We start from the raw sequence: 57,671 nt of genomic DNA, 5'->3' as shown, positions 1-57,671 counted from the left end.
TGGCCCCATCCAATCCGGATGCCTGCAGGCCGTAGAACGGCCGCCCCTGGGCTTTCAGGCTCTCTGCCAGTGCCCGCAGGTAAAGAACGCTGCCCCCCGTTCCCGGCATGCAGAAGAAGGGCAGGCCGGTCCCCTGCGGCTGTATCGCGATCAGGGGAGAGAAGGCGTCGGGGGCCGGTTGTTCCAGCCATTGCGCCAGCGCATGGATGGTCGGTCTGGCCATCAGTTCCGCCAGGGGAAGCCGGCGGCCGAAGCTTTCCTTGACCATGGTCATATGGCGGATCGCCAAAAGCGAATCCCCCCCCAGATCAAAGAAATTGTCGTGAATGCCGATAAGGGTGAAGCCGAACAGCGTTTCCCACAATGCCGCCAGCTTCGTCTCGCGCATGGTGCCCGGCGCGGTATAGTCCGTCGCCAGGGCCGGCCGTGCGTGCAGGGGCGGTGGTAGCGGTGCGGCGGTCGGGGCAGGCGGCTTGCGCTCTCCGGCCTGCCGGACCCACCGGTCGAACCGTTCCCCGATATTGCCGGGACACAGGATGACGCGGCCGCTATCGACACAGGTGACGATACGCATCAGCGCTTCTGCCGCCTCCCGCCGCGTCATGCGGATGGCGGAGGCGGCCGGGTCTTGTTCGTCGTCCCCCTGGTCCTCGAACACGCCGATGTCGCAATTGACGCCCAGCCAGCGCATGCCCGGCACGCGCGATTGCGCGGTGACGAAGGCATCGACGAAGGCGTGCGCGCCGGCATAGGCGGAAAACCCAAATCCGCCCAGCACGGACGATGCCGAGGAGATGACGAGGCAGAATTCCACCGCCGTTCCGGCCAGCACCCTTTCCAGAACCCGCAGACCCTGGACCTTGGGTCGGAACTGCGTGCGTGTCTCCGCCTCACCCACCTCCGTGACGGGGCACAGATAGGAGGTGTCGCCCAGCCGGCCTGCGGCATGGATCACGCCCTGCACCGGGCCGAACCGTGACTGCCCCCGTGCGAATGCGGCCCGCACCTGATGTTCATCGGTCACATCGGCCCGGATGGTCAGCAGTTCGGCGCCCAGCGCCTCAATCTGCCGCAATTGGCGGATGCGCTGGCTGTTCTTGTCCTCCGGCCCATGGCTGTCCAGCCATTCATCCCAGCTTTCACGCTCGGGGAACGGCGATGGGCCGACCAGGATCAGGCGTGCCTTCAAGGTTTCCGCCAGATGGCGGGCGAGCATCAACCCCACCCGGCCCAGGCCCCCGGTGATCAGATAGACGCCGCCAGGATGCCAGTCCCCCGCCGCCTGCCGGGCCGGGTCCAGGGTGACAGGCACAAAATCCGGCAGGAACCGCCGGCTCCCCCGATAGGAGACCATCGGTTCCGCGATATCGTCCAGAAGATCGGCCAGCAGCATATCGACGGGTGGCGCCACCTCTCCGATATCCAGGCAGCGGCAGGTGATGTCGGGCATCTCCTGCGGCATTACCAGACAGGGGCCGATCAGGGTCGCCTGGTCCGGGTCGACAGGGTCGTTGCCCCCGACATCGTGCAGATGCCGGGTGATCACGGCCATCCGGACGGCGACACCAGGATACTGGGTGGCAAGGCTACGGCCCAGCAGCAGCAGGCTGTAATAACCGGCGGCTTGCTTCTGGTCGAAGGGCGCATCCTTTGGCACGGACAACGACCAGAAATGCAGCACCATGCAGGGCGGGCGCGCCTGGAGCGCCGCCGCCAGGGCCTGGTAATCCCCCGGTTCGGAGGGGCGGATGGTGAAGGCGTCGGTTTCCTGCCGGTAAACGGTTCCGCTGGTCACACGCACGACGGCGCAGCCGGCATCGCGCAGGCGGGAGAGGATGTGCCCTGCCAGTTCCGAACCGTCGCTGAACACCAGCCACGTCCCGTCCTGCGCCGCAAAACCATCCATGCCCCGCAGCCGCATCGGCAGGGCGGGTTTCCAGGCGGGCAGGGTGAACAGGCTGCCGGGCGCCGGTTTCGATTTCGACACCTGTCGGACGATGACGGCGCTGGGGTCCGGTTCCTCGATGAAGTAGCGCTGCCGCTGGAACGGGTAGCCGGGCAGGGGGATGCGCGTGGCGATATCGGCGGCGTGGTAGGCCGCCCAGTCGATATTGACGCCTTCCATCCACACCCGGCCCAGACTGTCCTGCATCCCCGCCATCTCGCCCCCCTCCTCCACTGCCGCCGCACGGGGCAGGGAAGAGAGGATGATGCGGTCCCGGGCGGCGGCCGGATGGCGGCGGGCCAGGTTGCCCAGGACGGTGCCCGGCCCGACTTCCAGGGCTATCGCGCCCGGATCCGCCAGGATCGTGGCGATGCCCTCGGCGAAGCGGACCGGCTGAAGCAGGTGGCGGACCCAGTATTCGGGATCGGTGGCCTGTTCCGGCGTGATCCAGGTTCCGGTCAGGTTGGAGATGAAGGGGAGGCGCGGGGGCCTGAGCCGGGTGGACCGCAACAGGGTACCGAACGACCGGGCGGCGGGTTCCAGCATCGCCGAATGGAAGGCGTGGGAGGTACGCAGCCGCCGGCCCGGTATCTCCTCCGCCGACAGTCGCGCGGCCAGCGCCTCTACGGCGGGCACCGGGCCGGAGATCACGCATTCCTGTGTCCCGTTGATGGCCGCGATGCCCAGCCCGTCGGTCAGGAATGGGCCAATCTCGCCTGCGGGGCGGCCGACGGCCAGCATGGCCCCTTCCGGCTGTTCCCAGATCAACCGCCCCCGCTCGGCCACGATGTCGAGCGCGGTATCAAGGTCGAAAACGCCGGACAGACAGGCGGCGACATATTCGCCCAGGCTGTGCCCGATCATGGAACGTGGCGTCAGCCCCCACGACATCCACAAGCGGGCCAGCGCATATTCAGTCAGGAACAGGGCCGGCTGGGTCAGGCAGGTCCGGGATAGTTGTTCATCCGCCGCATCCCGGTCGGCCGGAGCCGGGTAAAGCAGGTTGCGCAGGTCAAGGCCGAGCCGTTGTCGCAGCCTTTCGGCCCCGTGGTCGATGGTGGCGCGGAACAATGGCTCCGTCCGGTAGAGTTCCGCCCCCATGCCGGCATATTGGCTGCCTTGGCCTGGAAACAGGAAGACGATGCCGGGCGGGGTGGCCGGCGGCGGTGGCGCCTGCCGGGCGGGATCGGTCAGCGCGCGGATGGCGTCCACCCCGTCGCGGCAGGCAACGGCAAACCGGCAGGCAAAGGCCCTGCGACCGACGGCCAGCGTATAGGAAGCATCGACCAGCGCCGTCTCAGGCCTTGCCGCCAAATGGGCGGCCAGGGCGGCGCGCTGTTGTTCCACGGCGGCCGGGCTGCGGGCAGACAGGACCAGCAACTGATGCGAGCGCGAGGAGGCGGAGGGGGTGCGCGGCGGCGCCTCCTCCACGATCAGGTGGGCATTGGTGCCGCCGATGCCGAACGAACTGACCCCCGCCCGGCGGGGCCGGCCATTATCCACCCAGTCCCGCAGCCGGTCATTAACGAAGAAGGGGCTGCCGGCAAAGTCGATCTGGGGATTGGGGCGACGGAAATTGATGGTGGGCGGGATCTGCCGGTGCTGCAAGGCCAGCACGGTCTTGACCAGCCCCGCCATGCCGGCGGCTGTATCCAGATGGCCGATATTGGGTTTGACCGCGCCCAGGGCACAGGTCTGCACCGCGTCGGTGCCCGCGCGGAAGGCCTGCGTCAGCGCCGCCACCTCGATCGGGTCACCCAGGCGCGTGCCCGTGCCGTGTGCCTCGATATAGGAGATGTCGGAGGGGGAGAGGCCGGCATTCGCCTGCGCCGCCGTGATCACCTGGGCTTGTGCATCGATGCCGGGGGCCGTGAAGGAAACCTTCTGCGCGCCGTCATTATTGACGGCCGATCCCTTGATGACGGCGTGGATCGTGTCGCGGTCGGCCAGCGCCCTGTCCAGGGGTTTCAGCAGGACCACGGCCACGCCGCTGCCCCAGGTGGTGCCGTTGGCATCGGCGTCGAAGGCGCGGCAATGGCCGTCCGGCGACGGGAAGGCATCTTCACGATAGGTATAGCCGGCAATATGCGGCAGCTTGACCGCCACGGCACCGGCCAGCGCCATGTCACAATCGCCCGCCAGCAGGCTGAGACAGGCCTGATGCAGGACCACCAGCGACGTGGAACAGGCGGTCTGTACACTGACGCTCGGTCCCCGCAGGTCCAGCGTGTAGGAGGTGCGGGTGGGCAGGAAATCCTTGTCGTTGGTGAAAATCATCCGCTGCACATCGATCGGGATGCCGGCGAACAGGCTGGGCAGCAGGTTACGGGCCAGGTATCCCGCATGGCTGGACCCGGCGAAAACGCCGATCCGGCTGCCGCGCCGGCCGGCATGGCCCGCATTCTCCAGCGCATGCCAGGCCGTTTCCAGGAACAGCCGGTGCTGCGGGTCCATCACCTCTGCATCCAGGGGCGTGATGCCGAAGAAACCGGCATCGAAGCCGGCAATGTCGGACAGGCAGCCATTGGCCGGCACATAGGCGGGGTTGCTGATCACCGGCTCTGGCACGCCGGCGTCCAGCAGTTCCTGCCGTGTGAAAAAACGGATGCTCTCCCGCCCTTCCCGCAGATTTTCCCAGAAGGTGTCCAGATCATCGGCCCCCGGAAAGCGGCCGGCCATGCCGATGATGGCGATGTCCCGCGACGGGCGCATGGTCGCCGGTGGTGCCACGGGCGCGGCGGCCGGCCTTTCCTCCCCGGCCAGCCAGGCGGCCAGCGTCCGGACCGTGGGATACTGGAACAGGGTGATCAGCGGAAAAGGTTGGGCGGCGTCGGCCTGTAAAGCCTCATGTACACGGGGCAGCAGCAGGGAATGGCCCCCGAGATCGAAGAAGTTATCGTCGGCCCCGATATGCTCCACCCGCAGAACCTCTCGCCACACCGCCGCCACCCGTGCCTCCATGGCCGTGGTGGTGGCGGTGGTGGGCGCGGTAGTGCTGGACGGGGCCTGTTCGGGTGCCGGCAGTGCCTTGCGGTCGGCCTTGCCGTTCGGGGTCAGGGGGAAGGTTTCCAGCAGCATGATCGCACCGGGAACCATATAGGCTGGCAGCCTTTCCCGCAGGAAACCGCGCAGGTCGGCCGCTGCCGGTGCCAGAGCGCCGGCGGCCACGACATAGGCCACAAGCCGCCTGTCGCCGGGCACGTCCTCCCGCGCTAGCACGATGGCGTCGCGCACGCCCTCATGGTGGCGCAGCGCCGCCTCGATCTCCCCCAGCTCAATACGGAAGCCACGGATCTTCACCTGATGATCGATGCGTCCCAGGAATTCCAGGCGTCCGCCGGCCAGCCGCCGCACCTGATCGCCGGTCCGGTAAAGCCGCGCCCCGTTTGAAAACGGATCGGGAATATAACGGTCGGCCGTCAGGCCCGGTTGGTACAGATAGCCACGGGCCAGCCCGTCCCCGCCAATATGCAACTCCCCCGCGATGCCCAGGGGCAGGGGGTGGGCCTGCGGTCCCAGGACATGGAGGCAGGTATTGGCGATCGGACCGCCAACAGGTTCCACCCCCTCTCCCCCGTCGGGGTCGGGCAACACCGGGGCGGCGGCCGACCAGACCGTGGTTTCGGTCGGGCCGTAGAGGTTCCAAAGGCTGGCTCCCCGGTCCAGCAGGGCGCGGCCCAGGGCGCGGGGCAATGCCTCGCCACCGCACAGGGCCTTGAAATTCCGTGCAGGTTGCCAGCCGGTCTCCACCAGGATACGCCAGGTGGCGGGGGTGGCCTGCATGCAGGTGATGGCGTGGGCCGACAAGGCGGCCTGCAGCGCCCGTCCGTCCAGCGCCGTCTCCCGGTCGGCCAGAACAAGCCGGCCGCCGCTGATCAGGGGCAGGTAAAGCTCCAGGCCCGCGATGTCGAAGGATATGGTGGTGACGGCCAGCAGAGCGTCGGCTTCGTTGAAGCCCGGTTCCCGCTGCATGGAGAGCAGGAAGTTCACCAGCGCCCGTTGGTCGACAGCCACGCCCTTGGGCCGGCCGGTCGAACCGGAGGTGTAGATCACATAGGCGATGTTGCCCGCTTCGGCACCGCCGACGGGCCTGCGGTTGCCGGGGTGCCAGTCGGCATCCAGGCATGAAACCGGGCAGCAGGCCTCATCGAACAGGTCGCGCAGGTGGCGCTGGGTCAGCACCAGGGCCGGTCGTGCATCCCCCACCACCTGGACCAGCCGTTCGCGCGGATAGGCCGGGTCCAGCGGGATATAGGCCCCGCCCGCCTTGAGGATGGCAAGGAGCGCCACCACCATGTCGGGCGACCGTTCCACGCACAGGGCCACCAATATTTCCGGCCCCACGCCCAGGGATTGCAGATGGGTCGCCAGATCATCAATGCGCCGCCGCAGGGCGGCATAGGTCAGGTCACTACCCGCGAAGCTCAGCGCCACACGGTCGGGACAGCGGGTCGCCATCCTGTCGAACAGGTCGGGCAGGGTGTGTGCGCCGGTCCCTGCCGTCTGCGGTCCTCGCGCGGCCTGCTGGATGGCGCACAGTTCCGCCGGCCCCATCATGGATATCTGCGACAAGGGCCTGTCCGGTGCCGAAACCATGCCTTCCAGCACTGTCCGGTAATGGCCCTGCAGGCGCCGGACGGTATCTTCGTCGAACAGGTCCGGGTTGTAGTTCCAGCACAGGATCAGATCCGCCGCCTGTTCCTCCACCGTCAGGCTGAGGTCGAACTTGGCGGTGGTTTCCTGCTGCGGTACCGGGATCAGGGTCAGTCCCGCCACCTCCGTCCGCATGGAGGGGGCGCGCAACTGGAACGACACCTGCACCAGGGGCGCGTGGCTGAGCGTGCGCGTGGGGCGCAGTTCCTCCACCAATTGTTCGAAGGGCAGTTCCTGATGGTCCAGCGCCTCCAGCGCCGTTCGCCGCACCCGGTCCAGCAGGACATGGGTCGACGGGTTGCCGGACAGGTCCAGGCGCAGGACCAGGGTATTGATGAACAGGCCGACCAGACCTTCCAGCTCCGCCCTTGTGCGGCCGGCCACGGGGCTGCCGACCAGGACATCCTGCTGCCCCGCATACCGGCTGAGCAGCAGGGCGAAGCCGGCCAGCAGGGTCATGTACAAGGTCGTGCCGGCCGACTGTCCCAGGTCGCGCAGATGCCGCGTCAGGTCGGCATCCAGCACCCCGTCAAGGCTGGCCCCGCGATAGGTCTGGATAGGCGGGCGGGGCCGGTCGGTGGGCAGGGCCAGCATGTCCGGCGCCCCCGCCAGCCGGCCACGCCAATGCGCCAGTTCCCCCGCCAGGAACGCACCTTGCAGGCGCTGGCGCTGCCAATGGGCGAAATCGACATAGTGCAGGGGCAGCGGCGGCAGGGGGGACGGCAGTCCCTGGCGGAAGGCGCCATAGAGTGCGGCCAGTTCCCGCATGATCAGGTCCAGCGACCAACCGTCAGAGACGATATGATGCATGGTCAGCAAGAACAGATGGCCGCCATCGGGCAACGGCACCAGTGTCGCCTGCAACAGCCTGTCACCGGCCAGATCGAAATGGCGCGCGGCTTCGGCCGCCACCAGCATTTCCTGTGCGGCCGCAGGGGCCATGCCGTCGGGCAGCGTGCGGATGGAAAGCGGGCATTCCGCCGTTTCATGGATCAGCAGGGCCGGTTGCCCGTCCCGCAGCACAAAATTGGTCCGCAGCACGGCGTGCCGCTGGACAAGGGCGTTCAGCGCCTGTTGCAGCGACGGCGTGTCCAGTGCCCCGTCCAGCCGCACGGCCATGGGCATGGTGTAGGTGGCGGCACCGGGTTCCAGACGGTCCAGGAACCAGAGCCGTTGCTGCCCGAAGGACAGGGGCGGCGGCTGGTCGGCCGGTACCGGTCCGATGATATCGTCACGTGGGGTGGCCAATGCCTGTGCCCGGCGCAGAAAATCCAGGATCTCTGGTTTGCGGGCCGAGATTTCACCCGCCAGCGTGGGCGTCAGGGTGCCTTTCGGCGCCCGGCAGCGCAATTCCTCCCCCTGGACCGACAGGGCGACGCCAAGGTCGCGCAGCCGCGCGATGAACGTCTCGATCGTGGTCACGGGGGGCGTCACAGGCTGATCTCCTCTTCATCGTCCAGCAGGTCGCCGGCCGGTGCCGCCTGCTGTCGGGCGGCCCACAGGATGGTGTCCAGATGCGCGGCCACTTGCCGGACAGTCGGGCCTTCGAACAGGACGGGCAGGGGCAATGCCACATCCAGCATCTGGCGGACATGGGCGGTGAAACGGGTGGCCAGCAGGGAATGGCCGCCCAGCGCGAAGAAATCGTCGTCGATGCCGACCTGCTCCAGCGACAGGATCTCCGCCATGATCCCCACCAGCGTCGTTTCCAACGGGGTGCGGGGCGGGGACAGGGTCTTCGTTACGGGCCGGTCCGGGGGCGGCAGGGCACGCCGGTCCAGCTTGCCGTTCGGGGTCAGCGGAAACTGGTCCAGCACCACCAGATCCGACGGGATCATATAGGCCGGCAGCCGGTCTTTCAGCCAGCCGCGCATCCTCTCCCGGTCGGGCGGGACGCCCTGTCGCGGCAGCAGGTACGCCACCAGCCGCTGATCGTCCGGGGTTGTGCCCCAGAGGGTGACCGCCGCCTGCGCCACCTCCTCCAGCTCGGCCAGGGCGGTTTCGATCTCGCCCAGTTCGATGCGGAAACCGCGCAGCTTTATCTGTTGATCCATGCGGCCCAGGAAAAGCAGGGTGCCGTCCGCCGTCCATCGCACCAGATCGCCGGTACGATAGAGGCGACGGCCTTGTTCCGCGCTGAACGGATCGGGGATAAAACGCTCCGCCGTCATGCCGGGACGGCCCAGATAGCCCTGGGCAACCCCGGTGCCGCCGATCAGCAACTCCCCCGGTACGCCCAGCGGCATCAGGTGATGCCCGGTGTCCGCGACATACAGGCCGGTATTGGCGATTGCGCGGCCGATCGGTTCCGACGGTTCGGCATGGGTATGCGGGGCGGCCGGATGCCGGGCGGACCAGATGGTGGTTTCCGTGGGGCCGTACAGGTTCCACAGTTCCACGCCGGTTGCGGCCATGCGGGTGGCAAGGTCGCGGGGCAGCGCCTCGCCCCCGCACAGGGCCCGCCGGATCGGTGCGCCCCGCCAGCCGGCATCCAGAAGCATCCGCCAGCTTGCCGGCGTGGCCTGCATTACGGAGGCGCCGCACCGCACGATCTCCTCGTGCAGCAGGAAACCGTCGGCGGCGACGTCCCTGCCGGCCAGAACCAGCCGCGCCCCTGTCAGAAGCGGCAGGTACAGTTCCAGGCCGGCAATGTCGAAGCTGATGGTGGTGACCGCCAGCAGCACATCCGCCGCGTCCAGTCCCGGCGCCTCTGCCATGGTGGTCAGGAAATTCACCAAGCCCGCCTGCGTGACCTGCACCCCCTTGGGCCGGCCGGTCGAGCCGGAGGTGTAGAGCACATAGGCCAGTTGCCCCGGCACACTGGGGCGGTGCGGATCGGTTGACGGGCAGTCCGCCAGCGCCGGATCGGCGTCCAGGCACAGCACCGGCGACCGTACATCGGTCAGGGACGGGCGCAGGTGCGACTGGGTCAGCAGGATTGCGGCCCCTGCATCGGACAGCATGAACCGGATGCGGTCGGCCGGAAAGCCGGGGTCCAGGGGAACCGGCACGGCGCCGGCCTTCTGAATGCCCAGCAGGCCGACCAGCATGTCCGGCGACCGTTCCACCAGCAGCCCGGCCAGGTCACCCGGCCCGATGCCCAGTGCGCGGAGCCGGTGCGCCAAGCGGTTGGCGCGGCGGTTCAGGGCGCGATAGCTGATCTCCTGGTCACCGGTGACCAGCGCGATCCGGTCGGGGGTGCGCCGCACCTGTTCCTCAAAAAGGTCGGGCAGGGTGCGGGCGGGCGACGGCATGTCGCGCGCCGTGTCGTTCCAGTCATGGACCAGAAGCCGGCGCTCGCCTTCTGGCATCAGGCATTCCGACACCCAGGCCGCCACCGTGCGTTCCGCCCCGGCGCCCAGGCCGGACAACAGGCCCAGCAGATGATCCAGCATCCGTTCCGCCGCCCCATCATCGATACGGTTGCGGTCATAGGTAAGCTTCAGCGGCATTTCCCGCCCGCCTGCCGCGGTCAGGGTCAGCGGGAAATTGTTCTGTTCCAGCAGCCTTACATCGGTCACGGTCAATGCGCCCGCTTCCTCCAGCGTGGCGTCCATCGGATAGTTTTCGAATACCACCACGCTTTCGAACAAGGGATCGCGCGATGCAACCCCGCTCCAGCCATGGATTGCGGTCAGCGGGGCGTACATGTGCTGGTCGCGGGCGATCTGTGCATCCTGCAACGCCGACAGGAACGGGCCTACGGCCTGTTCAGGCGCGATGCGTACCCGCACCGGCAGTGTGTTGATGAACAGGCCGACCATCTTGTCGACCTCCGCAATCTCCGGCGGCCGGCCAGAGACGGTGGTGCCGAACAGCACATCGTCGGTCCGGCCGTACCGGCCCAGCAGAACGGCCCAGGCCCCCTGCACCAGCACGCCCAGCGTCAGCCGGTTCGTCTGCGCGAAGCGGGTCAGCGACTGGCTCTGTCCGGTCGTGAGGTGGCGTTCCACCTCCGCGAAGTCCGGTTCCATGGCGCGGGCCGGGCGATCGACGCCCAGGGCCGTCGGCGTGTCGAAATCCGCCAGCGCCCCGCGCCAGAACGCCTCCGCCCGCCCCATATCCTGCCGGCCCAGCCAGTCGATATAGGTGCGGTAGGGCGGCGGACTGGCAAGGTCGGCATCGCGGCCGGCGGCAAAGGCCGCGTACCAGTACAGCACCTCTCGCATCAGGATGGGCAGGCACCAGCCGTCCGTCAGCAGGTGATGGTGGCTCCAGACGAACCGCCAGGCCTGGTCGTCCACCCGGATCAGGGTGCAGCGCATCAGGGGGGCTTCATCCAGGGTGAAGCCGCGCAGCCGGTCGGCACGCAGATGGTCCTCCAGCCGGGTTTGCGCGGTGACAGTGTCCGTACCGTGCCAGTCCAGTTCCTGCCAGGGCAGGTCGGCATGGTGCAGTACCACCTGCACCGGATCGGTCCCGGCATCGGGCAGGAACAGGGTACGCAGGCTGGGATGGCGTTCCAGCACGCGCTGCCACGCGCGGCGGAAGGCATCCACACGCAGCGCCCCTTCCAGCCGGGCGGCCAGTTGAATGACATAGGCGCCGGACCGGGGCTGATACAGGGCGTGGAACATCATGCCCTGCTGCAGGGGGGACAGCGGATAGGCATCCTCCACCGCCCGGCCCCAGCGATCGAACAGGGTCGCCAGACCCCGGTCGCCCAGGGTGGCCAGCGGAAAGTCGGACGGGGTGTAGCCACCGGCGCCCGGCCGGGCGCATTCACCGACAATCGTTTCCAGTTCGCGGACGAACCGTTGCGCCAGCCCCTCCACCGTTCGCCGTTCATGCAGATTGTGGCTGTAGGTCCAGATGAATTCCAGCCGGTCGGCGCGCAGCAGGCCGTTGATCTCAATTACAAAGCGGCGCTGTCCGGCGCGGCTCTGGTCGCTGCCGATATCCTCTCCCGCTTCACCCAGGATGATCGGGTCGGGCCGTGCCTGTTCGAACCGGCCCAGATAGTTGAAGCTGATCTCCGGATCGCCGGCCAGGGCGGCGCGCACCGCCGGATCAGGGCTGAGATGGCGCAGCACGCCATGCCCGATTCCCTGGCCCGGCACGGCCCGCAGCGCTTCCTTCACCTGTTTCAGCGTCGCGACCGCTTCCTCCGTCCCGCCACCGGGCAGGGCGATGGGATAGGCCGCCGTGAACCAGCCTACGGTGCGTGACAGGTCGATCTCCGGGAACAAGGCCTCGCGGCCATGGCCTTCCAGCATCAGCAGCAGGCCGGGCCGGCCGGTCCATCCGGCAAAGGCGCGGACCAGGGCCGTCAGCAGCACGTCATTGATCTGCGCGCGGTAGACGGGCAGGGATTGATGCAGCAAGGCCTGTGTCGGTGCCGCCTCCAGCCGGACGATGACATTTTCCGCCGATGCGGCCGTGTTGGGAAGGGCGGCGATGTCGCGCGGCAGCGGCGGCGCCTGAACCGCCATCTGGTCGCGCCAGAAGTCCAGTTCGGCGCGGGCCAGGGCGGTACCCGCATGCTGGGCCAGCCGGCGCGACCAATAGGGGAAAGACGTCGTCTTGGCGGGCAGGGTAATCGGCTGTCCCCGGCGCAGATCCGCCAAGGCGGCGGCAAGGTCACCGATGAGGATACGCAGCGACACCCCATCCACGACAAAGTGATGGATGACCAGCAGCAGCCGGTCCGCCCCGTCATTGCCCATCCGGAACAAGGCGGTTCGCAGCAGGGGCGGACGGGTCAGGTCCAGGTCGCGTTGCAGCCCTTCGGCCACCGCCGTCAGGGCTGCCACCCGGTCGGGCCGGTCGCTGAAATCATGGAACTGGAAGGGGATGGTATCGATGCTGTCGGCGATGTCGATGCGCGGCATCTCCCCCCTGCCGCCCAGGAAACGGGCGCGCAGCATGTCATGGTGGCCGATCAGCCGGTGTATAGCGGCCTGCACCAGATCGGGTTCCAGGCCCGCTGTCACCTCCAGCAGGACCGACTGGTTGAAATGCCATGGTTCCGGCGGCAACGCGTCATAGAACCAGCCCAGGACCGGTGTCGGCGTGACGGGGCCGTGAATCATCCCCTGGTCGGCCTGGATGGCGGCCTGTTCCGGCACGGCGCGCGCCAGTTCGGCGATGGTCTGATGCTGGAACAATTGCCGGACGCTGATGGCGAAGCCCGCCCGGCCGGCGCGGTTGGCGATCTGGATGGACAGGATGGAATCGCCGCCCAGGCTGAAGAAATTATCGTGGATGCCCACCTGCTCCACGCCCAGCACCTCCCGCCAGATGCCGGCCAGCAGCATTTCTGTCGGGGTGCGCGGCGGGGCGTGGACAGCATCGCCCGCCGCCTGGTCCGGCGCCGGCAAGGCACGACGGTCAAGCTTCCCGTTGGCGGTAAGGGGCAGGGCTTCCAGCGTCACGAAGGCGCCGGGGATCATGTAATCGGGCAGACGTTCGCCCAGATAGGCGCGCAGTGCCGCCGGCTCCGGTACGTTCCCCACAAGATAGGCCACCAGCCGCCGGACCCGCCCGCCGCTTTCCTCGGGCAGCACCACGGCGTCCCGGATCGCGGGATGGGCGGATAACAGCGCCGCAACCTCTCCCGGTTCGATACGGAAGCCGCGTATCTTCACCTGGCTATCGTCGCGGCCGATAAAGTCCAGGTTGCCGTCGCGGCGTCGGCGGACGCGGTCACCGGTATGGTACAGCCGCGCGCCCGGCGTGAACGGGTCGGGGATGAATTTTTCCGCCGTCAGGGCGGGGTGGGACAGGTAGCCGCGCGCCACCTGTGGCCCACCGATCAACAGCGCGCCGGGCACACCGGCCGGTTGCGGGTTGAGGCAGGTGTCCAGGCAATAGAGCCGGCTGTGCGGGGCAGGGCGGCCGATGGGGACGGGCCCCGTCCGATCCGCCGGCACCACCCGATGCACGCTGGCCCAGACCGTGGCCTCCGTCGGTCCATATTCATTATGAAGCGCCGTGCCCGGCAGCCGTTCCGTATGGCGGGCGGCCAGTTCCGGCGGCATCGCCTCCCCACCCAGGATGACGGTGCGAAGCGGCCAGGTCTGCCCCGGCGTCAACAGGTCCAGCAGCGGCTGATAGGACAGCGGGACCAGCATCATGTGGGAGGCCTGCGCCTGCCTGACGCGGTCCAGCAGGCGTTGCGGGTCCTGCGCCAGATCCGTCGGTTCCAGATGCAGGACACCCCCCTGGCACAGGGTCCAGAAGATGCAGCCGCCCGCCACGTCGAAGCCCAGGGGCTGGAGCAGCAGCATCGCGGAAACCGTGTCCGCATAGTGGGAAAGGCGCGCCAGGGTCGAGTGAACCAGATTGGCGTGCGACACCTGCACGCCCTTTGGCCGCCCCGTCGAGCCTGACGTGTGGATGACATAGGCAACGGCGTCGGGCGGCACCATCCGGTCCGGATTGCCGTCGCCAACGCCTGGTGCCCGCAGGTCCGCCACCAGATGCGGGATGATGGTGCCGGGCAGCCCCGCCGCAAGGGACGGCTGGGTCAGCACCAGAGCGACCCCGGCCTCCTGAAGGATGAAGGCCATGCGGTCGGCTGGCGTTTTCGGTGTCAGCGGCACATAGGCGCCGCCGGCCTTCAGGATGCCCAGCAGCCCCACAAGCATGTCTATGCATGGTTCCAGATGCAGGCCGACCGTCACCTCCGGCCCGACACCCAGGGCGATCAGCCGGCGGGCGACACGGTTGGCCATGCGGTTCAGCATGCCATAGGTCAGCATATCCTGGCCGTGGGCCAGCGCGGGCCGGTCAGGGGTCAGCGCCGCCTGACGTTCGAACAGCGCGTGGATGGTCGGGGCCGGCGCCACGGCAGCCGGTCCCCGGTTCCAATCGACCAGGATCGATTGACGCTGTGCCGCGTCCAGCAGCGGCAGCATGTCGATATCGGCGTCTGGTGCGGCGGCCATGGCATCAAGGATGCGGCCATACTGGTCGACCATGCCGGTTATGGTGTCGGCATCGAACAGGTCGGTGTCATATTCCACCGCGCCATGCAAGGCGCCGGCCCGTTCCTCCAGCGACAGGACAAGGTCGAACTTCGCCGATACCGACACAGGCTCGACCATTGTCAGCGACAGGTCCCCCATCTCCATATCCGGCATCGGGGCGTTCTGCAGGACAAACATCACCTGGAACAGCGGCGTGTGGCTGAGGCTGCGTTCGGGCTGCAGCGCGTCCACGACCTGTTCGAACGGCACGTCCTGATGGTCATAGGCTTCCAGCGCCGTTTGCCGGACCCGTTCCAGAAGCCGGCGCACCGACGGATGGCCCGACAGGTCCAGGCGCAAGGGCATGGTATTGACGAAAAAGCCGACCAGCGCCTCCAGCGCCGCCTGGTTGCGGTTCGCGATGGGCGATCCGATCACCAGATCAGTTGTGTCACCCAACCGGCCCAGCAGGACGGCGAAGCCGGCCAGCAGGGTCATGAAGGGTGTTGCCCCCGTGAGGGTGCCCAGATGCCGGACCCGGGCCGTCCGCGTGGCATCCAGCGTGAAAGCCTGGATGCGGCCGCGATGGCGGCGCATGGGCGGACGGGGCCGGTCGAACGGAAGGTCCAGCACGGCGGGCGCACCGGCCAGCCGGCCGGTCCAATAGCGTAGCTGGGTTTCCAGCATCGGCCCATCCAGCCATTTCCGCTGCCAGACGGCGTAATCGGCATATTGGACCGGCAGGTCGGGCAGGGGGCTGGGCCGTCCGGCGCAAAACGCCCGGTACAGCGCCGCCATTTCCTGAAAGATCACCCCGATCGACCATTGGTCGGCGATGATATGGTGCAGTGTCACGGCCAGAACATGATCCGTTGCCGTCAACCGCAACAGGGTGACGCGGAAAAGCGGGTCATGGGCCAGGTCGAACGGATGGTCGCTTTCCGCCGCCAGATGGCGGTTCAATTCCGCCTCGCGCGCGGCGTCGGGCAGCCCGTCCAGCGTGACCACCCGCATCAGGCTGCTGCCCGCCGGCAGCACCGATTGCACGGGCTCGCCGTTCCGCTCACCAAAGCGGGTGCGCAGGGCGTCGTGCCGTCGCGCGATTTCCGCCACCACGCCGTCCAGGGCCGCCACGTCCAGCGGCCCGCCGATGCGGATGGCGCCGGCGATGTGATAGGCGAGGCTGCGCCCTTCCAGCCGGTCCAGGAACCAGAGGCGCTGCTGCGCGAAGGACAGGGGGGCTGCCTCGCGTTCGGCAGCGGTCAGGGCCGCGACGGGTGGCAGCAGGGTCCCCGCCCGTGTGTCGCGGGCGCTCAACCGTTCCGCAAGGCCGCGCACCGTGGGCATGTCGAACAGCGCCTTGATCGGCAATTCCACCGACCAGGCGTCACGGATGCGGGAGATGACCTGGATGGCCAGCAGGGAATGGCCGCCCAACTGGAAGAAATTATCATCGATCCCCACCCGCGCGATGCCCAGCACCGTAGCCCAGATTTCCGCCAGCCCCGTTTCTTCCGGGGTGCGCGGGGCCTGGAAGGTGTTTTCCCGCATCGTGTCGGTGGGTGCCGGCAGGGCACGGCGGTCGATCTTGCCATTCGGGGTCAATGGCAACCGGTCCAGGCACAGAATGGCGGATGGCACCATGTAATCCGGCAGCCGTTCGGCCATGCGCCGGCGCAGATCCCCGACCAGCGCCCGGGCCCGCCCGCTTCGCCCCGGATCATTGGCCACGGGGGCCGCCGCCATGTCCGCAGGAATGGGCAGGCCGGCCGGATCATCGGCCCCGCCCAGGATCGCATCAAAATGTCCCGGCAGCGCCGACCAGCCGCATGTCACGGACAGGCCCAACTCCCGGCCCAGTTCCCACAGCCATTCCGGATCGATGCCGCCTGCCAGCGTCTGTCGCAGGTGGCTGCGCATCGTGCCGACGGTGTCCGGTGCCGACCCACCCCGCAGCCAGGCCAGGACCTGCATATCCTGTGCAAGCCGGCGGTTGCGCAGGTTCCGGATGATGAACGCCTGTCCCGCGACGGTCCGCTGCGTCACCATCATGCGCAGTCGTTCCGGCGTCGGGTCGTCCCCGGCGTCGATGATTTCGGCGATGGGCGGGCTGGTCGCACCCGCACCGATGCGCAAAACGACATCGTAGCGGAAGCGGTTCATCTCATTATCGGCATTGCCGCGCCGGATCTGTTGGCGGACCTGGCCGATCCGGGGGAACCGGGCCGGCAGGGTGGCGAACAGGGCGGGGTTCAGCAGCAATTCCTCTTCCTGTTCCACCTTGCCGGCCACCCGGCGGTGCAATGTCGCCCCGTCGCAAGCATCCTCGGCCTGATGGAACTGCACCGAGGCATGCTGGAGTTCCAGCAGCGGCAGCGACCGCAGGTCGCCCAGGAAGATGGAACCGCCATCGTCCACGCAGGCGATGGCCGCCTCCAGCACCGACAGGAAATACTCCAGGCCGGGGAAATATTGGGATACGGAGTTGATGATGACCAGATCGAACCCGCCCTCGTGCCCGGCCCGGACATCATGCGCATGCCGGTTCAGCAGCCGGACATTGTCCAGCCCTAGCGCGCGCACCCGCGCCTCCAGCGCCGTAAGCACGGTGGCGGAGAAATCCACCCCCACATAGGCGCCCACCTGCGGGGCGATGCGTGTCAGCAGCAGGCCGGTGCCGCAGCCGATCTCCAGCACGCGGGACGGCCGCAATGCCAGGATCCGGGCCACCGTGTGGTCCACCCATTCCCGCATCTCCGCCGGTGGGATCGGCGCGCCGGTATAGCTGCTGTGCCAGCCGCTGAGGTCCGGTGCCTCCACGGCGTCGATATCGGGGGTCCGGTAATTCCCGTCCCAGACCGTCCGCCATTTTTCCACCTGCGCCGTCTCCGGCGCCGGCCCGTCGGGTTCCCAGCCGGCCTCCGGCTCGACATAGGCGACCAGTTGCTGGTGGCCCGGCTGATCCTCCCGGCAGAGCACGACGCCGGCATGGACGCCGGGATGCCGTTGCAGAACCGCTTCGATTTCCCCCAGCTCGATCCGGAAACCCCGGATCTTCACCTGATGGTCCATCCGCCCCAGGAAGGCGATCCGGCCGTCGGGCAGGGCCCGCGTCAGGTCGCCCGTGCGGTAAAGCCTAGCCCCCGGCTGCTGGCTGAAAGGATCGGGGATAAAACGTTCCGCCGTCATCGCCGGCTGGCGGCGATAACCACGGGCCAGACCGGTGCCGCCGATCAGCAACTCCCCCGGAAAGCCGGGAGGAAGCGGGTCTATGCCGCCATCGGCGATATGGATGCTGGTATTGGCGATGGGCTGGCCGATGGGCTGGCGATCCTCCGCCCCACCGCCATCAACCTGGGCGACCCGCGTGATCGTCGACCAGATCGTGGTCTCCGTCGGGCCGTACAGGTTCCAGAGGTCGGCCCCGGTTGCCAGCAACCGTTCCGCCAGATCACCCGGCAGAGCCTCGCCACCGCAGAACAGCCGGCCCGGACACGGTCCCTGCCAACCCGCCGCCAGCAGCAGCCGCCAGCTTGCCGGTGTGGCCTGCATGATGGTCGGGACCACCTGTTCCAGCATCCGACGCAGGGCGAAGCCGTCGGCCGCCACCTCCCGCGATGCCAGTTCAACCCGCGCCCCGGCGATCAGCGGCAGATAGAGTTCCAGGCCGGCAATGTCGAAGGAGATGGTGGTCACCGCCAGCAGACGGTCATCCGCCCCGATCCCCGGCTTTTCCGCCATGGAGAGCAGGAAATTGGCCAGCGCCGCGTGCCCGACCTGAACACCCTTGGGAGTGCCGGTGGAACCGGATGTATAGATCACATAGGCCAGACTGTCGGGGTCGATGGGCCGCACCGGCCGGGGAGGGGCCGCTTCGATGACGTCCCACTGCGTGTCCAGGCACAGGACCGGCAGTTCCGGGTCTGCCAGCAGTCCCGCCGTGCCGTGCCCGGCCAACAGCATCCGCAGCCCGGCATGCGCCGCCATGTAGGAAAGCCGTTCGGGCGGGAAGGCGGGGTCCAGCGGCACATAGGCGGCCCCGGCCTTCAGGATGCCCAGCAGGCCGACCAGCATCTCCACCGACCGGTCCATGCAGATCCCGACCAGCGTTTCCGGACCCACCCCGTTCCGGTGCAGATGATTGGCCAGTTGTTCTGCCCGCCGGTTCAGGGCGGCATAACTCGCCATCCGTCCATCATGGCAAATGGCGATACGGTCCGGGTTTCGTTTCGTAGACAGAACAAAAAGATCGGGCAATGTGGGCGCCCCTGGCCAATGCCGCGCCGTATCATTCCGGTCTCGTAATGTATTCTGCCGTTCCGCCTTCTCCATCAGCGGCAGGCGGGCCACGGGCATGTCCGGTGTGGCGGCAAGGCCCGACAGCAAAGCCGCATAGCACCGCACGAGATGTGCGATGCTGCCCTCGTCGAACAGGTCGGTATTATATTCCAGTTCACCGGCAAGCCCGTGCCGGCTTTCCTCCAGCTTCAGGGTCAGGTCGAACATGGCGGCGCCCGCGTCCTGCGGCACCATCGTCATATGCAGATCGCCCAGCCGCGCGCCCTCGGCGTCGGTATTCTGGTTCTGCAAGATGAACATGCATTGGAACAGCGGCGAGAAGCCCAGGTTCCGTTCGGGCCGCAAAGCCTCCACCAGCCGTTCGAACGGCACATCCTGATGGCGGAAGGCTTCCAGACAGGTCTGCCGGACCTGCGCCAGCAGGTCCCGCCCGCCAGGATTGCCGGCAAGATCGACCCGCAAGGCCAATGTGTTGACGAAGAAGCCGATCAGCCCCTCGACCTCTTCCCGGCGCCGATTGGCGATGGGGGAGCCGATGACGACGGTTTCCTGACCGGCGTAACGCCCCAGCAGGGCGCCGAAACCGGCCAGCAGTGTCATGAACAGCGTGGTGCCGGTGGATTTGCCCAGCGCCTTCACCCCCTCCACCAGGGTCGGGGGCAGGGTGAAGTAATGGACCCGTCCCGTGAAGGTCTGTACCGGGGGGCGCGGCCGGTCGGTGGGCAGCGTCAGCAGGGCCGGTATGCCGTCCAGCTTCTCCCGCCAATAGGCGACCTGGCCGTCCAGCCGGTCACCGCCCAGCATGGCCCGCTGCCAGCAGGCGTAATCGGCATATTGGATGGGTAGCGGCGGCAGCGGTGACGGCGCCTTGCGCGCGAAGGCGGGATAGAGGCTGGTCACCTCCTGCAGCAGCACCTTGCCGATGGACCAGCCGTCCGACACGATATGGTGGATATTGATCAGAAGCGTATGGCATTCGGCCGCCGAACGCACCAGAACCAGCCGCAACAGCCTGTCGCGCGCCAGATCGAAGGGCCGGCGGGCCTCACGCGTGGCAAGTTGCCGCAAGGCGGCGTCCCGCTCCGCATCCGGCAGGTGGCTCAGATCGACCAGGGGCAGGGTGCAGGCCGCCGCTTCATGGATGACCTGCACGGGCTGGCCATCCCGCAGGATAAAATTGGTCCGCAATGCTTCGTGACGGCGCACGATCTCCGTGAAGACCGCTTCCAGCGCCGTCACATCCAGTAGCCCTTCCAGCCGGACGGCGTTGGGCATGTTGTAGACGGGGCTGGGCCCTTCCATCTGGTCCAGGAACCACAGCCTTTGCTGGGCATAGGAAAGGGGTGGCGCGTCACCCGCCGGACGCGATGGGATACGGTCGGCGTCCCGCTTGGGTGCAGCCGGGGCCTGGGGCGCCACGGCCGTCAAACGCTCCAGCAAGGCACGTTTGCCGGGCGAAAGGGCGGCCAGGCGTTCGGCCAGTTCCTGCGACGGGGGGCGGTTCATGGATTGCTGGTCCCCGTCAGCAGGTCGATGGGCAATTCACCGCTGGCCAGCAATGCCTCCACCTCCGCTTCGGACAGGGTGTCCAACCGGTCCAGGAGATCGGCCAGATCCGGCCCCGCGGCGGGTGCCGGCGCTGTCGTGCCCAAACTCTCCGACAGGCGGGCGATGGTGGGGGCGGCGAACAGCGTGTCCACCTCCACCTCCGCCTGGAAGATGCGCCGCAGCCGGGATACCAACTGCGCGGCGATCAGGGAATGGCCGCCCAGATCGAAGAAATTATCGTGGATGCCGATCCGGTCGATGCCCAGGATTTCCTGCCACAAGGCGGCGACCGCCGTTTCCTGTTCATTCCGGGGGGCGACATAGGGGACAAGGTCTGGGCGTTGATGGCCGCCACCGGCGGGCGCGGCCGTGGTCTCCGTCCGCCCTTCATCCTGTGCCGTGCGCTGGGCAAGGATCGTCTTCATCCGGGTGGCCGGGTCACTTGTGGCCACCAGAATCCGCCCGCCGGGTGCCAGCCGGGCCACACGCTCGAAAGCATCGGCCCCTTCCGCCGCAGTCAGGGCCGCGCCGGCATCGGCTGCTTCACCGTCGGTCCACCGGTCCCAGTCCACCACCGTCCAGCCGCGCCGTTCGGCGAAGGCATCGGCAAAGGCAGCCGCAATGGCATGCAAGGCCTGACCCGGCCCGCCGATTTCCGCCCCCAGCGATGACATCAGCATGCAGGTGGCGGTGGGGCGCAGCCGCAGAACATCGTCCAAGGCCGCCAAGACCTGCTGTTGCGTTTGCCAGTACCGGTCCCGCGTGGCGGCATCCAGATCGGTGATCAGGCGCAGGGGCCGCGCCTCATCCATCCCGGCGGCGTGGATGATCCCATCAATGGGACCCAGCCGGGCCTCGATCCGGGCCAGCGCGGCGGTGAGAGAGGCGGTGTCGTAGGATGCGACCCGCGCGACCACGGCATCGTCCCCGGGTTCGGCGTCATCGTCCGTGCCGATCAGGGCCAGCCGCACAGGCCCCATGGCCGCGATCCGGCGTGCCAGGCACAGGCCGATCCCGCCCAATCCGCCGGTAACGGCATAGACACCGCCCGCCCGGAACGGCGATGGCCGGTCTTCGGCCGGTGCGGACCGCACGGGCGACAGGCTGTGGACCCAGCGCCGGCCGCCGCGCAGGGCGATGATCCTTTCATCGGCCGGGGCATCCAGTTCGGCGACAAGCCGCGGGGCAAGGGTGTGCGCTACCGCATCGGCGGGAATATCCACGACCCGGCAATGGGTTCCCGGATGTTCCCAGGGGATGGTGGCCGCCAGTCCGGTCAGCGCGGCCTTGGCCGGATCAATGGTGGTTTCGCCGGCGACATCGCGGGCACGGTCGGTGATGATGGTCAATTCAACCGGTTCGTCCAGCGCCAGCCAGGCCAGGGCCTGGATCAGGAACAGGATGGAGTCTGCGTGGCGGCCGATCTCCGGCCCGCCATCCGGCATCCCGCCGGTCCGGCCCCAGAGATGGATGAGGCGGCGCGGCAGCAGGCCTTGCGCCATCAAACTGTCGCACAGCGCACTGAAATCATCCGCCTGCGCCGGGTTCAGCCGATAGGAGCCGGGCCCTTCCTCGGCAAACGTTGCCCCCGGCCGGACGATCACGACCGGTCGGCCCAGCCGGCCCAGTTCTCCCGCCAGCGCATCGCCAAGCCCCGTATCATCGGCGAACAACAGGCAGGCGTCGCGCCGCGCGACATCGACAGGCGGGGCCACGGCGGGGCGCCATCCGGGCAGGTACAGCCAGTCGGCCGGTGCCGTACGCTGGCCTTCCGCGCGCGGGGCCGCCGCCGCGCCTGAAACCGGGGCGATCCAATAGCTCTGCCGCTGGAACGGATAGGTGGGCAGCGGGACCCGGCGGCGTTTTTCGTCGCGGTAGAAACAATGCCAATCCAGTGCGACACCGCGCGTCCAAAGCGCTGCCACGCCCTGGAACAAGGTTTCCTGCGCCCCCCGTTCCTCACGCGCCTGCGGCAGGGTCTGCAGGCAGGCCGTGGCGCCGCAGCGGGTGGCGAGTGTGCCCAGCGCCCGGCCGGGGCCGACTTCCAGCAGGGGCAGGGGCTCCGCTTCCAGCAGCCGGGTGAGGCCGTCGGCGAAACGCACCGGCTGGCGCAAATGATCGACCCAGTAATCGGGGCTGGTCGCCTGCTCCGGCGTGATCCAGGTGCCGGTCAGGTTGGAAAGGTAGGGGATTTGCGGCACCGTCAGGCGGATGTCCCGCAACAGCGCCCTGTAGGGCTCCAGCACCGGGTCCATCAGATGGGAATGGAAGGCCTGCACCGTGCGGACGCGCGTGCAGACCACGCCTTCGACCTCCAGCCGGGATTGCAAGGCGGCGATAGCCGCCTCCGGCCCGGCCACGGTGCACATGTCGGGCGCGTTCACGGCCGCAAGGTCCAATCCCGGACCCAGCCGCGAACGCACGGTCTGTTCCGACAGGGGCACGGCCAGCATGGCGCCCGGCGCCGTCGCCTGCATCAGGCGTGCCCGTGCGGTGACCAGTGACAAGGCATCGGACAGGGACATGACCCCGGCCAGGCAGGCGGCTACATATTCGCCCAGACTGTGACCGATCATGGCGCGGGGTGCCAGGCCCCAGGCCATCAGCAGCCGCGCCAGCGCATATTCCACGCAGAACAGCGCCGGCGCACCATAGAGCGTCTGCGCCAGTTGCCGCGCCGCTTCCGGCTTCTGCCCCTCATCGGGAAACATCAGGACGCGGATATCCAGGCCCAGTGCCGGCCGCAGATGCGCGGCGCAGGCGTCGATCTCGTCGCGGAACAATGGCTCATGGCGATAGAGGTCGCGCGCCATGTCCGGATACTGGCTGCCCTGTCCGGGAAACAGGAAATACGCCCCCTGCTGGTCGCCGCGTTCACACTGATGGGCGGGCGAGCCGGCGCGCAGCCGGCGCACAGCATCGGCAACCGACGTACAGGCAAAGGCGCGGCGATGGGCGAAGGGCCGGCGGCCGCGTTGCAACGTGTGGCAGACATCCGCCAGATCGATATCGGGGTTGGTCTCCAGATAGGCGGCCAGATTTTCCGTGGCCGCGCCAAGAGCGGCCTCTGACCGGGCCGACAGGGTGACGATCTGGACCGGGCGGGAGGGGGAGCCGGCTGCAGCAGCCGGTGCCTCCTCCAGAACCGCATGGGCATTGGTGCCGCCCACCCCGAAGGAACTGACCCCGGCGCGGCGCGGCAAGTCGCCCTGCCGCTGCCAGGGCAGCAGCCGGTCAACGACATAGAAGGGTGTTTCTGGCAGGTTCAGCTTGGGATTGGGTGCCTGGAAATGCAGGGTCGGCGGGATCATGCCATGTTTCAGGGCCAGCACGGTCTTGATCAGACCGGCCAGTCCCGCCGCCTTGTCCACATGCCCGATATTGGATTTGACGGCCCCCAGCCCGCAGAAGCCCTTTTCCGCCGTGCCGACGCGAAAGGCGCGGGTCAGCGCCGTGACCTCCACCGGGTCGCCCAGCGGCGTGGCTGTGCCGTGCGCCTCCACATAGGTGATCGTATCGGGCGGGCAGCCGGCCACGGCGTGGGCTTCCATGATGACGGCGGCCTGCCCCTCGATGCTGGGCGCGGCATAGCCCAGCTTCATCGAGCCGTCATTGTTGATGGCGGTGCCCTTGATCACCGCATGAATGGTGTCGCCGTCGGCGATGGCGTCGGCCAGGCGTTTCAGGACGATGGCCGCCGTGCCGTTGCCGTCGACCAGCCCGCTGGTCGTCGCGTCGAAGGGGCGGCAGCGCCCATCGGGGGAATAGGCCGACCCCGGTTCGTGTATGTGTCCCGACACCTGCGGCAGGTGCAGGGTGACGCCCCCGACCAGCGCCATGTCGGCCTGATAGGTGAGCAAACCCTGGCAGGCGATATGCACGCTGACCAGGGAGGAGGAACAGGCGGTGCCGATATCGACGCCCGGCCCCGTGGTGTTCATGGCATAGGCGATGCGGGTCGGCACAAAATCCTTGTCATTGAAGATGGACAGCTGGAAGCCGCCCACCTTCTCCGCCAGTCCCGGATTGGACATGATGTTCAGCGGCAGATAGGTGTTCATGCCGGTGCTGGTATAGATGGCGACGCGGCCATCATAGGTCTCCGCATGATAGCCGGCATGCTCCATGGCTTCCCAGGCGCATTCCATCATCAGCCGGTGCTGCGGGTCGATCAATGCCGCTTCCCGTGGGGAAAGACCGAAAAACCCCGCGTCGAACAGGTCGGCACCGGCCAGAAAACCCTTGGTCGCGATAAAATCCGGGTGGCTGATGGTTTCCAGGTCCAGCCCGGCGGCCAGCAATTCCGCCTCCGTGAAGGACACGATGCTGTCGACCCCGTCGCGCAGGTTACGCCAGAAGGCAGCCAGATCGGCGGCGCCGGGCAGGCGCGCGGCCATGCCGATGATGGCGATGCTGTCCTGGTCCTGGGCGAGCGCTTCGTCGTGCGTCATCAATCCGGCTTTCTCAGAATTGCTGCTGGCGGCGGCGGGCCGCGACCTGACGGGCGGCGCTGCGTTGCTGGATCGAGCGGTCCTTGATCCTGTCCCTGGTGTCGGCTGCCGGAACCGGTGCCGCCGCCTCGCCCAGCCACCGGGCAAGGGAGGCGATGGTGGGATGCCGGAAGAAGGCCATTACCAGCGCATCGCGGTCCATCAGATGGTCCAGGCGGGTGCAGACCTGCAAAAGCAGGAAGGAGTCGCCGCCAAGGTCGAAGAAATTATCGTGCACCCCGACCGTCTCGACCCCCAGCACCTCCTGCCAGAGGGCGGCCAGTTCCTTTTCAAGTCCGGTGCGGGCGGGCAGTTGCACCACGGGGGCCAATGCCCGGACCGGTGCCGGCAATCGGGCGCGGTCGATCTTGCCATTGGCAGTCAGGGGCATCTGGTCGACCAGGGTCAGCGTGGCCGGGACCATGTGCGCCGGCAGCCGTTCCCGCAGCGCCCGGCGCAGCCGGTCCAGGGTATCTGTCTGCGGTGCCGATGCCGCCGGGCGGATATAGGCGGCCAGTTGCGGATGGCCCGGCTGGTCTTCGCGCAGCATGACCACCGCCTCGGCCACGCCGTCCAGGCCGGCCAGCACGGCTTCGACCTCGCCCAGTTCGATGCGGAAACCATGCAGCTTGATCTGCCGGTCCATCCGGCCCAGGAAGGTCAGGCTGCCGTCGGACAGGTATCGCGCCCGGTCCCCCGTGCGGTAGAGCCGTCCGCCCGGCCCGGACCCGGTTTCCCCGGCCAGAGGGTCGGGCACGAAGGCGCCGGCCGTCAGGTCCCCCCGTCCCAGATATCCACGGGCCAGACCCGCCCCGCCAATATAAAGCTCGCCCGCCACGCCGGGCGGGACCGGCCGGAAATCCCCATCCAGCACATGCAGGCGCGTGCCCGCGATGGGCCGGCCGATCGGCATGATGCCGTCACCGGGGGATGTGGCCGCTTGGGTGCAGCAGCCCACCACGGTTTCCGTCGGGCCATATTCATTGACGACGCGCACATTGCCATGGCGCAGCCACGGATTGACCGTGGGGGCCGTCAACGCCTCCCCCCCCAGAACCAGATTGTGGGTCAGGTCGGCCGGCGGCTCTCCGCCGACCATGCCGTTGAGCAGTTCCAGATGCGCGGGCGTCAGTTTTACGAAATTGAAGCGGCGGGGGGAACGGCGCAGCGAGGCCAGAGCCTCCATCTCGCTTTCGCCTTCCAGCATCACCACGGGAACGCCGGCCAGCAGCGGGACGAACAGGCTGGTCAGCGTGGCGTCGAAACCGATGGAACCCAGAACGGGCGCGCCGTCGCCCTTCTGTCCCGTATAATCGCCCACCGCCCATTGCAGATAATTGACCATGCCCTGATGCGTGATCATCACGCCCTTGGGCCGGCCCGTGGAACCCGACGTATAGATGACATAGGCCAGATGTGCCGGCAGCGTCACGGGGGCCGGGGCGGTCGCGGGTTCGCGCGCGAGGTCCGGTTCGTCGGCATCCAGACGGCAGACCGGACAGGCCGGGGCCGGCAGGCCGGTCAACAGCCCCTCCCGGGTCAGCAGCACCGCAATGCGGGCATCCTGCATCATCAGGGCCAGGCGTGCCGGCGGATAGGCGGGGTCCAGCGGCACAAAGGCACCACCCGCCTTCAACACCGCCAGCATGGCCAGTGTCAGCGATGCGGACCGTTCCAGGCAGACGCCCACCCGCGCGTCGGGACCGACGCCCAGTGCCCGCAGCCGGTGGGCAAGCCTGTTCGCACGGCGGTCCAGCGCGGCATAGGTCAGGCAGACATCGCCGGCCGATGTCTCTTCCACCAGCGCCACACGGTCCCGATGGCGGGCCACCGCAGCGTCCCACAGGGTGGGGAAGCATACCGGCGGCGCGGCGGGCGGCGCGTCGTTCCAGTCGTGCAGCAATTCCCGCCGTGAGGCGGCGTCCAGCAGGGGAAGCGCGTCCAGCACCTGGCCGGGATCGGCGGTGATGGCGTCCAGCACCGTTTCATACTGGCCGATCAACCGCCGGATGGTGATGTCGTCGAACAGGCCCGTGTCATAGTCGCAGGCAATGGCGGCGCCATCGTCCCGCAGATAGATGGTCAGGGTCAGGTCGATACCGGTAAAGGCGATGGGCAGGCGCTGGAACTCCACCGCCAGATCGGCCACCGATACACGCCCCGCATCCCGTTCCAGGTTGAAGACCACGTCCAGCAGCGGCGCGCGGCTGCTGTCGCGCTTGTGGCCCAGCCGGTCGACCAGACGGGCGAACGGATAATCCTGATGGTCGAACGCATCCAGCAGCGTGGCGCGGGTGGTGTCCAGATGAGCGCTGAACGGGGTTCCCGGTCCGCTGCGGCTGAGGATGGGCAGCAGATGGACGCAATAGCCCACCAGCGCCTCTCCCCCCGGCAGGCCGCGCCCCGCATAGGGGCAGCCGATCACCAGTTCATCCTGGCCGCTGAGCCGGTGCAGCAGTGCCGACCATGCCGCCAGCATCACCATATAGACGGTGCAGCCCCGTGCCCGGCTGAGCCGCCTCACCGCCTCCACCCGCCCGACCGGCATGTCGGTCCAGTAGCGGGCGCCCGCATAGGTCTTCACCGGGGGGCGGGCACGGTCGGTAGGCAGTTCCAGGGGAGGGAGGGCCTGCGCGAACCTTTCCTGCCAGTAGGCCTCGTGACGGCGCATGGCCTCCGACCGCTCCTGCTCCCGCTGCCAGCGCAAGAAGTCACGATATTGCACGGGCGGCGGCAGCGCTGCGGATGTGCCGGTCCGTATCGCGGCATAGCAGGCCAGCACCTCGTTCAGGACGACGCCCATGGCCGGCCCGTCATTGCAGAGATGATGGGCGTGCAGCATCAGCACATGGTTCTGTGGCCCCAATCTGTAGAGGATGGGCACGAACAGCGGCCCGTTGACCAGATCGAACCGGTCCCGTGCCAATGCCGCCAGCCGATCGCGCAGGCCGGCCTGCGGGTCGGCCATGTCGCAAAGATCGACCAGCGTCAGATCGGCCAGCGCCGAGGGATGGATGATCTGCTGGTCGCCTGTTTCGTCGAAGGTTGTGCGCAGGGCCTCGTGCCGGTCGGTCACCTGTTCCAGGGACCGCCGCAGGGCTGCCACGTCCAGGGGACCCTCCAGCGACACGGCGGCCGGGTCATTATAGGCGCGGGAGCCATCGGCGCTGAGTTGCGCCAGCACCCAAAGCTGCCTCTGTGCCTCGCCCATCGGTGCGACGGCAGGTCCATTCGGGCCGGGCGTCAGGCCCTGCGCGGCGGCGGATGCGTCCGGTGCGGACAGCGGCACGGCGCGGCCACCCGGCGGCGACCCGTCCGGCCCGCCGGTCGGGCGTTCGGGCAGGAAACCGCCCTGGCGCATGTCGGCGACGCTGTCCTTGATGGCCTGGATGAACCGGGCCACATCCTCGTCGGTATGGGCGGTGGAAAGGAAGCAGTTGCGCCATTCCCAGATGTAAATGCCGCGCAGCAGCAGGTGATAGTAGAGGATGTCCAGGTTGCCCTGGAAGACCAGCCGGAACATGGAGGAGAACCATGTCACCCGCAGGGGCAGCGCCTCCTGTTTGAACCAGTCGTTCAGAGTCCTGGCCAGTGCTTCCGTCCGACGGTTCAACCCTTCCTGGAGGGCCGGGCCTTCCGCCTTCAGATAGCGCAGCGTGGCCAGGGTCGTGGCCATGGTGAACGGGTGCTGACAGAAGGTGCCGCCGAAATAGGTTCGGGGCGCCGCCGGGAACGAGGCATCACCATAGGACCAGTAGCCGCCATCGATCCCGTCCAGGAAACGCCGCCGGCCCGCCACGACGCCGACCGGCAGGCCGCCGCCCACAATCTTGCCATAGGTGGCGATGTCGGCCTGAATACCGAAATGGGCCTGCGCGCCGCCCTGATGCACGCGGAAGCCGGTGATCATCTCGTCAAAGATCAGGGCGCTGCCGCTTTCCTCCGTCAATGCCCGCACCTGGCGCAGGAAATCGACGGGCTGGAAGTCGGGCCGGCGGCTCTGCACCGGCTCCACCAGGATGGCGGCCAGTTCATGGGCGTGACGGCGCAGGATCTCCAGGCTTTCATCGGTACCATATTCCAGCACCAGCACATCCTGGGCCGCGTTGGGCGGCACCCCCGGCGCCATCGGTTCCGACCGCAGCACACCGCCGGTCTGGATGGTCCGGGCCAGCGTGCCGTCGGAATGCCCGTGGTAGGAGCCTTCGAACATGGCGATCTTGGCCCGTCCGGTGGCCGCCCGCGCCAGGCGCAGCGCTGTCATGACCGCTTCCGTACCGGAATTGGTGAAGGCCGCCCGCTCATGCCCCGTCAGTTCCAGGAACAGCGACGTCACCTCCTGCATCAGGTCGGAGCGCGGCCCCAGTTGGAAGCCGCGCGCCACCTCTGCCTCGATCACGCCGTTCAGGAAGGGGGGGCGATTGCCGAACAGCAGGACCCCGAACCCCATGGTCAGATCGATATAAAGGTTGCCGTCCACGTCGCGCAGATGCGAGCCCAGCGCTTCTGCCCCGGTGATGGGATACAGGATCTCCTTGGTGGAGAAGCGGAAGCCGACGCTGGCCCGGCTGTCGGCCAGTCCGGCGCGGCAGGCCTGCGCCAGCGCCTTGGACCGGGGGGTGCGCTGCTGGTACCGCTCGACCAGGGCGGCCAGATGCTGCTCCTGCCGCGGGTTCTTCCCCGTCGGTTCCAGCGACACGGGGTTGGCCAGCGCCCGCAGGGGGGAGGACCGGTCTTCGACCTTCGGTGCCGGCGCTGCCGCTGCGGCCGGTGCCGCCGGCTTTGGCATGACCGCCAACGGTTGGGGGGCGGGCGGCAGGGCGGCGGGGGCGGCGGCACCCTGCAACAGGGCCAGATGCTGGCTCATCAATTGAGTCTGGGCCAGGATGAGCTGTTCCAGCACGCTTGCGCCCGCGGCGGGCAGGCTGTTGGTCGCCGGCATCGCCATCGCCGCCGCCTGGATGGCGGGCGCCGGGGCGGGGGGCACCGGGGCGGCCGTTGCGGGTGCCGGGGGCAGACCGAAGGTGGAGCGGTCGACCAGATGGTCGGCCAACTGGGCGATGGTCGTCACTTCCTCAAAGAACTGGCGCATCTGCAGCTTGACGCCGAAATTCTCGTCGATCAGCCGCGTCGCCTCGACCAGCACCAGACTGTCGGCCCCCATCTCCAGAAACGACACATGGATGTCGATATCGGCGGGGGGAACACGCATCATCCGGGCAATCACCGACAGAAGCCGTTCCATGACCGCTTCATGCTGGATCGCGCGGGTGTCCCGTGCGGGGGCCGGGGCTGCTGCCTGTATGCTGTCCATGGTCGGTGATCCTGTGCGGGCGCGCGGCTCGGCAAACCAATAGGGTTTGCGCTGGAAGGCATAGGTGGGAACGGGGACGCGGTTGCGCGCAAATGGCGCGTCGAAGCCGGTCCAGTCGATATCCGCGCCGCAGGCATACGCTTCGGCCAGACTGCCGGCGATACCGGACCAGTTGCCGCCGGGCGGCAGAGATGGCAGCCAGGTCGCGGCCGGCTTGCGGCGGCGGCCAAGCTGGGTCAGGACCGACCCGGCCCCGATCTCGATAAAGGATGTGTAGCCCTGGTCCAGCAGGGCGGTCAGTCCCTGGTCGAACAGGACCGTCTCCCGGCAATGGCGGCGCCAGTAGCGCGCATCCATCACCGCCCCGTCGGGCACCAGCCGCCCCGTCAGGTTCAGGGCGACCGGCAATCGGGCCGGCTGGACCGGGAGGGCGGCCGCGAACCGTTCCAGCCCCTCCAGCACCGGGTCCATGACGGGCGAATGGAAGGCGTGGGTCACCGCCAGGGGCGTGGCCGAAATCCCCTTCGCGGTCAGCCGTTCCAGGGCCGTGGCCAGGGCGTCGGCATGGCCGGAAATCACGACATTGTCGGGGGCATTCTCCACAGCGATGGATACGGCGTCCGTCAGTCCGTCCAGGGCGTCGCGCACCACATCCGGTGTCGCGAAGATCGCGGCCATGCCGCCGGACGCCGGCAGCCCATCCATCAGGCGGCCGCGCTCAGCCACCAGCCGCAACCCGTCCTCCAGGCTGAACACGCCCGCGATGCTGGCCGCGCAATATTCACCCAGGCTGTGGCCCAGCACGGCGGCCGGCTCCACACCCCAGGAGCGCCAGAGGGCCGCCAGCGCATATTGCAGGGCGAACAGCGCCGGCTGTGCATAGATAGCGCGTTCCAGCAATCGACCATCCGCCGGATCGTCGGGATAGAGGGCCGACAGCAGCGGCCGTTCCAGCAGGGGGGCCAGGATCCCGGCACAATGTTCCAGACTGGCCCGGAAGGTGGGATGGCTGTCGAACAGGTCCCGTCCCGCGCCCGCGCGCAGGGCGCCCTGTCCGCTGAACAGGAACACCGGCCGGAACGGTGTGGCGGCCGGATCGCGGCCTGCCGACAGGCCCGGCGTCGGCCGCCCGTCCCGCAGGGCGGCAAGCTGTACCGCCGCTTCCGCCCAGGTGGCGGCGCGCAGGGCGGCGCGGTGTGGGAAGCCCGTGCGGCCTGTATTGGCGCTGTGGCAGGCATCGGCAAAGGCCGGCGGGGATGCCTGCTGTGACACCCCCTCGTACTGCGCCGCCAGGTCGGCCAGCGCTGCTTTCGTCCGTGCCGACAGGGTCAGGATATGGACGGGGCGGTCGCTGACCGGATCGGTGGCCGGCGCCGTTGCCGGCGCCTCTTCGATGATCAGATGGGCGTTGCTGCCGGTGGCGCCAAAGGAGCTGAGGCCCGCCCGGCGAGGGCGGTCACCGCGCGGCCAGGGGGTTGTTTCGCGTACCGGCATCACATTCAGAGCCGGCCAGTCCAGTCCCGGATTGGGCTGCCGGACATGCAGGGTGGGGGGCAGCAATCCGTGGCGCAGCGCCTGGACCAGCTTGATCAGACCCGCGACGCCGGCGGCCGATTCAAGATGGCCGATATTGGACTTCACCGACCCGACCAGCAGCGGCCGCGTGCGTCCGGGCGCCTGCCCCAGGGCGGTGCCCAGCGCCTGCACCTCGATCACGTCGCCCAGGGACGTGCCGGTGCCGTGGGCTTCGACATAGTCGATCCCGGATGCATCCAGCCCGGCCTTGCCCAGGGCGTGGCGGATCAACCGTTGCTGGGCGATGCCGTTGGGCACCGTGAAACCGCTGCTGGCCCCGTCCTGGTTGATCGCCGACCCACGGATCAGAGCAAGCACCCGGTCGCCGGCCGCGACCGCATCGCGATACCGTTTCAGCACCACTAGACCACATCCCTCGCCACGGACGTAACCGTCGGCGGAGGCATCGAAGGTCTTGCACCGTCCATCGGGCGACAGCATGCCGGCCGCCGCCAGGGTGATGTGCAGCTTCGGCGTGAGGATCAGGTTGACGCCGCCAGCCAGCGCCTGATCGCATTCGCCGGCGCGCAGGCTGGCACAGGCCAGATGGATGGCCGACAGGGAGGAGGAACAGGCCGTATCCACCGCCATGCAGGGACCTTGCAGGCCCAGCACATAGGAAAGGCGGCCGGCACAGCCGTTCAGCGGCGTGCCGGTGTTGAAATAGGGGGCGCTGTGGTTGTTCTCCCCTTGTTCAACCTGCAGCATGCCGTAATCGGCGGCGGTCACGCCGACAAAGACCCCGGTGGCCGATCCGGCCAGCCGCTCCGGCACCATGCCGGCATTCTCCAACGTCTCCCACGCCACTTCCAGCAGCAGCCGCTGCTGCGGGTCCATGGCCTCCGCCTCCCGCGCGGAGATGCCGAAGAAGGCCGCGTCGAACCCGTCGATCCGGCCCAGGAAACCGCCATGGCGCGCATATGTCTTGCCGGGCGTTCCCGGCACGGGGTCGTAATGCGCGTCCCGGTCCCAGCGGTCGGGCGGGATTTCCGTGATCATGTCGCGACCGTCGCGCAGCAGGTCCCAGAACCCGTCCGGATCATCCGCGCCGGGCATGCGGCAACCCATGCCGACAATGGCGATCGGTTCGGTACCGGCCTGTTCCAGGTGGCTGATGCGTTCGCGCAACTGCCGGATGGCCAGCAGCGCCTTGTGCAACGGCGACATGTCGGTCGGCGGCGCGGTTGTCATGGTGCCCATCCTTCACGGCTGAGCGCCGCCAGTTCGTCATCGATCAGGGCGGCGATTTCGCTGTCGGAGAAGTGCTGGATATCGGCGACGGCAGGGGCTGCCGGTGGGGTCGGCGCGGGAGGGGGCGGTGCCTCGACGGCGGGGGAGACCACACCCAGGATGAAGGTCGCCAAGGCCGCGACATTGGGATGATCGAAGGCTGCCGATGCCGGCAGGGCGCAGCCTAGTTGGCTGTCGATCCGCCGTGTCAGTTCGGCGGCGGTCAGGGAGTCCAGCCCCATGTCGAAGAAGCCCTGGCGGGGATCGACCCTGGTATCCGCATCGAACCGCAGGACGGCGCGGATCTGGTCCTGCAGGAATTCCGTCAGGGCATCCAGGCGTGCGGCCGCGGGCAGGGCCAGCAGGCGGGTGCGTTCGGCCGCCCTGGCATCCGTCCGCGTCCCCTCCGGCCCGGCGGCCACTTCATCCAGCAGCGGTATCCGGGCGCGGGCGCCGAACACCTGCTTCACACGGGGCCAGTCGGCATCGACAATGATCGTCCCTGCGGTCTCGGCCCCCAGCAGCCGGCCGAATAGGTCCACGGCGCGCGCCGGTGCCAGGGGCCTGAAGCCGCTGTCCCCGATCAGGCGGCTGGCCTCGCCGGTGGCAAGGCCGCCGCCATCCCAGGGGCCCCAGCCGATGGCGGTGGTGGGCAGTCCCTGACCCCGCCGCCAAGAGGCCAAGGCGCCCAGAAACGCGTTCGCTGCCGAATATACCGACTGCCGGCCCGTGCCCAGCACAGCGGCGATGGACGAGAAATAGAGGGTGAAGTCGAGCGGCATGTCCGCCGTCAGGCGATGCAGCAGCCAGGCCCCTTCCGTCTTGGCGGCCAATCCCGCCTGCAGGTTTGCCGGTGTCAGGTCCAGGACGGCGCCCGGTGTGGCGGCGCCGGCGGCATGGACGATGCCTTTCAGGGTGAAGCCTGCCTCGCCGATGTGTGTCAGCACAACCCGCATCGCCGCCTCGTCGGTGCAATCGCCGGCCAGCGACACTATCCGCGTTCCCTTTGCCTCCAGTTCCGTCCGGATACTGTCGGGCAGGGTGCCCCGGCGGCTCAGCAGCACCAGGGCGCCGGCCCCGTTCGCGGCCAGATGCCGGGCCACATGCAGGCCCAAGGCGCCGGTGCCGCCCGTCACCAGATAGGCGCCGTCGCTGCGGAGCGCTTGCCGGCGAGCAGGCGGTGCGGCCACCGGTTCCAGCCGGGCCACAAGGCGCCGGCCGGCGCGCAGGGCGACGGCATCTTCTGTATCCGCCGCCAGCATTTCCGACACCAGCATGGCCCCGTCGCCGCCCGGCTCCCCATCGATTAACCCGCCCTTCAGCGCGGGATGTTCCAGGAACAGCGACCGGCCGAACCCCCAAAGCAGCGACGGCCAGGGGGAACTGGGGCCTGTTTCCCCGGCATCCGTCGCCCCCGCCGTGACCAGCCACAGCCGGGGCGGCACCGGCAGCCCGGTGCAGGCGCCTGCCAGCCGCGCCACGGTGACCAGCCATGTTTGCGCGGTGGCCAGCCCTTCCCCATCGCTCGCCGCCGGCCACAGGAAGACGACGCCGTCCAGTCCGCCGTCGGCCGCCACCTCCCGCAGCAGGTGCGCGACATCGCTGTCGCCACCGACCGTCCAGGCATCGGCGCCCGTCCGCTGAGCCCGGTCGGCCAGCAGGGCCGTGATGCAGCGTCGTCCGGCGCTGCGCAACGCGTTGGCCAGATCGGCAATGCCCGCGCCACCGACGATCAGCCAGGACCCGCCCTGGCCCGGCACCGGTGCGGTGCGGGGCGTGTCGCGCCAGACAAGCCGGTAACAGATATCCGTGGCGGTGCCAGGGGCGCTTTCCCGGCCTATCAGGCGGGCGATCAGCTTTGGTGCCAGCGCCTGTTCTTCGGGCGTCAGGTCGCCCGTGGCCATCAGGTCCCGCAACAGCGCTTCCGACCGGTCCGCAGCGGCGATGCCGTCATCGAACCAGTAGCGCTGCCGCTGGAACGGATAGGTGGGCAGGGATAGCGGCCGCCCGGCCCGATGGGCGTACAGGGCGGCCCAGTCGATGGCAGCACCGGCCACGTACATCTCACCAAGGGCGCGGGTGAAGCAGGCCGTGTCCGTCCGCCGCAGGCTGGCGATCAGGGTGGCGTCGGGGGCAAGCTGGCCGCGCGCCAGCCCGATCAACACCGGGTCGGGCCCGACCTCCACAAAGATCCGGCAGCCCATGGCCGCCAGCGTGTCGATCCCATCGGCAAAGCGCACCGTGTCGCGGACATGCCGCACCCAATAATCGGGTCCGGCAATCTCATCCCCCGCCACCTTTCTGGAGAGATTGGAAACAAGGGGCAGGGTGGGGGCATGAAAGGTCACCGTCGCCGCAACGGCGGCGAATTCCGCCAGCATCGGCGCCATCAGCGGGGAGTGGAAGGCGTGCGACACCTTCAGTTCCCGCCCCGCGACACCCATCGTGGCGAAGGAGGACAGCACCTGCCGCAGGGCATCGGCATCGCCGGAAATGATTGTCTGTTCCGGCCCGTTCAGGGCGGCGATGGACAGGGCAGGCATCCCGGCCAGGGTGCGGGCCACGCGGTCCGGCGGGGCGGCGATGGCCGCCATCGCACCGCCGGCCGGCAGGGCCTGCATCAGCCGGGCCCGCGCCGCGATCAACCGGATCGCATCGTCCAGGCTGAACACGCCGGCGGCGCAGGCCGCGACATATTCACCGACACTGTGTCCCATTACCGCGTCGGGCCGGATACCGACCGAAAGCCAGAGCTGCAGAAGCGCATATTCCAGGCAGAACAGGGCCGGTTGCGTAAAACCGGTCTGGTCCAGCCGTTCCGGCCCGTCGGAAAGCAGCAGGTCGATCAGGTCCATGCCCGCATGGATACGCAGCAGTTCCGCACACCGGTCAATGGCCGCGCGGAAAACGGGCTGCGTGCGATAGAGCGGGCCGCCCATGCCGGCATATTGGGAACCCTGGCCGGTGAACAGGAAGGCCACCGTCCGTGGCCCCGGCCCGTCGGCTGCGGCGGAGACCAGATCGGGGGAAGGCCGGCCTTGCGTGAACAGGTCCAGCAGCGTCGCGAAACGGTCCGTCGATGCCGCTGTTGCCGCCAGACGACAGGGAAGATGGGCCCGGCCACGGGCGGCGGCGGCGCAAAGCTCCCCCGGCGCCATGTCCGGGTTGGCGCGCAGATGATCGCGATACCGGCCGGCAAGTGCGGCCAACGCCTTGGGCGAGCGTGCGCTGAGCGTCAGCAGCCAGGGGCCGTCCCCCGTGGCCGGCGGTGTGGCGCCATCGGCCGGCGGCGCTTCGGCAATGATGATATGGGCGTTGGTGCCGCTGAAACCGAAGCTGCTGACCCCGGCGATGCGTGGCGTATCGCCCCGCTTCCAGGCGGTTGGTTCCCGCACCACCCGCAGCGGCCGGTCCGCCCAGGCGAAGCGGGAGGTGGGGCGGTCGCAATTAAGATGCGGCGGCAGGCATTCATGAAGAAGCGCCGCCACCACCTTGATGACCCCGGCGATGCCGGCGGCGGCTTCAAGATGGCCCAGGTTGGTCTTCACCGACCCGACATGCAGGGGCCGGTCCGCCGGCCGGTCTGTGCCGAAAACCCGGTCCAGGGCGCCCAGTTCGATGGGATCGCCCAGCGCCGTGCCGGTGCCATGCGCCTCCACATAGGTGACGGCGTCGGGGGTGATGCCGGCATTGGTCAGCGCCTGACGGATCACCTGTTCCTGCGCCGGTCCGCTGGGCACGGTCAGCCCGCCGCTGGGACCGTCCTGGTTGACGGCGGAACCGCGAATGACGGCCAGGATGCGGTCGCCGTCGCGCCGGGCATCGGACAGGCGTTTCAGCACCAGCACACCACAGCCCTCGCCACGGACATAGCCGTCCGCCGACTGGTCGAACGTCTTGCACCGTCCATCCGGCGACAGCATCCGTGCCTTGGAGAAATTGATGCTGAGGCCCGGCTCCAGGATCAGGTTCACCCCGCCCGCCAGCGCCAGCGCACATTCGCCCCGCCGCAGGCTGTCACAGGCCAGATGCAGGGCGACCAGGGAGGAGGAACAGGCGGTATCCAGCACAAGGCTGGGACCGGTCAGACCCAGGCAATAGGACAGGCGCCCGGCAATCATGGCAGGCGAGGTGCCCGTGCCGGCATAGGCGTCGATCCGGTCATGCCGCGACGGGGCGAACAGGCGCTGGCCGAAATCCTGCCCCATGATGCCCATGAAGACGCCGGTGGCGCTGCGATACAGGCTGTCGACGGGGATGGCGGCCCGTTCCAGCGCTTCCCAGGCAACCTCCAGCAGCATCCGTTGCTGCGGGTCCATCGACGCCGCCTCACGCGGGGAGATACCGAAGAATTGCGGGTCGAAACCGTCGATCCCGTCCAGGAAGCCGCCGCGCCGCTGCACCATCCGGCCCGGCGCATCGGGGTCGGGATCGTGATAGGCGTCGATATCCCAGCGGTCGGCCGGTACCTCCCGCACGGCGTCCCGGCCCGCGCGCAGCAGGTCCCAGAAACGCTCCGGATCATCGCTGCCGCCGGGGAAGCGGCAGCCCATGCCGATGATGGCAACGGGTTCCCGCCGCCAGGCCTCGGCCGCGCGCAGCTTGGCCTGCAACTCATCGATCCGCAGCAGTGCCTGGCGGATCAGGTCCCGGCTGTCCTTGGGCTTGTCGGTCATCGCGTCGCCCCCTATTCCGTTCCCAGGGCGAGCCGCTCGGCCAGCAGGGCCTCCAGCTCCGACATCGACAGGTCGTCCAGGTCCCCGGCATCGGCGACCGGCTGCGCCGCTGCGGGGGGAGCAGCCGGCGGGGAAGCAGGCTCCAGGCCGGGCACGGTGGCGGCAAGATGGTCGGTCAATGCTTCCAGCGTCGGATAGTCGAACAGCAGGGTCGTCGCCAGGGCAAAGCCTAGCGCGCCCGACAGCCGGCCGCGCAGTTCAACGGCCATCAGGGAGTCCATGCCCAGTTCGAACAAGGGCTGCCGGGGGGAGATGAATGTGCCGGCCGGCGCCCCCATCACCCGGATGATCTCTTCCCGGACCAGGCCGGTCAGCGTGGGCCGCCGCGATGCGGGCGGCACGTCGCGCAGCCGCGCCATCCAATCCGCCTTGGCCGGCCTTTCCTGGGATTTGGGCAGCAATGTCTCGAACAGGGGTCGGTACCGGGTGCCGGGCATGTGCCGCAGAAAGGCGGACCAGTCCACCTGCATGATCCCGATGGGGGACACGGCGCCGGCCATGGCGCGTTCCAGCGCATCCAGCGCGTCTTCGGGCGGCAGGGCGGTCAGTCCCTGGCGCGACAGCCGCTGGCCCTGCCGTTCCTCCAGCCGTGCGGCCATGCCGGCCTCTGCCCATGGTCCCCAATTGATGCTCAGGCCCGTCAGCCCGCCAGCCCGGCGCATCTGCATCAGTGCATCGACGAAGCCGTTGGCGGCCGCATAGGCCCCCTGGGCCGGGGAACCGGTCATCGACACCATGGAGGAATAGCCGACGAAAAAATCCAGCGGCAGATGCCGGGTCTGTTCATGCAGGTGGTAAAGGCCGACGGTCTTGGCCGCCAGGGCACGCGACAGGCGCTGCCCGTCAAGCTGCAGCAGAACGCCATCATCCAGGATGCCGGCGGCATGGATGATCCCGGCCAGCGGGCGTTCGGCGGTCGCGGTGGCCAGTGCCGCCGCCACATCCGTCACCACCGCCAGATCGGCGCGGCAGATCCGGACCGTGGCCCCCTCCTGCCGCAATGCCGTCAGGAAGGCCTCCGCCTCCGGCCCGGCGCCGCTGCGTCCCGTCAGGGTCAGGTCACGCGCGCCGCGGGCAACCAGCCGCCGTGCGGTAAGGCGGCCCAGTCCGCCCAGCCCGCCGACGATCAGGTATGACTTGTCCGCCCGCAGCCGGACCGGTTCCGGCGGGGCCGGCGGTGGGACACGGACCAGCCGCGCCACATGCCGGCGACCCTGGCGCAGGGCCACCCGCTCCTCATCGTCCGTGCCGGTCAACGCCCGGGCCAGCGCCCCGGTGGATGGCGCATCGGCCCCCGGGTCCAGATCGACCAGCCGCACGCGCAATTCCGGATGTTCCAATGCGGCGGTAAGCGCCAGCCCACACAAGGGGGCCTGGGCGGGTTCCACCGGCTGGTCCGCAGACACGGCCCCGGCCCCCCTTGTCACGACGGTGATCGTGGGGGAGATGGTGTCGTTGCGGCGTGCGATGGCGCCCAGCAGATGCAGGAACGGGAGTGTGGCCCCGGCGATGGTATCGGCAAGGGACGCGGCACCGTCCGACCGGGCATCCAGACCCCAGAGATAGGCCACATGGAAAGGCTGGCCCCGTTGTGCCAATGCCGTTTCCAGCAGCAACGCCATATCGTCGGCCCGCTGCGGATCGATCTGGTACTGGTCCGCAGCCATTGCCGAAAAGGCCATGCCCGGCGTCACGCGGACGGTGCGGCGCCCGCCGGCCGCCAGATGCCGGGCCAGGGCGTCGCCTTCACCGGCCGCATCGGCGAAGATCAACCATGGGGCCTGGTCCGGGTCGGCTGCGACCGGCAGCTCCGATGGCAGCCATTGCAACTGATGGAACCATGATTGCGCAGGATCGGCGGCGGGACGGCGCATCAGCGCTTCCATCGTCGTCTGCCGGCCTTCCAGCCCCAGACATTCCGCCACCAGATTCCCCGCCTGATCCCACAGCCACAGGTCACCGATCATGCGCCCTTCCGCCGGGCGCCGTCGTGCATGGGCCAGCAGCGGACCATCGCCCGGCGGCCGGAACAGGGTGAACCGGTCCATGGCGAAGGGCACCAGGGGTTTGTCCCCCTCGATCCCGACCATGGCGGCCAGCAGGCTGATCCAGGAATCCACCAGTCCCGGATGCATCCGGTGGTCCTGTGTGGTCAGTGGCCGGTCCAGGGGCGGCGGACGCAGATGGCCGACCGACTGATGCGGGTCCAGCCGCATGCTCTCCAGCCAGACATAGCTGGGGCCCAGATCGATATGCCGGTGCCGATGCGCCTGCCTGACCTGTTCGCCCGACAGTCTGGTGTCGAGCCGCCCCTGCATATCCAGCACCCCGGTTGGCGACAGGGGAGGGGTGGCATCGACCGCGCCCGACCGCAACGTGCCGGACAGGTGCAGGATCTGGCTGTCCGGGTCCTGCGTCGCGTCCAGACTGATCAGGCGGAAGGCGATTTCGGGACTGGACGCGGGCGTGAAGGCCAGATGAACCAACCGATAGCCATCATCGGGGATCACCAATGCCTGCCGCATCAGCAGGTCGGACAGGCTGACGGGCAGGTCGCCGAATGCCTGGGCTGCCGCCTGCAGCACCATGGAGACAAGGCTGGCGCCGGACACCACCACCGTCCCGAAAATCCGGTGTTCGGCCAGCAGCGGGATAAGATCCACGCCGAACCGCGTTTCGAACAGCACCGTGTCCAGCAAGGGGGAGCGCACCATCCGGTCCAGCAGCGGTGCGATCCGGGCCGGTTCTGGCGCGGCCTTTGCCGGGGGGGCATCGATCCAGTGGCGGCTGCGCTGGAACGGATAATGCGGCAGGTCGATCCAGCGATGGTCGCGGCCCGCATGGAAAGCGGCCCAGTCCACCGTGGCACCGGCGGCGTAAAGGGCACCCAGCGACCGCTGGATGACCTGTGCATCCGGGGCGCCCCGCTTCAGGCTGGGCAGCCATCCGGCCTGGCCGGCGACACATTGCCGTCCCATGGTCAGCAAAGTGGCCTGCGGTCCCAGTTCAAGGAACTGCCGTGCGCCTGCCCGCGCCAGCGCCGCCATGCCGGCGGCAAAAGCCACGGGGCGACGGATATGGTCGATCCAGTAGCGGGGAGTGGCGATTGCCGGTCCCGCGATCTCCCCCGTCAGGTTCGACACGACCGGTATCCGTGGGGGGTACAGGGTGATCCGGCTCAGCGTCTGTTCGAATGCCGCCAGCATCGGTTCCATCAGGGCGGAATGGAAGGCGTGCGAGACCGCCAGATGCGCCACCCGTACCCCTTGCGCTTCCATGGCGTCCGCCACCCGTTCCACCGCCGCCGCATCACCGGAGATCACGGTATGGTCGGGCCCGTTGATCGCGGCGATGTCGAGGGGGCCGGCATCGGCAGCCACGGCCAGAGCCACCCGGTCCGGCGCGGCGAACAGGGCCGCCATTGCCCCGCCCGGCGGCAGCGCCTGCATCAGCCGCCCCCGCTCCGCGATCAGGGTCAACCCGTCCTCCAGACTGAAAACCCCCGCGATACAAGCGGCCACATACTCGCCGACGCTGTGCCCGATCACGAATTGCGGGTGAATACCCCATGAGGCCCAGAGCCGCGACAAGGCATATTCCAGAACGAACAGCGCCGGCTGTGCCAGCGCGGTCTGCGCCAGGGCCTCGGTCGTGTCCGTGAACATCCGTTCTGCCAGGGAGAAGCCCAGTCGCGGCCGCAGCAGCGCGTCGCACCCGTCCACCGCCTCCCGGAACACGGGCCATCTCTGGTAAAGCCCCTGTCCCATGCCGGGATATTGCGATCCCTGGCCGGTGAACAGGAAGGCTGTCTTGCGATTGTCGGCGCTGTCGGCCATCACCCCGATATCGGGCTGTCCCGCCAGATAGGCATCCAGCCGGTCGCGCATCTCCTCCGCGCCCGTCCCCTCCACGGCCAGCCGGCAGTGCAGATGGCGGCGACCGATCGCGGCCGAGTGGCAGATATCGGCCACAATCCCCGGTTTGGCATCCGACAATAGTGACCGGTAACGGACGGCGAGATCGCGCAGCCCCGCCTGATCATGGGCCGACAGGCAGAGAAGATGGGAACCGGTCACGGGCTCCCCGCCGCGCGGGGCGGTGGGCGGCGCCTCCCCCAGTATCACATGGGCATTCGTTCCGCTGAACCCGAAGGAACTGAGCCCGGCCCGGCGCGGCCGTTCCGACCGTTTCCAGGGCATGCTCCGGTCATTCACGCGCAGGGACAGGGCCGTCCAGTCGACATGCGGATTGGGCGTGCGGAAATGCAGGGAGGCGGGCAATTGTTCATGCCGCAGCGCCAGGATCAGCTTGATCAGCCCGGCCATGCCGGCCGCGGCTTCCAGATGACCGATATTGCTTTTCACCGATCCGATGGACAGCGGCTGCCAACGGCCCGGCCCGAACACGGAGCCCAGGGCCTCCGCCTCGATCGGATCACCCAGCAGGGTGCCGGTGCCGTGCGCTTCCACATAGTCGATGTCGGCGGCGTCCAGGCCGGCATCGCCCAACGCCTCGCGCAGGACGGCCTTCTGCGCTTCGCCATTGGGGGCGGCCAGCCCGTTGGTGCGGCCATCCTGATTGACGGCGGTCCCCTTGATTTCGGCCAGGATGCGGTTGCCATCCCGGACCGCGTCGGCCATGCGCTTCAGGATGACAAAGCCGGCACCTTCGCTGCGTACATAGCCGTCGGCGGTGGCATCGAACGCCTTGCACCGTCCTTCGGGGGAGATGGCGCGCAGCTTGGAAAAGCAGATATGCCCCTCCGGCGACAGGATCAGGTTCACCCCGCCCACCATCGCCATGTCCGTCTCCCCCGACCGCAGTCCGCGACAGGCGAGATGCAGGGCGACCAGGGCCGAGGAACAGGCCGTGTCGATTGCCAGCGACGGCCCGTGCAGCCCCAGCAGATAGGATAACCGCCCCGCCGCCGTGCTGCCGGTACTGCCCGTGATGGAATAGGCGTCGATCAGGTCCGGCTGGCCGGAATGTCGATGGGCCCGGACATAATCGTCACCCGCCATGCCGATATAGACGCCCGTGCGGCTGTGCTTCAGCGTGGACGGGTCCAGGAAGGCATCTTCCAGTGCCTCCCACCCGGTTTCCAGCAGCAGCCTGTGCTGCGGATCCATGGCCCGCGCCTCACGCGGGGTGATGCCGAAGAACGGGGCATCGAAATCGCCGACAGGGACATTCAGAAACCCGCCCCGCGCCGTGTACATCTTGCCCGGCGCATCGGGATCGGCGGACAGATAGTCGGCGGCGGGCCAGCGGCTTTCCGGCACGTCGGTGATGGCGTCGACACCCTCTTGCAGATGCCGCCAGAAATCCGCCGGATCATTGGCACCGCCCGGAAAGCGGCAGGACATGCCGATGATGGCGATGGTTTCTTTCTTCCGCAGGGCGGCATTCTCTTCCATCAACTGACGGATGGCGTCCTTTGCCTTCAGCAGGGCCTGCCGGTAGGCCTCCTCTCGATCAGGTTGCGCCATGTCCGCCATTCCCGCTGCGATCCGTCTCAGCTCTGCTGAATGTCAAGATGTCCGCGCCCGGTCATTGCCGGCAGGTCGATGTCGGCGGAACAGCGCACCTTGACAAAGTCCAGGGTCAGGGTGCCGGCCAGCCGGATGGTGCCGGTGCCGGCGACAAGGTCGGCGCGGGACAGGTCGCAATCGGCCCGGTCCAGCCGGACGCCCAGTTCGGTGCCGCCCGTGGTTTCGGTGAAACGGATATGCACATATCCGCGATCGATGGCATCACGCAGGGCCGCGACCGTGCGGTCGGGGCGCAGGCCCACCTCGACCGCGTGGGTGCCCACGGAAAGGCGCTGCACCAGATCCGGCCCCTCCTCGGCATCAGGGGGGGCCGTCTGTGTCGCGGGTTGCGGGGAGCGGGCGATCTCCTCCATGCGACGACGCAGGCTGAGCGGGCGCATGTCCGTCCAGACCGCCTCGATATGGGCAAGGCATTCGGCCTTGCTGCCCACCTTGCCGGCCGCCGTCCAGCCAATAGGAAGCTCCCGGTCGGCCGGCCAGATGGAATATTGCTCCTCGTGGTTCATCACCACGCTGTACAGGCTCGTGTCTTCCTGTTCGTCGCGCTGCATCGACCTCTCCTGAACTTCCGTGACACTCACCGCCGTGTCATGCCAGCACGCTGGCCATGGCCCGCAGCAGCAGGTCGCGGTTGGAATGCAAAAAGAAATGATCCCCCGGAAACAGCCGCAACCGGGCGCCCTGTGTCGTGTGCTCGCCCCATGCTTCCACTTCGGCGGGTGACACTTCGCTATCCTGCCGCCCCGCATACAGGATGAACGGACAGTCCAGCGGCGCCTCCGGCACGTGGCGATAGCCGTCACACAATGTGAAATCGGCCCGCAATGTCGGCAGGACGATGTCCAGCAGTTCCTGATGGGCAAAAACCTCCGGCGGCGTCCCACCGAACCGGCGCAAAGCCTCCAGGAACTCTGCATCGTTCATGCCGGCCAGCGGCAGGCGGCGCAGCGGCAGGTGCGGCGCGCGGTGGGCCGACAGGAACAGCATGGCCGGCGGCCGCGCCCCGCGCCGGCGCAGGGCACGCGCCAGTTCGAACGAAACCAGGGCGCCCATGCTGTGCCCGAACAGGGCGAAAGGCTTGTCGGCGTAGGGAACGATCTCGTCCGCCAGACTTTCCACCAGATCACGCATGACCGTAAAAGCCGACTCACCCAGCCGGGCCTCCCGACCGGGCAGCCGGACCGGATAGAGTTCGACGGTCGGCAGGGCCTGTCCCCAACCGCGATAGGCCGATGCGCCGCCGCCGGCAAAGGGCAGACAGAACAACCGCATGGTCGCTGACGGGTTGGGCACCGGGCAGCTCATCCAAGTGTTTGGTTTCATGGGATCTGCTGGAAACGGCTTCCGGGGACGTTAGGGCTGCACCCTACCTCTTTTGGTACCACTTCTGACAAGGGCAATCTCATGATGGAAGGCTTCCCAAAAGCCCGTCAATATCGGACAGCACGTCCAGGGCCGCGCGCTGTGCCGCACCGCCGGGCGATGCCGGCCTGTCGCTTTCGGGGTTTTGCATGTCCGCAGGCCCGGCCAGCAGGCCTTCCAGGAAAGCGGTAATGTCGGCGAGGGTCGGGTGGTTGAAGACCAGGCTGACCGGCAGGGACAACCGTACGGCATGGGCCAGCGCGTTGCGGAACTGCACAGCCATCAGCGAATCCACGCCGAGATCGGTCAGAGGGATATCCGATGGCGGGACCGGCCCCCCCAGGATGCGCCGCAGCGTGCCCTGGACAAGCTCATCCAGGATCGACCGCCGGTTGTCCGGTGTTGCGTCGCGCAGGCGGGCTGACAGGTCGGGCGCCACCTCCGCCCTGGCCGGTGCCGGCGTCGCCACGGCCAGATCGGCGAGCAGCGGCGACGGCCCGGCCATCTGTGCCAGATAGGTGGCCCAATCGGCGTCAAGCACGCCGAACTGGGCATTATCCGTGACCAGCAGCCGCGCCAGCATGTCCACGCCGTCGCCCGGCCGCAGGGGCGTGAAGCCCTGGCGACCCAGCCGCGCCCGGATGGCCGGATCGGTGGCAGCGATACCTACCTGATCCCATGGTCCCCAGTTGATGGCGGTGGCGGGCAGGCCCTGAGACCTTCTGTAATGGGCCAGCCCGTCCAGGAAGGCATTCGCCGCGCCGTAATTCGCCTGTCCGGCATTGCCCAGCAGGGAGGCGGCGGAGGAGAACAGGGCGAAAAACTCCAGCGGCGCCTCCCGCGTCAGCCGGTGCAGGTTCCAGGCTCCCGCGATCTTGGCGGGCAGGATGCTGCGGAACCGTTCCCAGTTCTGGTCGATCATCATGCCATCGGCGATGCCGCCGGCCGCATGGATCACACCGCGCAGGGCCGGCGCCCCGTCTCCGAACCCGGTCAGCGCGGCGGCCAGGGCGTCGGCATCCGCCATGTCAGCCAGGGCAACCCGCACCGTGGCGCCGGCCGCTTCCATCGCGGCGATGGCGTCGCGTGCGGCGGGCGATGGTGGTCGGCGTCCGATCAGCAGCAGATGGCGGGCGCCCGCCTGTACCAGCCATTCGGCGCAGAGAAGACCCAGCGCACCCAGACCGCCCGTGACCAGATAGAAACCGTCGGGCCGCACCGTGACCCGGCCGTCCAATCCCCTGTCCGTCCGACGGACCAGCCGGGCCGCATGTCGTGTGCCCCCACGCCACAGCACCTGTCCCTCCCCATCGGGGGCGGTGAGGCTGGACAGCAGATCGACCTCCGGCATAGGGGCCGCCGGGTCCATATCCACGCAGACACAGTGCAACTGTGGATATTCATGGCTGAGCGCCAGACCCAGACCCCATAGCGGCGCCTGTTCGATCCGCAACGGGCCCCCGTCTTCTGCCGCCTGCGCCCCTTGCGTGGCCAGCCAGACCCGCGTGGACGCGGCAAGGCCCGCCTGATCAAGGGCCTGGATCAGATGAAGGGTGCCGGCACAGGTCCTGTCGCCCATGGATGCGTGCGGTGCCGGCTCATCCAATGCCCAAAGATAAACGATGCCGCCATAGGGGGCTCCACCATCCCGGCTTTCGCGCAGCAATTGCTGGAAATCATCCGGCCTTGTCGGGTTCAGGCGATAGCGGTCCGGGCCATCGGCCATGAAATGGTCGCCCGCGAAAGCCAGGGTGCAACGGGCGCCATTGGCGCGCAACCGCTGCGCCAGACGTTCCGCAACGCCCTGTCCGTCCGCCAGCAGCAGCCAGTGACCGATGACCGGACCGGATACCACCGCGGGTGGGGGCAGGGGACGCCATTCCCGGACATGGAGCAGACCCGACCCGGCGCCATCCGTGCGGTGCCGCAGGATGTCGGCGCTGCGCGCACGCCGCCCCTCCAGCCCGATGAATTCCAGGGCCACACGGTCGTTCCGGTCGAACAGGCGCACGTCGGCCACAACATGGTCGTCATTGTCGGCCGGTCGCAGGCTGAGATGCGCCCAGCACCCCTCCGGGTCGGGATCGCCATGCAGATGCACTGCCGCAATCCCGAAGGGCAGCCAGGTATCCCCTTCCGCCAGCGGTGCCGCCGTCAGCAGCAGACCGAAGGCGGCATCGAGCAGGCCGGGATGCAGCGGTCTGGCCGCCAGCCCGCCCAGCAAGGCAGGCGGGCGCAGGGCGCACACGGCCTCCCCATCGCCCAGATGGATGCTCTCCAGCCAGCGATAGCTGGGACCCAGTCCGATACGGCGGTCGGCCTGGATCTGATAGAAGCTGTCGGCGGTGATCACGCGCCCGCACCGGTCCCATGCAGCCCGGCGCTGGCCCGGCGTTGCGGCCGGGGGACGGTCACCGGCCTGGCAGAAGGCCTCCGCATGGGTGGCGATGACGGGTTCGACCTCGTCCTCCCCGCTGGCGAAGCTGACCAGCCGCAGGGTGGTGCGACCACCTTCCGCCGTCATCACCACCTGGACGGTGCGTGACTGTCCGTCGGCGATCACCAACGGCTGAAGGAAGCCGACATCGCGTATCACGCAGCCGCCCGCCGGCTTTGTTGCCGCCAGGGCGCTCAGCATCATGGACAGGTGACAGGCACCGGAAACCACCACTTCGCCAAAGATGCGGTGGTCGGCCAGCAGCGGCAGGTCGGCCGTGCTGAACAGATTTTCATAAACCGTGGCTCCCAGCGTCGGCAGCCGCAGCCGCCGGCCCAGCAGGGAGGGCAGGCCGGTGGGGCGGGCCGGCGTCTGGACCGTGCGCGCCGGCCGGTCCAGCCAATGACGCTGGCGCTGGAACGGATAGGTGGGCAGGGGCAGGCGGCGACGGCCATAGCCATCGTCGAAGGCGGCCCAGTCCACAGGCCCCCGCACCGCCAGCCGCGCCAGACTGTCCAGCATCGTGTCCCAGTCCGGTCGCTGGTCGGCGAGGCTGGGCAGCAGCAGTGCCGCGTCGGGGGGCAGGCAGGCGGCGGCCAGCCCCAGCAGCGTGGATTTTGGCCCGATCTCCAGGAACGTGCCGCATCCGGCGGCGGTGATGGTTGCAATGCCGGCCTGGAATCGCACCGGTTCACGGATATGCCGGCACCAGTAATCGGCGGTGGCGATCTCCTCTCCCGCGATGGCGCCGGTCAGGTTGCTGACCAGCCGGATGGAAGGCTGGTTGTAGCCGACGCGGGCGGCGGTCTTGGCAAAGTCCGCCAGCATCGGTTCCATCAGGGGCGAATGGAACGCGTGCGAGGTCTGCAGCGGCCGGCTGGTGATGCCGGCCCGGTCCAGGATCGTGCGCAGTTCCGCCAGAGCCGGGCTGTGCCCGGAAAGGACGATGTTCGCCGGCCCGTTCTCGGCCGCCACGGAAACCCTGTCCGCGAAGGTGGAGAGCAGGGGCCGGACCTGTTCCAGACCGGCAAAGACCGCCAGCATGCCGCCATCGCGCGGCAATGCCTGCATCAGGCGGGCCCGGCTGGCCACCAGCGCCAGCGCATCCTCCAGGCTGAACACCCCCGCGATGCAGGCGGCGACATACTCGCCCAGACTATGCCCCATGACATGGTCGGGCACGATACCCCAGGACATCCACAGTCGGGCCAGGGCATATTCCAGCGCGAAAAGGGCCGGCTGGGCATGCAGCGTGTCGTTCAGGTCGGGGCCTGACCCTGCGTCCGCCGACGGATACAGCAGGTCCAGCAGCGGTTGTTCCAGCAGCGGCGCCAGGATCTCGGCGCAGCGGTCCAGATGCGCGCGGAAAACAGGCTGGGTGTCGTAGAGTTGCCGGCCCATGCCGACATATTGCGATCCCTGGCCGGTGAACAGGAAGGCGATGCGTGCCCGGCCGGCGACCCGGCCACGGACGACATGCTGTGCATCGGTTCCCAAGGCGGCGGCCAGTTCCGCCACCGTGCCGGCGGTGACGGCCAACCGATGATCGAAGGCCCGGCGGCCAGTATTGGCCGTGAAGCAGATATCGGCCAGCGACGCATCGGGATTGTCATCCAGGAAGGCGGCATAGCGCCCGGCAAGCTGCGCCAGCGCCGTTTCGCTTCGTGCCGACAGCATCAGGATATGGCGCGACCGCTCCGCCCCCGCCACCGATGGCAGGGGGGCGGGCGCCTCCTCCAGGATGACATGGGCGTTCGTGCCGCCGATGCCCAGGGAATTCACGCCCGCGCGGCGCGGCGTGCCGGCCGCCGGCCAGGGCGTCAGCCGCGTCGGCACATAGAAGGGGCTGTTGGCGAAATCGATGGCCGGATTGGGCGTGTCGAAATGCAGGCTGGCCGGAATGGCCTTGTGCCGCAGCGCCAGCACCGCCTTGATGAAGCCTGCCATGCCCGACGTGATCTGCAAATGGCCGACATTGGTCTTCACCGATCCGATGGCGCAGAAGCCCTTGGCCTCGGTGCCCAGCCGGAAGGCCTGGGTCAGGGCATTGACCTCGATCGGGTCGCCCATCTCCGTTCCGGTGCCGTGGGCTTCGATGAAGCCGACACTGTCGGGAGAGATGCCGGCGATTTCGAGCGCTTCCGCCACGGCAGACGCTTCGCCCTCGCCCGACGGGGCCATGTAGCCGACCTTGTCGCCGCCGTCATTGTTGACGGAGGAACCCTTGACCACCGCCAGGACATGGTCGCCGTCGCGCAGCGCGTCATCCAGGCGTTTCAGCAACACCACGCCGACGCCGCTGCCGAACACGGTGCCCTTGGCCTGCGCATCGAAGGCGCGGCAATGGCCGTCGGGGGAGACGATCATGCCATCCTGATACAGATGGCCGGCCCGGTTCGGCACCTGTACCGCAGAGCAGGCCGCCAGGAACATATCGGCCTCGCCATTCAACAGCGACTGGCAGGCCATGTGAATGACCACCAGACCGGTCGAACAGGCCGTCTGCACATTGACGCTGGGCCCGCGCAGATTGAGCTTATAGGACAGGCGGGTGGGCAGATAATCCTTGTCGTTGGCCACCATCAACTGGAACCCGCCCATGGAATCCAGCGTCGTGACATCCAGACTGTCCTGCAAGTCAAGGCTGCCGCGATTGGGCAGCACATTGTTCAGCAGGTAGGTATTCATGCTGGCGCCGGCATAGACGCCGATTTCCCCACGGTAGCCGACAGGATCGTAGCCGGCGCTTTCCAGCGCCTCCCATCCGCATTCCAGCAGCAGCCGCTGCTGTGGGTCCATCAGGGCCGCATCCGCCGCCCCGTACCCGAAGAATTCGGCGTCGAACCCTTCGATATCCGACAGGATGGGGCTGGCCTTCACATAGTCCTTGTGCCGGACCAGGGATGGGTCGATGCCAGACGCGACCACTTCCTCTTCACTGAAGAATGTGATCGATTCCGTGCCGGATGCCAGATTGCGCCAGAATGCCTGCGGGTCGTCGGCGCCCGGAAAGCGGCAGGCCATGCCGATCACGGCGATATCCCGGCTGTCGCGATCCCCCATGGCCAGGGTGCGTTGCCGGGCCCGGTCGGACCCCCGCTGCGACGGGTTGGCCTGTTCCACCCCGTCGGTCAGAACCTGCACCAGTTCCCGGATGGTCGGGTGTTTGAACAGGTCGACCAGGGTCAATCGCGGCCCGAACAAGGCCACCAGCCGGTGATGCGCCTGGACCAGCAGCAGCGAATGGCCGCCCAGTTCGAAGAAATTGTCGTCCAGCCCCACCTCGGCCACGCCCAGCACTTCCTGCCAGACACCGGCGATGCTGATCTCCATTTCCGAAGCCGGCGCCACCCGGGGGGCACCGGCGCGGTCGCCGCCATCCCGCAGAGTGGCCAGACGCGACCGGTCGATGGCGCCGTCGCTGGTGACCGGCATTTCCGGTAGATATTGCAGCGGCGTGCCAGGGCGGCTGGAGGGCAGGCGGCCATAGGGATCGTCCGCGAACAGCCGCTGATAGAAGGGGTGTTGCCTGTATCGCGGCGCATGGTGCGGCGAGGCGTGGGCGAAGGCGACCCTCGTGCCGTCGGCCCGGATCAGGTTGCCCTCGATGGTGAATTCCGGATTGAGACCATTGTCGCAGAGGGTGCGGGTGATGGTCGCCTCGACCCGGTCGCCGGGAACGACGTCGATACCCGGCTCGAACACGGGCATATAGACCGGAAGCCAGCTATGCTCCTGCTCCAGGATGTCGATCACCTCGCCATCGATGGTGTGCAGGTTCAGCCAGACCAGGAAGCCGTCGAAGCGCGAGGCCTTGTCGATGTCCAACCGTATGGCGTGGCTGTCCTCCAACCGGATCGGCCGGCTGAAATCCAGATCCTCGAAAATGTCCGCCGACGACAGGACATGGTCGTGCGGGAATTTCTTGATGCAGACGCGCAGATCGAAAGGATGGCCGATCTGATCGAAGATCTTGGCCGTGTAAGAGCCGGGGACGCGGTGGAACCCCGGATTGAGGCGGATGGCGTCGGGCAGGCGGGCAACGGCGATCTTGGTGGTGCTGCGCACGGGGATCATAATCCCGCCCGGACGCAGAAGCCGGTGGGCATCGTTGATGATCACCGCCGCGCCTTCGCAGCCGCCGATGGGGCCGACGATTTCCGACACGCAGACATCCGCCGGCTCCGGCAGGTCCACGGCCCCCGCCTCGCCATGAATGACCGTGATACGGTCTGACAGGCCGAGATTTTCCAGATGCGCGACGGCAAGCCCGTAGGCCTCTTCCCCCCGCTCGATTGCATAGACCTTGCGGGCGCCTGCCTGCAGGGCCAGACGGGCCAGGATCGCCTCCTTGCCCGTGCCGACATCGACGACGACCTTGCCCTTGACGGTGCGTTCCAGGGCTGCCCGGTATTTGGCGTTGCGCGCCTCGTCATTGGCCAGCGCGTAATAGATCAGGTCGTCATAGACGTAATATTCCGCGACCGAGGGCCATAGCTCGATCTGGTCGGGGGCGGCACTCTCCGGCTCGCGCAGTTGAATGAATTCGCACCCGACCGGCGTGCCGAACATATCGACGGGCCGGGGAAGGGTATCGGCCGCCATCAGGGTGCGGGCTGTATAGAAGGCTGTGCGGACAATGGGGTCCAGCGGCCCGTCGATGCGGCGTGACCGGATACGGGCGTCGTCCTCATCAAGGCCGATCAGCAACCGGCCCCGGCCCAGCCGCAGGCCGATCAACAGCAGGTCAAGACCGGGACCATCCCCATCGGGGGTTTCCTGAATGGCGGCGCCATGCACGGGCAGACCATCCGCCGCCAGGCTTGCCATCAGGGCCGTCTGGAACCCGGCCAGTGCGGCGGTGACCGGGCTACCGCCCCCGACATGCGCCGCGGCGGGGAAGCCGATGAAGGTGCAGCCATCCTGCCGCGCCCGCCGGGCCAGGGCCGACAGATCCTCCATCTCCTGTTCGAAGGCGGCGGCCAGCGCCGTCTCGTCCCGCCGGGCCGGCGGCAGGTTGACGATGCCATCCAGCGGACCATCCCAGCCGGTCAGCCCTTCTTCCAGCGTCAAGCCATGCCTGCATTCCCCATCCAGGGATTGCAGGCGCCGCAGGGTGCCGGCCTGCATCACGCTCAACGGGTTGCGGCCCAGGATCAGCACCCGCGCCTGGTATCGCGTCAGCAGGAATTCGGCCAGAAGCGGGCCGGCCCCTTCCAGGCCGTTATCCAGCACATAGCATCCGCCGCGCCGCAGGGGATTGTGCCAGTCATCCTGTGCCGCGCGCCCAGCGACATCCACATGGCGCAGCCCGGTCACCCACCGGTGCCCGTCGCGAAAGGCGACCTGGGCGTCACTGGCCTGTGTCGTCAGTTCCCGCGCGATGATATCGGCGCCGTCCGCCGCATCGCGCCCGATATCGGCGTGCCGGCATTCCAGCCAGGGCAGCGACCGGGCGATGCCTTCCAGCAATCCCGGCAATGCCGCCTTGGCAGGATCGCCGGTCTCTCCGGCATGGACCGCTGCCGCATGGCGGGAGACGGCCAGAAGGCGCGTCGGCCTGGCACTCTCCGGCAATGCTGCCAGGGCCTGGGCCAGGGCCGTCAGGGTACGGGCATTCCGCCCGGCCTGTTCAAAACCCTGCGGATCATCGCCATGACCATCGTCGCAGCCGCCCAGATGCAGGATGGCGCCCAAGCGGACCCCGGCTTGCACAAGCTGTTCGACCAGCGCGCCACAATCGGCTGGCCGGTTCGTGTTGAACGTCCAGGCGGCCGGTCCGTCCTGTGACAGGGCGGACCCGGCCGTCACCGTCACGGTGGCGATGCCGGCGTCGGTGAGGCGGGCAACCACCTGACGGCCCAGCCCACCCCCATCCAGGAACACCAAGCAGGCCCCGGCCGGCATCCGCCCGCCATGCGGTGCGTTCTTGCGGTGCCAGACTTCCTCCAGGAACCGGTCGGGCAGGGTGCGCTCCCCCCCGGTCAGGATGTCCACCCGGTCCAGCACAGCCTGGAAATCGCCGTCATGGAACCGGCTGGACAGGCGCTTGTGCTGGATCTTGCCGATCGCCGTTTTGGGAATGTCATCCCGATCGACCGGGACCAGATAGTCGGCCTTGATGCCCAGTTGCCGGGTCAGGCGCAGTTGGACCGCGCGCAGCAGCGGGCGCAGAACCGCGTCGCCGGTCAGGTCGGTATGGAAAAAGATCGCCAGCTTCTGTTCGTCGCTTCCAGGGGCGCGGACGGCGCAGGCGGCGCTGAAGGACGGGGTGATGCCGTCCACCTGTTCGACGGCGGCCTCGATCTCGCTGTTATAGAAATTGGCGCCGTTGATGATGATGCCGGTGCCGGCCCGACCCGTCAGGAACAGGTCCCCGTTCAGGACAAAACCGGCATCGCCCGTATCGAACCAGCCATCGGTGTGAAAGACGCTGTTCGCCTCCGGGTTGGCGAAGTAGCCGGGCGAAACGGCGGCGCCGCTGAACTGAACATTGCCGATGGTCCCCTGCGGAACCACCTGCCGTTCGGCATCGACGATGCGCAGGGCCATGCCCGGGATCACCGATCCCAGGCTGGCGAAGGATATGGCAGCCTCGTCATCGGCCGCCACCTCGCGCAGGTGGCCGCCCAGGCTGGAGCGGTCGATATGATGGAAGGTCAGCGACCGGCCCTCTGCCGGCAGGTGATAAGTGACGCCCGACCCCATCTCCGCCATGCCGAACGCGGTGCGCACCACGCAGGGGCGCAGACCGAACGGCGCCAGACCGGAGAGGAACTCGCGGGTTGCCGACCGGGTGATCATCTCCCCGGCGGTCAGCAGGCCCTTGACACAGGAAAGATCCCATTGACCCGCGCGTTCGGTCTTCAACGCGGCGCTGACCAGGGAATAGGCGAAGTTGGGCGCCCAACTATGCGTGACGCGATATTTGTGCATCAGGTCCAGCCAGGCCAGCGGCCGTCCCAGAACCATTTCCTTCGGCGCGTAGACCAGCGTGCAACCCAGGACGACACAGCGAATATGCCAGTCGGAGATGCTGCCCACATGGTCGAAGGGCAGCCAGTTCAGGATGACGTCATCGGCCGTGTGACCGCACAGCAGGTTCACCCCGCGCGCCCGGGCCAGCACGTTGCGGTGGGTAAGCATGACCGCCTTCGGCGCGCCCGTGCTGCCGGAAGACAGGGTATAGAAAGCCGCATCGTCGGGAGAGGCGGCATGGAAGGCGCTGGCCGCCGGGCCGTTGCGCAGATCCTCGATCGATGCCGTGCGGGACGGGCCCAGAAGCGGGGATTGGGCCATGGCCCGTCCCCGTTCGGCCGTGGCCAGGACCAAAGGCCTGCCCAGCAGGTTCCAGATATGGACCAGATGGTCCAGCGCCCGGCTTTCGACATCATAGGCCATCGGCACCGATACGATGACCGGCTGCATGCCGCCCAGAACGCAGCCCCAGAAGGCTTTCAGGATGTCGTCGTTGCGGTCAAGTTGCAGCAGCACCTTGTCACCGGCCCGCAATCCCAGATCACGCAGGCCGCCCAGAACCCGACATGCCGCACGGGTGAGGTCACCATAGGTTCCCACCTGTTCCGACCCGTCCGGTTCCACCTGGACGATCGCCGCGTCCGGCCGGGCCTCCAGCAGCAGCTTCGCCAGGGTGTCGGGCGCCCCCGGCACAATGGGAAGCGTGTCCCCCTGACAGAGCGACGGGACGGATTCGGTATCCGCCATCGCTGCGGCGGGCGCGGCGTCGTCGCCGGCAGCGGCCTGGGGGTCGCGCAAGCGCGGCAGCAGGTCGCGCACCAGCCTTTCGGTGGCCACAAAACGGCGGACCGCAGGGCGCGGCCCGGACAGGCAGGCGGCCCGCTCAACCCCGGCCTGGGCCGTCAGGGCACGCTCCCAGGCGGGGATCAGCGTGTCGGACCATACGGGCAGGTTTTCAAGAGCGGCAAGGTCCGGCCTGCCTCCGGCATCGACCGGCATATGCAGGATCGGCACGAGGAAGATGGCCCGCTCTGCCATCAAACCGTGCAGGCGGGGGAGGACGACATCAACACTGTTGGTGTCCGCAAGTACCAGATAGGCAATCAGAACGGTATCGCCCGAGGGCTCCTGTCGTGACAGGACCACGCATTCCTTCACCGACGGATCGCTCAGCAATAGATCGGTAATGATCCGTCGTTCATTTTGACCCGTGATTGATATGTCGAGCCGGTCCATCAATCTTGCATTTTCGGCATTGGCGGGGTCATTAAGGTTAACGGAATTTTTCATTGAGGGTCGGCGTCCTCATTTTGGCGGTCTTCATGAAAAGACGAAATAAAAACCATAACGCGGGTGGGATTAACTTAATAGCCGCGCTCGCAGGAGGCTATTCAGGTGGGGCGGTTTGGTCAAGCGCGGTTTTGGATTATATTGAAATCATGTTGCGGCCCTTGTGGTGATTTCATCACGATGTCATGGAAAGTTGATAAGAGGCACGAATGAAGAGGCTTTGTCAGGTTTTTCGTTCACAGGGCCGCACGCAAAGCCGAGGCGGCGGGCTTTACAGCGACTTGTCCCGTGTGATTATATCCCGAATTGAATGCATGCCCGTTTGACATACGCCGTTCACCGGTGAACGATAGTTCAAAGGGCGGGATGACATGCGTTTTCTTGCCGATGCAGGTACTGTCCGGCATCGGTCGGGCGTCTCGGGACCGGTTTGCTGACACATATAGGGATGTGGCCATGCTTATTGTGGCTTATTTTGTGGTCTGCTTCATGGTCGGTCTGGTCGGGCGGCGGCGGCGGATCGGCTTTAGCGGGTACTTCCTGCTGTCCATCCTGCTGACGCCTATCATCACATTGCTCTTCATCATTCTCAGCAGCCTGGATTTCAGCCGCAGCACACGCCCGCAAACCTATTCCGCCGTTTGCAAACATTGCGAAAAAGAGACGCAGGCGCTGACCAAGATCCATTATTGCCCCGGCTGCGGGCGATCGGTGTGAAAAGTGCCGCAAAAATGACGGGTGCTCCCTGATGGAGTTCTTGCAACTGCTTCGCAGTGAGGCCGTGCCCGATCTTCGGCGCTTCCTGCTGATCGTTACGGTCGCCGGTCTGACCAATGCCCTGGTGCTGGCGCTGATCAATACGGCTGCCAACCAGAACGGCCGCGAACATATGTTCAGCCTGGGCCTGCAGTTCATTCTGGTGGTCGCCGCCTATACCGTGTCGCAACGCTTCGTGATGAGCACCACCGCGAAAGAGGTTGAGCGCATCATCCATCGTATCCGTTGCCGGCTGATCGACGAGTTGCGGAATTGCGAACTGGATGGTGTCGAAAAGATCGGCCGCACCAGCATTTTCAACGGCCTCAGCAAGGAGATCCAGACCATTGCCCAATGCGGCAACATGCTGGGCATGCTGGCGCAGAATTGTGTGCTTCTGGTTTTTGCGACACTCTATCTCATCTTCGTGTCCTTGCCGGCCTTTGTGCTGGCCGTGATTTTCACCGCCGGCGCGGCCAGCCTCTATCTGGCGCGGATGGCGCGCATCAACGTGGCGATCCAGGCGGCGACGACGGCGGAATACCGGCTGCACGACCTGCTGGGCGGGGTGGTCGACGGGTTCAAGGAGATCAAGCTGAACGCGACCCGCGCCGCAGAGGCGGCGGACGATGTGGTGCTGGCATCGCTTCATGCGGCCGACCAGCGGACCATCGCGCAGTCGGAGTTCGGCCGCAGCTTCGTCTTCACGCAGAATGTCCTGTTCCTGTTGCTGGGCACCGTGGTGTTTCTGGTGCCGATGTTGAGCGATACGCCCAGCGACAGCGTGGTGAAGGCCACCGCCGCCGTGCTGTTCCTGTTCGGCCCGCTGGGAACCGTGATCTCCGCCGTTCCCATGCTGGCCGGTGCCAACACGGCCGCAAAGGCGATCCGCGATCTGGAGGGGCTTCTCCGCAAGACGGGTGAAGGCGACCTGCGTGACACCCCCTGTGCGGCCCCCCTGACCCGCTTCCGTGAGATCGAGTTGCGGGGCGTGACCTTCCGTTTTGACGGGGACGGCCAGGAACAGTCTTTTCAGGTGGGGCCGATCGACCTGACGCTGCGCTCGGGTGAGACGCTGTTCATTTCCGGCGGCAACGGGTCGGGCAAATCGACCTTCATGCGGCTGCTGACCTCCTTGTATCAGCCCCATGCGGGGATGATCCTGCTGGATGGACGCTTGCTGGAGCCGCAGCAGATGCAGGCCTACCGCTCGCTTTTTTCGGCGGTTTTCAGCGATTATCATCTGTTCAAGCGGCTTTACGGTCTGGACCCTGCGGCACTTTCCCAGGCGCAGTCCCTGATCGCGGAATTCGGGCTTGACGACAAGACGTCGCTGGCCGGCAATGAATTGTCGACCATCGACCTGTCGGCCGGCCAGCGCAAGCGGCTGGCCCTGATCGTCGCAATGATGGAACACCGCCCCATCTGTGTGCTGGATGAATGGGCGGCGGACCAGGACCCGTATTTCCGGCGGAAATTTTATGAGGAAGTCCTGCCCAAGATGAAGGAAGCCGGTACCACCGTCATCTGTGTGACCCATGATGACCGGTATTTCGGCCTTGCGGATCGCCGCGTGCATCTGGAAGAGGGCAGGAT

The 57,671-nt window shown here is 67.8% G+C and carries 10 protein-coding genes and 1 pseudogene (1 of these 11 running past the window's edge); 2 read left to right on the top strand and 9 right to left on the bottom strand.

The features are described from left to right. From KBA48_RS09800 to KBA48_RS09760, 9 genes and pseudogenes are all read right to left on the bottom strand, one after another. Positions 1-8,032, bottom strand: partial view of a non-ribosomal peptide synthetase/type I polyketide synthase gene (locus tag KBA48_RS09800; RefSeq protein WP_292905697.1) — the 5' portion only. The gene continues 722 nt to the left of window position 1, outside the view; the window shows 8,032 of its 8,754 coding nt (coding positions 1-8,032); the start codon lies at positions 8,030-8,032; its stop codon lies beyond the left edge, outside the window. Then, on the bottom strand, positions 8,029-20,313 hold the full coding sequence (locus KBA48_RS09795) for a non-ribosomal peptide synthetase (protein ID WP_292905695.1): 12,285 nt from the start codon (positions 20,311-20,313) through the stop codon (positions 8,029-8,031). The genes KBA48_RS09800 and KBA48_RS09795 overlap by 4 nt, the downstream gene beginning before the upstream one ends. Next, on the bottom strand, positions 20,310-24,806 hold the full coding sequence (locus KBA48_RS09790; RefSeq protein WP_292905693.1) for a type I polyketide synthase: 4,497 nt from the start codon (positions 24,804-24,806) through the stop codon (positions 20,310-20,312). Before KBA48_RS09790 ends, KBA48_RS09795 begins: the two co-directional genes overlap by 4 nt. A gap of 13 nt (positions 24,807-24,819) precedes the next feature. Then, positions 24,820-32,925, bottom strand: coding sequence for a non-ribosomal peptide synthetase/type I polyketide synthase (locus tag KBA48_RS09785; protein WP_292905691.1), 8,106 nt, complete (start codon positions 32,923-32,925; stop codon positions 24,820-24,822). After that, the gene (locus KBA48_RS09780) at positions 32,922-37,640 is read right to left on the bottom strand and encodes a type I polyketide synthase (RefSeq protein ID WP_292905689.1); all 4,719 of its coding nucleotides are present in this window, start codon (positions 37,638-37,640) and stop codon (positions 32,922-32,924) included. Before KBA48_RS09780 ends, KBA48_RS09785 begins: the two co-directional genes overlap by 4 nt. An 11-nt stretch (positions 37,641-37,651) precedes the next feature. Continuing rightward, positions 37,652-43,189, bottom strand: coding sequence for a type I polyketide synthase (locus tag KBA48_RS09775; protein ID WP_292905687.1), 5,538 nt, complete (start codon positions 43,187-43,189; stop codon positions 37,652-37,654). 401 nt (positions 43,190-43,590) lie between these two features. Next, positions 43,591-43,803, bottom strand: a pseudogene (locus KBA48_RS33020) (MbtH family protein); the annotation flags it as partial. Positions 43,804-43,840: 37 nt separating this feature from the next. After that, the gene (locus KBA48_RS09765; RefSeq protein WP_292905683.1) at positions 43,841-44,575 is read right to left on the bottom strand and encodes an alpha/beta fold hydrolase; all 735 of its coding nucleotides are present in this window, start codon (positions 44,573-44,575) and stop codon (positions 43,841-43,843) included. A 79-nt stretch (positions 44,576-44,654) separates the two neighbouring features. Continuing rightward, positions 44,655-55,319 carry a type I polyketide synthase gene (locus KBA48_RS09760; RefSeq protein WP_292905681.1) on the bottom strand — a complete coding sequence of 3,555 codons (10,665 nt, stop codon included), beginning with the start codon at positions 55,317-55,319 and terminating at the stop codon, positions 44,655-44,657. A gap of 456 nt (positions 55,320-55,775) precedes the next feature. Between KBA48_RS09760 and KBA48_RS09755 the strand changes: the two genes are divergently transcribed. Both KBA48_RS09755 and KBA48_RS09750 read left to right on the top strand, forming a co-directional pair. Beyond that, complete coding sequence (locus tag KBA48_RS09755; protein ID WP_292905679.1) at positions 55,776-56,036, top strand: hypothetical protein; 261 nt, start codon at positions 55,776-55,778, stop codon at positions 56,034-56,036. 31 nt (positions 56,037-56,067) lie between these two features. Next, the coding region (locus KBA48_RS09750) for a cyclic peptide export ABC transporter (protein ID WP_292905677.1) at positions 56,068-57,671 on the top strand (1,604 nt) is incomplete at its 3' end.

It is taken from the genome of Niveispirillum sp., assembly GCF_017996735.1.
Taxonomy (GTDB): domain Bacteria; phylum Pseudomonadota; class Alphaproteobacteria; order Azospirillales; family Azospirillaceae; genus Niveispirillum.
This window is presented reverse-complemented; position numbering and strand designations above follow the sequence as displayed.

What these genes read in the sequence shown, in the direction of transcription:
- KBA48_RS09765 (WP_292905683.1), bottom strand. Translation starts at nt 44,575, where the DNA reads ATGAAACCAAACACTTGGATGAGCTGCCCGGTGCCCAACCCGTCAGCG.
- KBA48_RS09795 (WP_292905695.1), bottom strand. Translation starts at nt 20,313, where the DNA reads ATGAACCGCCCCCCGTCGCAGGAACTGGCCGAACGCCTGGCCGCCCTT.
- KBA48_RS09760 (WP_292905681.1), bottom strand. Translation starts at nt 55,319, where the DNA reads ATGAAAAATTCCGTTAACCTTAATGACCCCGCCAATGCCGAAAATGCA.
- KBA48_RS09755 (WP_292905679.1), top strand. Translation starts at nt 55,776, where the DNA reads ATGCTTATTGTGGCTTATTTTGTGGTCTGCTTCATGGTCGGTCTGGTC.
- KBA48_RS09790 (WP_292905693.1), bottom strand. Translation starts at nt 24,806, where the DNA reads ATGACGCACGACGAAGCGCTCGCCCAGGACCAGGACAGCATCGCCATC.
- KBA48_RS09785 (WP_292905691.1), bottom strand. Translation starts at nt 32,925, where the DNA reads ATGACAACCGCGCCGCCGACCGACATGTCGCCGTTGCACAAGGCGCTG.
- KBA48_RS09780 (WP_292905689.1), bottom strand. Translation starts at nt 37,640, where the DNA reads ATGACCGACAAGCCCAAGGACAGCCGGGACCTGATCCGCCAGGCACTG.
- KBA48_RS09775 (WP_292905687.1), bottom strand. Translation starts at nt 43,189, where the DNA reads ATGGCGCAACCTGATCGAGAGGAGGCCTACCGGCAGGCCCTGCTGAAG.